Annotated in this window: 50 protein-coding genes, 1 other RNA gene and 1 pseudogene (1 of these 52 running past the window's edge); 20 read left to right on the forward strand and 32 right to left on the reverse strand. The window is 55.9% G+C overall.

What is annotated here, in order from left to right; all coding sequences use genetic code 11:
• The 5 genes from sucB to O146_RS0110195 form a co-directional block, all read left to right on the forward strand.
• Nucleotides 1-1,256, forward strand: a 1,256-nt coding sequence (gene sucB / locus O146_RS0110175; RefSeq protein ID WP_027018399.1) for a 2-oxoglutarate dehydrogenase, E2 component, dihydrolipoamide succinyltransferase, incomplete at its 5' end; no start/stop codon positions are given.
• Between the two features lie 284 nt (nucleotides 1,257-1,540).
• Complete coding sequence (locus O146_RS11955; RefSeq protein ID WP_244266847.1) at nucleotides 1,541-2,755, forward strand: MFS transporter; 1,215 nt, start codon at nucleotides 1,541-1,543, stop codon at nucleotides 2,753-2,755.
• A gap of 45 nt (nucleotides 2,756-2,800) precedes the next feature.
• Nucleotides 2,801-3,562, forward strand: a complete 762-nt coding sequence (gene lipB / locus O146_RS0110185) for a lipoyl(octanoyl) transferase LipB (RefSeq protein ID WP_027018400.1) — start codon at nucleotides 2,801-2,803, stop codon at nucleotides 3,560-3,562.
• 54 nt (nucleotides 3,563-3,616) lie between these two features.
• The gene (gene lipA / locus O146_RS0110190) at nucleotides 3,617-4,660 is read left to right on the forward strand and encodes a lipoyl synthase (protein ID WP_021353799.1); all 1,044 of its coding nucleotides are present in this window, start codon (nucleotides 3,617-3,619) and stop codon (nucleotides 4,658-4,660) included.
• 195 nt (nucleotides 4,661-4,855) lie between these two features.
• Nucleotides 4,856-5,635, forward strand: a complete 780-nt coding sequence (locus O146_RS0110195) for a DUF4191 domain-containing protein (protein WP_023019198.1) — start codon at nucleotides 4,856-4,858, stop codon at nucleotides 5,633-5,635.
• Nucleotides 5,636-5,641: 6 nt separating this feature from the next.
• Here O146_RS0110195 and O146_RS0110200 read toward each other — a convergent pair whose 3' ends face one another.
• The 5 genes from O146_RS0110200 to thrC all read right to left on the reverse strand — a co-directional run bounded on the left by O146_RS0110200 (nucleotide 5,642) and on the right by thrC (nucleotide 10,312).
• A complete protein-coding gene (locus tag O146_RS0110200) occupies nucleotides 5,642-6,130 on the reverse strand; it encodes an RDD family protein (protein ID WP_027018401.1) in 489 nt (162 codons plus the stop codon).
• Between the two features lie 134 nt (nucleotides 6,131-6,264).
• Nucleotides 6,265-7,197, reverse strand: coding sequence for an SGNH/GDSL hydrolase family protein (locus tag O146_RS0110205; protein ID WP_051619406.1), 933 nt, complete (start codon nucleotides 7,195-7,197; stop codon nucleotides 6,265-6,267).
• On the reverse strand, nucleotides 7,190-7,729 hold the full coding sequence (locus tag O146_RS0110210) for an NUDIX hydrolase (protein ID WP_023019195.1): 540 nt from the start codon (nucleotides 7,727-7,729) through the stop codon (nucleotides 7,190-7,192). Before O146_RS0110210 ends, O146_RS0110205 begins: the two co-directional genes overlap by 8 nt.
• A gap of 18 nt (nucleotides 7,730-7,747) precedes the next feature.
• Nucleotides 7,748-8,824, reverse strand: a complete 1,077-nt coding sequence (locus O146_RS0110215) for a chymotrypsin family serine protease (RefSeq protein WP_051619407.1) — start codon at nucleotides 8,822-8,824, stop codon at nucleotides 7,748-7,750.
• 30 nt (nucleotides 8,825-8,854) lie between these two features.
• A complete protein-coding gene (thrC, locus tag O146_RS0110220) occupies nucleotides 8,855-10,312 on the reverse strand; it encodes a threonine synthase (RefSeq protein ID WP_027018404.1) in 1,458 nt (485 codons plus the stop codon).
• A gap of 35 nt (nucleotides 10,313-10,347) precedes the next feature.
• Here thrC and O146_RS0110225 point away from each other — a divergent pair, with 35 nt between their 5' ends.
• Complete coding sequence (locus O146_RS0110225; protein ID WP_081820644.1) at nucleotides 10,348-11,829, forward strand: MFS transporter; 1,482 nt, start codon at nucleotides 10,348-10,350, stop codon at nucleotides 11,827-11,829.
• Here O146_RS0110225 and O146_RS0110230 read toward each other — a convergent pair.
• The 4 genes from O146_RS0110230 to O146_RS0110245 all read right to left on the reverse strand — a co-directional run bounded on the left by O146_RS0110230 (nucleotide 11,735) and on the right by O146_RS0110245 (nucleotide 17,366).
• Nucleotides 11,735-12,304, reverse strand: a complete 570-nt coding sequence (locus O146_RS0110230) for a hypothetical protein (protein WP_023019191.1) — start codon at nucleotides 12,302-12,304, stop codon at nucleotides 11,735-11,737. The genes O146_RS0110225 and O146_RS0110230 overlap by 95 nt on opposite strands.
• 209 nt (nucleotides 12,305-12,513) lie before the next feature.
• A complete protein-coding gene (locus O146_RS0110235) occupies nucleotides 12,514-15,735 on the reverse strand; it encodes a bifunctional [glutamine synthetase] adenylyltransferase/[glutamine synthetase]-adenylyl-L-tyrosine phosphorylase (protein WP_027018406.1) in 3,222 nt (1,073 codons plus the stop codon).
• A 22-nt stretch (nucleotides 15,736-15,757) separates the two neighbouring features.
• Nucleotides 15,758-17,095 carry a glutamine synthetase family protein gene (locus O146_RS0110240; protein WP_027018407.1) on the reverse strand — a complete coding sequence of 446 codons (1,338 nt, stop codon included), beginning with the start codon at nucleotides 17,093-17,095 and terminating at the stop codon, nucleotides 15,758-15,760.
• A gap of 58 nt (nucleotides 17,096-17,153) precedes the next feature.
• Nucleotides 17,154-17,366 carry a hypothetical protein gene (locus tag O146_RS0110245; protein WP_027018408.1) on the reverse strand — a complete coding sequence of 71 codons (213 nt, stop codon included), beginning with the start codon at nucleotides 17,364-17,366 and terminating at the stop codon, nucleotides 17,154-17,156.
• A gap of 225 nt (nucleotides 17,367-17,591) precedes the next feature.
• Here O146_RS0110245 and O146_RS0110255 point away from each other — a divergent pair, with 225 nt between their 5' ends.
• Nucleotides 17,592-18,887, forward strand: a complete 1,296-nt coding sequence (locus O146_RS0110255; RefSeq protein WP_027018409.1) for a galactokinase family protein — start codon at nucleotides 17,592-17,594, stop codon at nucleotides 18,885-18,887.
• Here the strand turns inward: O146_RS0110255 and rnpB are convergent.
• Both rnpB and adhP read right to left on the reverse strand, forming a co-directional pair.
• An RNA gene (rnpB, locus tag O146_RS12270) (RNase P RNA component class A) lies at nucleotides 18,881-19,316 on the reverse strand. The genes O146_RS0110255 and rnpB overlap by 7 nt on opposite strands.
• A 104-nt stretch (nucleotides 19,317-19,420) precedes the next feature.
• Nucleotides 19,421-20,485: an alcohol dehydrogenase AdhP gene (adhP, locus tag O146_RS0110260; protein WP_027018410.1), complete on the reverse strand. Its 1,065-nt coding sequence runs from the start codon at nucleotides 20,483-20,485 to the stop codon at nucleotides 19,421-19,423.
• 193 nt (nucleotides 20,486-20,678) lie between these two features.
• On the opposite strand from adhP, the gene O146_RS11960 reads away from it, so the two are divergent.
• Complete coding sequence (locus O146_RS11960; protein WP_021353785.1) at nucleotides 20,679-21,572, forward strand: hypothetical protein; 894 nt, start codon at nucleotides 20,679-20,681, stop codon at nucleotides 21,570-21,572.
• On the opposite strand, the gene O146_RS0110270 is transcribed toward O146_RS11960, so the two are convergent.
• From O146_RS0110270 to O146_RS0110280, 3 genes are all read right to left on the reverse strand, one after another.
• Nucleotides 21,569-22,771, reverse strand: coding sequence for a bifunctional RNase H/acid phosphatase (locus O146_RS0110270; RefSeq protein WP_027018411.1), 1,203 nt, complete (start codon nucleotides 22,769-22,771; stop codon nucleotides 21,569-21,571). The two genes, O146_RS11960 and O146_RS0110270, sit on opposite strands and share 4 nt — an antisense overlap.
• Nucleotides 22,772-22,800: 29 nt before the next feature.
• A complete protein-coding gene (locus tag O146_RS0110275) occupies nucleotides 22,801-23,562 on the reverse strand; it encodes a zinc ribbon domain-containing protein (RefSeq protein ID WP_024272897.1) in 762 nt (253 codons plus the stop codon).
• A gap of 159 nt (nucleotides 23,563-23,721) precedes the next feature.
• Nucleotides 23,722-24,861: a Nif3-like dinuclear metal center hexameric protein gene (locus O146_RS0110280; RefSeq protein ID WP_027018412.1), complete on the reverse strand. Its 1,140-nt coding sequence runs from the start codon at nucleotides 24,859-24,861 to the stop codon at nucleotides 23,722-23,724.
• Nucleotides 24,862-24,955: 94 nt separating this feature from the next.
• Between O146_RS0110280 and O146_RS0110285 the strand changes: the two genes are divergently transcribed.
• The 5 genes from O146_RS0110285 (at nucleotide 24,956) to O146_RS0110305 (ending at nucleotide 32,136) form a co-directional block, all read left to right on the forward strand.
• Nucleotides 24,956-25,432, forward strand: a complete 477-nt coding sequence (locus tag O146_RS0110285) for a low molecular weight protein-tyrosine-phosphatase (protein WP_027018413.1) — start codon at nucleotides 24,956-24,958, stop codon at nucleotides 25,430-25,432.
• A gap of 62 nt (nucleotides 25,433-25,494) precedes the next feature.
• Nucleotides 25,495-26,574 carry an SURF1 family cytochrome oxidase biogenesis protein gene (locus tag O146_RS11965; RefSeq protein ID WP_244266848.1) on the forward strand — a complete coding sequence of 360 codons (1,080 nt, stop codon included), beginning with the start codon at nucleotides 25,495-25,497 and terminating at the stop codon, nucleotides 26,572-26,574.
• A 200-nt stretch (nucleotides 26,575-26,774) separates the two neighbouring features.
• Nucleotides 26,775-29,318, forward strand: a complete 2,544-nt coding sequence (locus tag O146_RS11970) for a YhgE/Pip domain-containing protein (RefSeq protein ID WP_035000822.1) — start codon at nucleotides 26,775-26,777, stop codon at nucleotides 29,316-29,318.
• A complete protein-coding gene (locus O146_RS0110300) occupies nucleotides 29,315-31,537 on the forward strand; it encodes a YhgE/Pip domain-containing protein (RefSeq protein WP_027018414.1) in 2,223 nt (740 codons plus the stop codon). The genes O146_RS11970 and O146_RS0110300 overlap by 4 nt, the downstream gene beginning before the upstream one ends.
• Nucleotides 31,538-31,626: 89 nt before the next feature.
• A complete protein-coding gene (locus O146_RS0110305) occupies nucleotides 31,627-32,136 on the forward strand; it encodes a 2'-5' RNA ligase family protein (protein ID WP_027018415.1) in 510 nt (169 codons plus the stop codon).
• Between the two features lie 42 nt (nucleotides 32,137-32,178).
• Here O146_RS0110305 and O146_RS13070 read toward each other — a convergent pair whose 3' ends face one another.
• Nucleotides 32,179-32,562 carry a hypothetical protein gene (locus O146_RS13070; protein ID WP_242721663.1) on the reverse strand — a complete coding sequence of 128 codons (384 nt, stop codon included), beginning with the start codon at nucleotides 32,560-32,562 and terminating at the stop codon, nucleotides 32,179-32,181.
• Between the two features lie 139 nt (nucleotides 32,563-32,701).
• Here O146_RS13070 and O146_RS0110315 point away from each other — a divergent pair, with 139 nt between their 5' ends.
• From O146_RS0110315 to O146_RS0110320, 3 genes are all read left to right on the forward strand, one after another.
• A complete protein-coding gene (locus O146_RS0110315; RefSeq protein ID WP_027018416.1) occupies nucleotides 32,702-33,793 on the forward strand; it encodes a 2,3-butanediol dehydrogenase in 1,092 nt (363 codons plus the stop codon).
• 87 nt (nucleotides 33,794-33,880) lie between these two features.
• Nucleotides 33,881-34,234 carry a hypothetical protein gene (locus O146_RS12700; RefSeq protein WP_126856434.1) on the forward strand — a complete coding sequence of 118 codons (354 nt, stop codon included), beginning with the start codon at nucleotides 33,881-33,883 and terminating at the stop codon, nucleotides 34,232-34,234.
• On the forward strand, nucleotides 34,191-34,433 hold the full coding sequence (locus O146_RS0110320; protein WP_021353773.1) for a hypothetical protein: 243 nt from the start codon (nucleotides 34,191-34,193) through the stop codon (nucleotides 34,431-34,433). Before O146_RS12700 ends, O146_RS0110320 begins: the two co-directional genes overlap by 44 nt.
• Nucleotide 34,434: 1 nt before the next feature.
• Here O146_RS0110320 and O146_RS0110325 read toward each other — a convergent pair whose 3' ends face one another.
• From O146_RS0110325 to O146_RS0110335, 3 genes are all read right to left on the reverse strand, one after another.
• Nucleotides 34,435-35,817 (reverse strand): acid phosphatase, encoded by a 1,383-nt coding sequence (locus O146_RS0110325; protein ID WP_244266850.1) that lies wholly within the window; start codon nucleotides 35,815-35,817, stop codon nucleotides 34,435-34,437.
• Between the two features lie 61 nt (nucleotides 35,818-35,878).
• Complete coding sequence (locus O146_RS12515; protein WP_023019175.1) at nucleotides 35,879-36,079, reverse strand: hypothetical protein; 201 nt, start codon at nucleotides 36,077-36,079, stop codon at nucleotides 35,879-35,881.
• Nucleotides 36,080-36,102: 23 nt separating this feature from the next.
• Nucleotides 36,103-36,909: a GTP pyrophosphokinase gene (locus O146_RS0110335; RefSeq protein WP_244266849.1), complete on the reverse strand. Its 807-nt coding sequence runs from the start codon at nucleotides 36,907-36,909 to the stop codon at nucleotides 36,103-36,105.
• Between the two features lie 120 nt (nucleotides 36,910-37,029).
• Between O146_RS0110335 and O146_RS0110340 the strand changes: the two genes are divergently transcribed.
• The gene (locus O146_RS0110340; RefSeq protein ID WP_027018419.1) at nucleotides 37,030-37,968 is read left to right on the forward strand and encodes a S1 family peptidase; all 939 of its coding nucleotides are present in this window, start codon (nucleotides 37,030-37,032) and stop codon (nucleotides 37,966-37,968) included.
• 49 nt (nucleotides 37,969-38,017) lie between these two features.
• Here the strand turns inward: O146_RS0110340 and O146_RS11980 are convergent.
• Nucleotides 38,018-38,718: pseudogene (locus tag O146_RS11980) on the reverse strand (alpha-ketoglutarate-dependent dioxygenase AlkB family protein).
• A 120-nt stretch (nucleotides 38,719-38,838) separates the two neighbouring features.
• On the opposite strand from O146_RS11980, the gene O146_RS0110350 reads away from it, so the two are divergent.
• Complete coding sequence (locus O146_RS0110350) at nucleotides 38,839-39,996, forward strand: Fic family protein (RefSeq protein ID WP_027018420.1); 1,158 nt, start codon at nucleotides 38,839-38,841, stop codon at nucleotides 39,994-39,996.
• Between the two features lie 61 nt (nucleotides 39,997-40,057).
• On the opposite strand, the gene O146_RS0110355 is transcribed toward O146_RS0110350, so the two are convergent.
• Together O146_RS0110355 and O146_RS0110360 are read right to left on the reverse strand one after the other, a co-directional pair.
• The gene (locus O146_RS0110355) at nucleotides 40,058-41,281 is read right to left on the reverse strand and encodes an amidohydrolase (protein ID WP_027018421.1); all 1,224 of its coding nucleotides are present in this window, start codon (nucleotides 41,279-41,281) and stop codon (nucleotides 40,058-40,060) included.
• Between the two features lie 12 nt (nucleotides 41,282-41,293).
• Nucleotides 41,294-42,601, reverse strand: a complete 1,308-nt coding sequence (locus tag O146_RS0110360) for a DUF3100 domain-containing protein (RefSeq protein WP_023019169.1) — start codon at nucleotides 42,599-42,601, stop codon at nucleotides 41,294-41,296.
• 342 nt (nucleotides 42,602-42,943) lie between these two features.
• Here O146_RS0110360 and O146_RS0110365 point away from each other — a divergent pair, with 342 nt between their 5' ends.
• The gene (locus O146_RS0110365) at nucleotides 42,944-43,579 is read left to right on the forward strand and encodes an Abi family protein (protein WP_027018422.1); all 636 of its coding nucleotides are present in this window, start codon (nucleotides 42,944-42,946) and stop codon (nucleotides 43,577-43,579) included.
• A gap of 595 nt (nucleotides 43,580-44,174) precedes the next feature.
• Here the strand turns inward: O146_RS0110365 and O146_RS0110370 are convergent.
• The 8 genes from O146_RS0110370 to O146_RS0110405 form a co-directional block, all read right to left on the reverse strand.
• Nucleotides 44,175-45,509 (reverse strand): YjiH family protein, encoded by a 1,335-nt coding sequence (locus tag O146_RS0110370; protein ID WP_051137454.1) that lies wholly within the window; start codon nucleotides 45,507-45,509, stop codon nucleotides 44,175-44,177.
• 10 nt (nucleotides 45,510-45,519) lie between these two features.
• Nucleotides 45,520-46,704, reverse strand: a complete 1,185-nt coding sequence (locus O146_RS0110375; RefSeq protein ID WP_023019166.1) for a CaiB/BaiF CoA transferase family protein — start codon at nucleotides 46,702-46,704, stop codon at nucleotides 45,520-45,522.
• Between the two features lie 38 nt (nucleotides 46,705-46,742).
• On the reverse strand, nucleotides 46,743-47,909 hold the full coding sequence (locus O146_RS0110380; protein WP_023019165.1) for an acyl-CoA dehydrogenase family protein: 1,167 nt from the start codon (nucleotides 47,907-47,909) through the stop codon (nucleotides 46,743-46,745).
• A gap of 691 nt (nucleotides 47,910-48,600) precedes the next feature.
• Nucleotides 48,601-49,863 carry an alkylhydroperoxidase domain protein gene (locus O146_RS0110385; protein ID WP_023019164.1) on the reverse strand — a complete coding sequence of 421 codons (1,263 nt, stop codon included), beginning with the start codon at nucleotides 49,861-49,863 and terminating at the stop codon, nucleotides 48,601-48,603.
• A 55-nt stretch (nucleotides 49,864-49,918) separates the two neighbouring features.
• Nucleotides 49,919-51,535, reverse strand: coding sequence for a dipeptide ABC transporter ATP-binding protein (locus O146_RS0110390; RefSeq protein WP_023019163.1), 1,617 nt, complete (start codon nucleotides 51,533-51,535; stop codon nucleotides 49,919-49,921).
• Nucleotides 51,535-52,347: an ABC transporter permease gene (locus O146_RS0110395; protein WP_027018424.1), complete on the reverse strand. Its 813-nt coding sequence runs from the start codon at nucleotides 52,345-52,347 to the stop codon at nucleotides 51,535-51,537. Before O146_RS0110395 ends, O146_RS0110390 begins: the two co-directional genes overlap by 1 nt.
• Entirely contained in the window at nucleotides 52,338-53,384 is a 1,047-nt protein-coding gene (locus O146_RS0110400; RefSeq protein ID WP_023019161.1) for an ABC transporter permease, read from the reverse strand. The genes O146_RS0110395 and O146_RS0110400 overlap by 10 nt, the downstream gene beginning before the upstream one ends.
• Nucleotides 53,384-55,039, reverse strand: a complete 1,656-nt coding sequence (locus O146_RS0110405; RefSeq protein ID WP_027018425.1) for a TIGR04028 family ABC transporter substrate-binding protein — start codon at nucleotides 55,037-55,039, stop codon at nucleotides 53,384-53,386. The genes O146_RS0110400 and O146_RS0110405 overlap by 1 nt, the downstream gene beginning before the upstream one ends.
• Nucleotides 55,040-55,263: 224 nt before the next feature.
• On the opposite strand from O146_RS0110405, the gene O146_RS11985 reads away from it, so the two are divergent.
• On the forward strand, nucleotides 55,264-55,497 hold the full coding sequence (locus O146_RS11985; RefSeq protein ID WP_023019159.1) for a hypothetical protein: 234 nt from the start codon (nucleotides 55,264-55,266) through the stop codon (nucleotides 55,495-55,497).
• A 63-nt stretch (nucleotides 55,498-55,560) separates the two neighbouring features.
• On the opposite strand, the gene O146_RS0110415 is transcribed toward O146_RS11985, so the two are convergent.
• The 3 genes in view from O146_RS0110415 to O146_RS0110425 are tightly spaced (at most 10 nt apart) and all read right to left on the reverse strand, a layout consistent with a single transcriptional unit that may run on beyond the window.
• On the reverse strand, nucleotides 55,561-56,433 hold the full coding sequence (locus O146_RS0110415; RefSeq protein ID WP_027018426.1) for a class C sortase: 873 nt from the start codon (nucleotides 56,431-56,433) through the stop codon (nucleotides 55,561-55,563).
• A gap of 10 nt (nucleotides 56,434-56,443) precedes the next feature.
• Complete coding sequence (locus tag O146_RS11990; protein ID WP_051619410.1) at nucleotides 56,444-57,373, reverse strand: class C sortase; 930 nt, start codon at nucleotides 57,371-57,373, stop codon at nucleotides 56,444-56,446.
• On the reverse strand, nucleotides 57,374-57,671 hold the 3' end of the coding sequence (locus O146_RS0110425) for an LPXTG cell wall anchor domain-containing protein (protein ID WP_162163375.1). Its footprint extends 2,744 nt past the window's final position; the window shows 298 of its 3,042 coding nt (coding positions 2,745-3,042); its start codon lies off the right edge, out of view; the stop codon is at nucleotides 57,374-57,376. It lies immediately after the preceding gene.

A 57,671-nucleotide genomic window follows, 5' to 3' on the forward strand; every position in this document is an offset into this window, starting at 1 on the left:
CCATCATCGAAATCCTCGCCGAAGAAGACGACACCGTCGAGGTCGGAGAAGTCATCGTCCGCGTTGGCGACGAAAACGCCGCAGCAGACGACTCCAACGAATCCGACGATTCAAAGGATGCAGACAAGAAATCCGCAGACAAGAAGTCCGAGGATAAAGAAGCCGGGTCTGCGAAGAACGATTCTGCGAAGAACGATTCTGCGAAGAAGGATTCTGCGGACAAGAAGCAAGACTCCGACCAAGAAACCAAGAAGGCTAACGAGGGAGCCGCGAAGGATTCAGCGAAGAAGAATTCCGGAAAGGTTCCTTACGTCACCCCGCTGGTACGCAAACTGGCAGATAAGCACGGCGTTGACCTGAGCTCACTGGAAGGTACTGGCGTCGGTGGTCGCATCCGTAAGCAGGATGTTATGGCTGCTGTCGAAGGTAGCTCGGCTGATTCTTCTGCCCAGGACTCTGCGCAGTCTTCCGAAAAGGATGCGAAGAAGGCGGGCTCGAACTGGTCCACCAAGTCAGTGGATCCAGAAAAGGCTGAGCTGCGCGGCACCACGCAAAAGGTTAACCGCATCCGCCAGATCACCGCAGAAAAGATGGTGGAAGCGCTGCAGATTTCCGCTCAGCTGACCCACGTGCAGGAAATCGACATGACTGCTGTGTCGAACCTGCGCAAGGCCAACAAGCAGGCTTTCGCGGACAAGCACGGTTCGAAGTTGACCTTCCTGCCATTCTTCGTCAAGGCCACCGTCGAAGCCCTGGTATCCCATCCGAACGTCAACGCCTCCTACAACGCTGAAAAGAAGGAGATGACCTACCACGCCGACGTCAACGTCGCCATCGCGGTGGATACTCCTAAGGGCTTGTTGACTCCAGTGATCAAGAAGGCACAGGACAAGTCCTTGCCTGAGATCGCCGCTGAGATCATCGACTTGGCTGACCGCGCACGCAACAACAAGTTGAAGCCAAATGACCTCACTGGCGCTACCTTCACGGTCACCAATATTGGTTCCGAAGGTGCGTTGCTGGATACCCCGATTCTGGTTCCGCCACAGGCCGGCATCCTGGGAACGGCAGTCATCGAAAAGCGCCCAGTCGTCGTTACCGAAGACGGCCAGGACGCTATCGCGATCCGCCAGATGTGCTACTTGCCTTTCACCTACGACCACCAGGTCGTCGACGGTGCCGACGCAGGTCGTTTCATCACCACCATCAAGGATCGTCTTGAAACTGCAGACTTCGAGGCTGATTTGGACCTATAAATCGGTCCCCATTCTCTGGATAAACTCCGGAGGACCAATCGCCTAGCGCTGCTAAGCAGCTAGCTGGTGCGCACACCGGGCCTTCCCTCTGTTAGCTCCTGTTCTCGTTACAGGACGCAGAGCAGGAAGGCCCGGTTTTCGTGTTATGAGCTGAATCACGTAACATAACGGTCATCATGTTAAGCACAGTCACATGACCGCACAAGGTAATGAAAGATCACAAACACCGCCGGTCTTGTCGGCGGTCATCGACACACGATCTCCAGTAGCCAAAAGAGGAACACATGCGTATCAGCGATTGGTTAAGAGTTGGCTTAGGTATGTTCGTCGTCGCATTCGGCGCCAACGCCTTTGCTCCACTGATGGTTTCCTACCGCCTGGAAGCCGGGCTTAGCGACGGCCAGGTGACAGCTTTCCTCGCCATCTACATCGTGGGCCTTATCCCCGCTCTGATCATTGGTGGCCCGCTATCAGATAGCTACGGTCGCCGTGCGCTGATTCGCCCCGCACTGGTGCTCTCCTTTTTCGGTTCCGCAGTTTTGGCACTCGGTGCTTTCGGCCCGGCATTTTTTATCGGCGCTGGCCGCTTCATCACAGGTTTAGCTACCGGCCTGGTTATGGCCTCCGGCGCAGCCTGGCTGAAGCAGCTATCAGCTGGACCATCAATCCAGGGTGCGCGCCGCGCGACCATCGCTCTTACTTCCGGTTTTGCTGGCGGACCTCTGGTGGCGGGTCTAGTTGCTGAGTTTTTACCAAAGCCTGATTTGTTCCCCTACCTGCTGCACCTAGTACTAGTAACTCTCATTACTCCGCTGGTATGGAACACCCCGACGGTTACTACTGGTAGTTCCGGCAAGGGCAAACTGTTTGCCAGCCAGGTAGCCACCAAGCGTTTTTGGCTTACCCTAGGCTTGTCCGGTCCGTGGGTATTCGGTGCGGCTTCAACAGCCTTCGCAGTCAACACCCGTTTACTAGAAGCACAGATGGACCATCCGGTCGTCTACACCGGCTCGATCGCTTGTTTGGCTATGGTCTTCGGCAATCTGATTCAGCGGTTCGTTGGCACCTCGCGCACCTACCCGCCAGCGGTCTATGGTCTGTCACTGATCATCGTTGGTATGCTGTGTTCAATCTGCGTTGCCCTCTGGCAAGATTCCATCGTTGGTGTCATCTTCGGGTTGCTAGCGACTATCCCGCTGGGTTTCGCCTACGGCATCCTCATGTCGTCGGGACTACAGGAAGCACAGCGTCAAGCCCCAGACGAAGAACTGGGTGCCGCCAGCGCGTCGTTCTATTCGTTGACCTATATCGGCTTCGTCTTCCCGTTTGTCATCTCTATTTTGGGGCCAGCAATTGGTTACATCATGTGCTTCGCATTTGGTATCGCAATGGCATTGTTTACCATCTTCATGGTGTTACGCTTCGACGGTCGGTTTTTCAAAAAATCCCGGCGGCAGACACAGAAAGACTCGGAAACCACGAATGTAGCCCGCAGCTAGGTGCACGCGCGGCTTGCTCTGACAGGGCGCGTTAAAATGAGCACTATGACTGCCCCGCGTGCTCCGTTTTTCCCCGCTGACCGTTCCATTCGTGCCGAAGAAGCCCTAGAGATTCAAAAGCTAGGAACCGTGGATTACCAAGAAGCTTGGGAGCTGCAAGCGAAATTAGCCAGGCAACGTGCCGACGGAGAGATTCCGGATCAGCTGTTATTTCTCGAGCACCCGGATGTCTACACCGCTGGCAAAAGAACCCAACCTTCCGATATGCCCACTAATGGCTTGCCGACGATCAAGGTCGACCGCGGTGGCCGCATAACGTGGCACGGTCGCGGGCAATTAGTCGTCTACCCCATCATCAAGCTCGCAGAACCGGTCGATGTAGTCGATTACGTGCGTCGCTTAGAAGAAGCCGTCATCGACGCACTGACTACGTTCGGCACCCAAAAAGTGGGCCGAATTGCAGGCCGCTCCGGCGTTTGGGTTCCGCACAGCGTGTCCGCCGTCGACAAGAATGCTTCCAGCAGGGACCGCAAGATCGCGGCACTGGGCATCCGCGTCACTCGTGGCGTCACCATGCATGGGCTGTCGCTGAACTGCAATAACTCGCTGGAATTTTATGAGCACATCGTCGCTTGTGGCATTGACGACGCGGATGTCACCACCTTGTCCTTGGAACATGGACGGGAGGTTACTACTGAAGAAATGATCCCACTACTACACAAGTCATTGGTGCGTGCACTGGCCGGTGACTTAGCCGTTAGCGATCACAGTTTGGATAGTTCGCGAGTCGGCCCATCCCCGCAATAAGGCACAGCGAACCCTGTTCGTCAGAAGCTACAACAAGGCGTAGGCTGGGGCATTATGAGTGTCACCCCCGAAGGGCGCAAACTGCTGCGCATTGAGAAGCGGAACGCAGAAAATCCTATCGAGAAGAAGCCACGCTGGATCCGTAACCAGGTCCGCAACGGCCCGGAATATAAAGACATGAAGGCCAAGGTCGCCGGCGCAGGCTTGCATACCGTGTGCCAAGAGGCTGGCTGCCCGAATATTCACGAGTGCTGGGAGTCGCGTGAGGCCACCTTCTTGATCGGCGGCGATTTGTGTACTCGCAGGTGCGACTTCTGCGATATTAAAACCGGTAAACCTGGTTTGTTAGATACCGACGAACCACGCCGCGTAGCGGAAAATATCCGCGAAATGGATCTGAACTACACCACTGTCACTGGTGTTACTCGTGATGATCTGAAGGATGAAGGCGCCTGGTTGTACGCAGAGATTGTGCGGAAGATCCGGGAGTTAAACCCGAATACCGGTATTGAAAACCTAACTCCTGATTTTTCTGGCAAACCGGATCTGCTGCAAGAGGTTTTCGAAGCCGAACCAGAGGTTTTCGCGCATAACCTGGAAACAGTGCCACGCATCTTCAAGCGCATTCGTCCGGCGTTTCGTTATGATCGCTCGCTCGATGTTATTCGTCAGGCACACGATTATGGCTTAATTACCAAGTCCAACCTGATCTTGGGCATGGGCGAGACCGAGCAGGAAGTTCTCGATACCTTGCAGGATCTGCGTGATGCGGGAACCGACATCATCACCATCACGCAGTACCTACGCCCAGGGCCTCTGTTCCACCCAATTGACCGCTGGGTTCGACCAGAAGAATTTGTGGAACATTCCAAGGCCGCCCGCGAAATGGGCTACGGCGCTGTCATGGCTGGTCCGCTGGTGCGTTCCTCCTACCGCGCTGGCAAATTGTATGTGCAGGCGATGCAGGCTCGCGGCCGTGAACTGCCAGAGCGATTGTCTCACTTGCAGGAGACTTCGCAAGGCCCAACCGCGCAGGAAGCTTCTTCCCTGTTAAGCAAATATGGCGCTTCCCAGGAGACCCCGGTAACCACCCGCTAAGGGCCGTGGATACTAGCTCTTCTACGGAGGAGCGCACCCCGGATAGCAGCGCAGGGGTGCGCTGCTATCCGGCAACGCGCTTCGGGTCCTGCCCGGGGCGCGTTTTCTCGTGGACACTTACTAGTGCGAGTGCTGATTAGTATGAGTGCTGACAGCGTTTTCTAAATTGATTGACTACCCCCTAAAGTGAGAGACATGGCAAAAGACGACAAGGCGAAGCTGAAAGCCCAAAAGCGCGAGGCAAAACAGGCTAAAAAGGCGCAACGCAAACAAACACGCTCGCAAATGTGGCAAGCGTTTAATATGCAGCGTAAGGAAGATAAAGCGCTGATCCCGCTGATGTTGCTGGCGGTAGTTGGCATCGCCGTGGCGTTTTTCTTCATCGGCATGTTGTGGGGCGGCCAGTGGTTTACTTTGCCTTTCGGCATCGTATTAGGTGCTGTCGTGGCCATGTGGATCTTCACTCGTCGTCTGCAGTCCTCAATGTACAAGCGCGTAGAGGATCAACCGGGTGCTGCTGGCTGGACCTTGGATAACCTTCGGAACACCTTTGGCATCGTCTGGTTTAGCAAGCAAGGTGTAGGCATGACGCGTCAGCAGGATTTGCTGCACCGCGTTGTCGGCAACCCGGGCGTGGTTTTTGTCGGTGAGGGCAACCCGAAGCGCTTAGAGAAGATCGTCGACAAGGAACGTCGCCGTATTGATCGCATCGCTGGTGGAGTTCCGGTACATGTGATTTACACCGGCACCGGTGAAGACCAGGTTCCACTCAGCAAACTGCAGCGTAAACTGCTGAAGTTGCCACGTAACTACAGCAAAACTGAGGTCTACGACATCAACGCCCGCATCGAAGCCATGGATGCTGCAGCTGGCCCCGGTGCCGGTATGCCCAAAGGCCCGCTGCCCAGCCAGGCACAGAACCCTTCGGGCATGAACCGCCGCATGCGTCGTATGAACGCGAAAAAGGGAAAATAACTCCAGCTAGTTCGTGCGAATAACGGTGGTTCCTGTCGCACGGTCGTGCATGCCACGGCCGTCGGAATCCACCATCACAGCCGGGAAAAAACATGCGGTAAGCAAGGTGCGCACCACTGCCCGCCATAGGCCGACACGTTCTTCTGCATCAACCCGCGCAACCCCCATGCCGAGCAACATCATGCCCGGGGTGCGGGCAAACAACCAGCCGCACACAATTCCCATAACAATCCAGAGCACATAATTCCATGTGGTGGTTGCTCCTTGGCTCACGTCGCCAAGTCCCAGGCCATAGCGCAAACCAAAAGCCAGCGCCAAGGCAACAAACCAGTCAATAAGCACCGCTAGCGCGCGTTTACCCACCGGTGCCATAGATCCGCGACCATGCCGCGGCATGCCAAGTTTTTCGCCTGGCCACCGACTTGGCGCATTGGGATCTTCATTTTCACCGGGAATGGCCGGCCCATCGAGCCAGCTTCGCTTTCTTTCCGCCATGGTCTCTAATCTACAAGCCAGGTTTAGGGCAGTGAAACCAGACAGAACATTCCTCGGCTGTCGCTGCCGCTTTCCTCGCCTGTCACTGCCGCTAACGATGCTTGCACCCGCTGCAGTGCTATCGGGCAATCCCGCTACCGCAGCGTTGCAACCCGCTGGTGAATTTCCCGGCCCATGGCCGCTTGGCCCGCCGCAGTGGGGTGAAATGGGAACGACCCGGTTTCAATACCAGTCAGATCCACCCAGCGTTGTTGTGGTTGTGCACACACGGTGTGCTTGTCGACGTCATCAGGCAACACAAATTCCGCACCATTGCGGTGGGCGGCTTCTGCAAGTGCGTGGTTGAGCTGGTGAGTCACGCTTTGCAACCACGTGCGGTCGGTTCCCGAAATCGCGGCGATTTCTGCACAGTCATCCCAAGCTGCGAGCAAAGGCAAATAGCCTGTCATTATCACCCGCGCCTGTGGGGCCTCGTTTTCGATGGCCTGAAAAACCTGGTCCAAACGATCAGAAACCACGCCGATTTCGTGCGCTACCTTGCGGTCCAAAAAAGTACTGCAATTGGACGGCTCACCGGTGTGCATCGCTGTCTGGGCACACCACACGAGTTCCCCGAAGCCAATATCATTGCCCCCAATCGTCAGGGTAACGAGCTCTACCGGCTGTTCGGTTTCACGCAAAGCATTTAATTGTGCGGGTACTTCTACCCCGCCGGCTTCGCGGGTTTCTGAAAGATTATCAATAATCGCGCCCTGGCAGCTGCGGTCAATAGCAGTATCCGTTCCCAGCAACTCCGCGACTATTGCTGGGTAATTATCTGGCGAGCGCCGGCAAAAATCAGCAACCGGATCATCTGGGCGTTGCGCACCAGCACGCGAGGCCATGGAAGCAAAAGAATCGCCGAGGGCCACATACGTTCCAATTCCATTGGCACCTAAGTGTTCCACTGGATTTGTCTGCTCGTGGGCAGGCGGTTGGCTTTCGGAAGAGGTGATGCTGCATGCAGTCAGCGCTAATGCACTAACCATAAGCCCGGCCCAGGTGCCACCAAGCCGGGTATTAGCCATTCCGCTTTGTGAATCCTAAGCGTGGGCGAAAACGAGCCGGGTTTTTCATATGCGCTACTGCATCAGCGATAACCAGCCTGTGGCGGGCCGATACAGACTGTGGCAACTGGGCTACGGAACACCATTGCACAGCAACGGATTCATCGTCAGCTACCACCGGCTGCTGATCGTAGTCTCCGAGCAACCTAGCAGATATCGCGGTGTCCATGAACTGGCACACGTCGCCATTGGGGTAGGTTACTGGCCCCACCGCGCCGGTGCCGAGCAAGGCAACTGGTTCGATGTCCAACCCAGTTTCTTCTTTTACCTCCCGCACAGCAGTAGCGTGCGGTTGTTCACCGGGTTCGCATATGCCACCAATCGGCGTCCAATCGCCAGTATCGGCACGCTTAACCAACAGCACCGTCGGAACCTCCCAAATGGGAGCATCGGCAGGCACTTCGCGTATCACCACCGTGGTAGTGGCTGGAACCCACAAGGGTGCATTGCCGATATGTTCACGCAGTTGGGTAATAAATTCCGGGGTTGCCATATCCGTATTCTAGCTGGCTTACCAGGTTTCTGTATTCGCCGCAGCCTCGGGCACCACAGCGTTAATGATGCGCTGAAATTCAGTGGCCGGTGTATACGAGACGCTAATGTCTTCCCCGGCACTATCCCCGGCATTGTGCCCGGATTCTTCCAGGTGACACTGGTGTGTGGCCTGCTGCGTAGTGGTGCCGGAAACCAGCCCGACGATGACTTTTTCGCCATTTATTTCGGTATATACCGGCCCACCAGAATCACCAGTGGTCGCACACAAAGCCGCCCGCGCCGAACGCGCATTCAACACCGCGCCATCATGCGTGTTCAGCTTGCCTAGTGCCTGAGACGCCGTGGTGTGCCCGCACGTGGTACCCGTGATCCTGCCATTCTTGCACACCTGTTCTGGCAGAAAATCAAGCCGTTCCGCGATTGCAGTCGGCATTGGGTGCACCGCAGCATCGGCCCCGCCGGCCAAACTGGCATCGTATGCATTAGCGTTGAGTTCGATAATCGCAACGTCTAAATCTGAAGAATTCAGGGTATACAAATCGGAATAGACAAAAGTACCGATCGGCTCTGCAGGCCAGCGGAATTTATTGTTGCCTTGGCCTGCCCACACCAAGTCGCCTTCGCGCCCACAGTGTGAGGCAGTAACGGCATAACCGGTGCCATTAGCATCAGTAAACGAATACGCAACGGTACAAATATTGTAATTAAATTGCTCACCCGGTGCGGGCACATGGGTAGAAATATCAATGGGCGCTCCTGGCGCCAGCGGCGCATTCACTGGATGAATAATCCGAGTTTGCGATTCTGGTTCTCGGGGTAGGCGTTGGTTGTCCGCACCATTGAGTGCGTCGACTCGCGGCGGAGGCGCCAACCGGGGCTGTGCCACCGCTTGGTCATAATCACCTTGGGCTTCCTGGACTCCGGATCCCCCCGTAGCACCGCCGTTGCTGCCTGCTTGGTTTAGTTCGCCCGCACCAAAATAGGCAGTGCTGCAAGCCGTGGCGAACAGCACTGGAATGGCTAAAGCTGCCACAACACTGCCCCGCCGTGCGGCAGGGCGCGCTGCGTAACTGTGCTGTTCATGCCCGGTCATAGCTACAGAGTATAACCCGGCGAATACTAATTAACGGACTTCTGTTTGCTCAATCGAAGTACGGATGTAGTCCTTAGCCTTCTCGGCATCGTTCGCTAAATCAACAACCTTCCGGCCACCATCCATAATGCCAGCGAAACGCTGTGGCATCGGCGGCGTAGTACCGAGAGCTTCTTCAATAGTTTCGGCGAATTTCACCGGAAGCGCAGTTTCTAAACACACCACGGGGCTGGTGATCTCGTGTTCGGCCACGGCGTCCCACGCGACCTTGATGCCGTCGGCAGTGTGCGGATCGACGACAATGTTGTGGTTCTGCTGTACCTGTGCAATCGTCGCCAAGCGATCCGAGTGCAGCGACCGTCCGGACACAAAACCAAATTCTTCACGCGCGCGAGCGAGCAGATCGTCGGACAGTGCAAAACCTCCATCCTTAATGCGCTGGCCAAACAACTCTGCCACCTGGGCGGCATCACGATCCAACAGGTCCGCAATGAAGCGCTCGAAGTTTGAGGCCCGGGAAATATCCATCGACGGCGAGGAAGTCTCGTGCGTATCCGCGGCAGAGCGAGGCCGATACTGACCTGTACGGAAGAACTCATCAAGCACGTCGTTTTCATTCGTGGCGACGATCAGCCGGTCGATCGGCAGCCCCATCTGCCGGGCGATGTGCCCTGCGCAAATATCACCAAAGTTGCCCGTCGGCACGCTAAACGACACTTTCTGTGCGTAATCACCGGTTGCTTCAGTGACTTTAATCCAGCAAGAGACGTAATAAACGATCTGCGCTAATAACCGCGCCCAGTTGATGGAATTAACCGCGCCGATGCGGTATTCGCGTTTGAAAGCCTCATCCGCGCTAACGGCTTTGACCACGTCCTGGCAATCGTCAAAAACTCCATCCAGCGCAATATTGAAAATATTCTCATCATCCAGCCCGAACATCTGGGCCTGCTGGAACGGGCTCATCCGGCCTTTCGGGGTCAACATGAATACACGGATGCCTTGACGTCCACGCATAGCGTATTCCGCCGAGGATCCAGTATCGCCCGAGGTCGCCCCCAGAATATTCAGCGTGGTTTCGCGCCTCGCTAGCTCATACTCAAACAACTCTCCAAGCAGCTGCATAGCCATGTCTTTAAACGCCGCGGTTGGGCCTTCAGACAAATGGCCGATATAAAACTGCTCATCTAGTTTGGTCACCGGCACAATTTCTTCGTGCGCAAACTTTTCTGTGTTGTAGGCCCGGCGCGCCATGGCTTCGAGTTCGGCGGCAGGAATGTCGTCGACGAATAACTGCAAAATTTCTGCTGCAAGCCCTGCGTATCCACTACTGCGGGAAACTTCCCGCAGATTCGCTAAGGTTTCTGCATCCAGCTGAGGGTACTGCGTAGGTAAGTAAAGCCCGCCGTCGGCTGCGAGGCCACCGAGCAAAATATCGGTAAATTGAGCGGGTTGTGCCTGGGGGTCACGAGTTGAAATATAATCCACGAGTTTCATCTTAGCGTCTACCTACAATGACTTGTATGGAAAATCACGCTTCACCGGCTTCTCATTCAGGAGCTTCACGCTCGGGGTCTTCTCGCCCGGAAGCTAGCCGCCCTCAAGCCTCCGCCACAGAAGCTGTCCCACCTGGTTCTGCCTTAAGCGGTACCTCCCGCGCCGAGATATCCCGGACTGGTGGCTCGGCACCGCACCCCCGCGAGGTAGTCACTGGCCGGGCATTGGTGGTCTGGGTAGCTGGCGTGGCGTGTTACATAGTCGCGATCACAGGTCGCACCTCCTTTGGCGTAGCCGGTGTAGAAGCCATTGCGCGTTTCGATGTGGATGCCTCACGCATCGCGGTTTTCGCGGCAGTGCAATTAGGTGTGTACGCCTTAGCGCAAATTCCCACTGGGCTGGGTATCGATAGGTTTGGCCCGCGTGCGATGGTTATGTTTGGTGCGGTAGTCATGGGGTTGGGGCAGTTTCTGTTGGCCTTGACGACGTCCTACCCGCTGGCGATTGTTGCTCGCGTATTGATCGGCGCCGGTGATGCCTCGGCGTTTTTGGCTGTCATGCGGTTGCTTCCCTATTGGTTCCCTTTGCGCAAGACGCCGTTGTTTACGCAGTTGACCGGCGCGATTGGGCAGACAGGCCAGTTTATTTCCGCTGTGCCATTTTTGGCTTTGCTCGGTAGCGCTGGTTGGACGGGCGCTTTTGTGACCTTGGGTGCGACCAGCATTTTGCTCGCTGGCTTGGCGGGCTTGGCCATTAAAGATCTTCCCGACGTTGATCGGCGCGCAGCGGATGTGCCGGAATCCGGTACGGCTGCTAGCGGACGCGATTCGTTGCGCACCCGCATGCGTACGCTGCTTCGCACACCAGTTGCCTGGCAGGGTTTTTTCATGCACTATTCCTGCCTAATGTTTCAGCTGGTGTTTTTGATGATGTGGGGTTTCCCATTGATGACACTCGGAATGGGGCTCAGCGCACAACAGGCCGGTGCGGTCTTGGCAATTAACACCGTCGTCACCGTGTTTTCTGGGCCGTTGCATGGCATCTTCTCTGCCCGTATCGGCGCTGCCAGGCACTGGGCAGTTGTGGGTTTTTCTGTCACGATCGTGCTCACCTGGGTGGTGTTTTTCGCCAGCGCTACGCCGCGGGGGCTAGCCGCCATCGTGGTGGTTAACGTGATTGTGGCTTTGTGCGCGTCTTCAGCTAATTATGGTTTCGATAACGTGCGCGAGGGAGTATCCCGCGAAGTTGTGGCTACTGCTACTGGTTTAGCGAATATGGGTGGTTTCCTGGCCGGAATGGCGGCATCGCAGGGGATCGGCGTTGTTTTGGATATTTCTTCTGCTGGTGGTGAATACACCTGGGGTGATTTTCAGGTTGCGGCCTTAGCCGCTGGTGTGGTGTGGGCCGTCGGCGTTATTGGGTTGTTGGTTGCTTCGGCATGGCGGAAGTATCCGGGGCCTGCGCATCGGATTCTGCCCCACCGATTACGTGCTCTGCGATCGCACTAGTGGGCGCATCGATCAAACCCAGGTCAAAGGTATAAAGCACTCGGTCTCGGTCCACATAGGAAATTTCGCTGCGCTCTACCGCTTGGTTCAGAATATTTTCGAGAACGATTCGCATGGCAGCACGGTTTTCGTTGTGCACGGTGATGGTGATGTCCGGCCGGTCAGAAGACGTGGCAAGTTCCATGGGCAGCCCCAATGCAGAGGCAAGCTCAGAAAGCCGGTTGGTATAGATTTCTGCCGATATTTCCCCGTTCGGGGTGGCCGCGAAACTGCTGCCAGCAGTTGCATCATCGTCGAACGGGTGTGGCTGATCAGTTAGCATCGCACCGACGGTACGCCCGCTGCGTTGCTCGTCGTTGTGTAAAGCGAATTGCCATGCAAAGACGCCAGCGACGACGGTCACTAGACCGATTACACCCCAGACCCAACGTGTGCTTGTTTTGGGCTTCTGTGTAGGTGCTTGTTGTTGTGGCATTTGGGTAATCTTCCTTGATGCATTTTCACCAATAACGATTCGACATCGTTTAGTCTAACCAGGTTATGTGACCGCAACAGTAGATATTCCTGTCAGTTTGCTAGGTATATCACATTATTTAGCCACCGGAAACAGCTATCTCCAGCTGCACTGGTGGCAGCACCTAGTTAGAGGTTTGCTGGGATGCAGTTTTTTGATAGACGCAGGGCCTATTCGTATTCATAAGAGTCTGGTTCACCCCAGAAAACTTGGTCAACGACCCGGCGCGCGTGTCTGGTTGCCTTCAGATAAGCCTCGAGGAATTCTTGGTTTTCTTCCGGCGCCCACCCGGCAACACCAGCAACTTGGGCCAGGTGGTTGCCGGGTTGTGGCAATTGGTCGACGCGTTTGCCACGCACCAACACCAGCGCGTTGCGGGCATTCGTAGCCATCAACCATGCTTCCCGTAGTTGTGTGACTTCCTTAGCGCTTAAGATTGCGCAATCGCGCAAAGCATCGAGTGCGTCTAACGTTGAGGGGGTGCGTAGTTCGTGGTGTTCTGAGCCGTGCATCATGATCAGTAATTGCACAGTCCATTCCACGTCCGTTAATCCACCTCGGCCGAGCTTGGTGTGAGTATTACGGTCGGCTCCGCGCGGCAGGCGTTCATTATCCACGCGAGCTTTGATTCGGCGAATCTCGCGAATTGTGGCATCAGAAATTCCGCTTGCCGGGTAGCGGAAATCGTTAATCATCTCGATAAAATCCGCCCCGACTTCGGGGTCTCCAGCCACCACATTTGCTCGTAGCAGGGCTTGGATTTCCCAGGCTTCACCCCACTGCGAATAATAGCGTCGGTACGAAGAAATGCTGCGCACCACCGCCCCGCTGCGACCTTCTGGGCGCAGCCCAAGGTCTACCTCCAACGGTGGATCCCCGGAGGGTTTCGCCAGCCGAGCACGCAGCTTGTCGACGATTTTTTTCGCCCAGGCCATCGCCTCGGTCTCATCCTCGCCTTCGGCTGGCTCGGCCACCATGAGGACATCTGCGTCTGAGCCAAAACCAAGTTCTTGGCCTCCCAACCGGCCCATGCCGATCACTGCAATGCGCGCAGGTGGTTCTTCTCGGTCCATCTCACGCAGGCTGGCGCGGACTTCCGCGCGGATTGCTGCTTCTAGTACCGCGTCCCAAATCAAGGAAAGTTCCCGGCACACGCGTTCTACCGGCATGAATCCAAGCTGATCTGCTGCAGCAATACGCGCTAGCTCAACACGCCTTAAGGATCGCGCCACCGCGACCGCCTTGTCTGGGTCCGCGTGGCGTTTCGACGAGTTTACTAGCGATTTCGACACCTGCTGTGGGTTAGTGTCTAAGAACTTCGGTCCGTTCGCACCGTCGGAAAGCAGCTTCACGGTATCCGGCGAATTGATAATGAGTTCTGCCGTGTATGGCGAATTTCCGAGGATCGACATCAAGCGCTTGCCGACGATTCCTTCATCGCGCAACATGCGCAAAAACCAAGCCCTATCGAATGCCGCATCCGATAGTTTGCGGTAGTTCAACAACCCGGCATCAGGATCGGCGGTTTCTCCGAGCCACTCCATCAGCCCAGGCAGTAAAATCGACTGGATGCGGGCTTTTCGGGAGCTACCTGATGCCAGCTTGGTGAGGTGGTCAAATGCGCGCCCTGGGTGTCGGTAACCGAGGGCAGAAAGTTGCAGCTTCGCCGCTGCCGGGGACAGCCGCAGTTCTTCGGCGGACATGGAGGCGACGGCATCCAGCAGCGGCCGGTAAAACAGGCGCGAATGCAGTTCGGAAATGCGCAGGCGGACTTTGCGCAGATGGTTCACCATTAAGTCATAGGATGATTTCGCACCGTGGGCATCGAAGCCGGCCGCGCGTGCCAGCCAACGCAAAGCCTCTGTGTCGTCATCGGCAGGCATCGTGTGCGTGCGACGAAAGCGCTGTAATTGCAGGCGATGTTCCAGCAGCCGCAAAAATTCGTAGGCCTCGATGAGTTGCCAGGAATCTTCGCGCCCAATATAGCCGGCGTTTTTCAGAGCATCTAAAGCTTCCACTGTGGATAAAACCCGCAAACGCTCGTCAGAGCGTCCGTGCACCAGCTGCAGAAGTTGCACCGCAAATTCCACGTCGCGCATGCCGCCGGTACCAAGTTTCAGCTCACGGTTGCGCATGTCTTTCGGCACGTTGGCTAGGACCCGACGACGCATTGCTTGCACGTCTTCGACGAAAGAATCACGCTCCGAGGCAGTCCAGACCATCGGCCGGATGGCGTCCTCGTAGCGACGCCCCAGTGGTAGGTACCCCGTTTGTGCACGGGCTTTCAGCAATGCTTGAAATTCCCAGGTTTCTGCCCAGCGGCGATAATAAGAAATATGTGAATCTAAAGTGCGTACGAGCGCGCCTGATTTGCCCTCCGGGCGCAAGTTGGGGTCGACTTCGAAAAACGCGGCTGAGCCAATGCGGTTAAATTCTGCCGCCAGCCGGGTGGCTTTATTGCTCGCAGGCTCGGCGACGAAGATGACGTCGACATCTGAGATGTAATTCAGCTCCTGCGCACCGCACTTCCCCATCGCGATCACAGCCAAGCGGGCGTCCACGGGTGTAGCCTTTTTTGCGGTGGTTTTCCTTGCCCCTGGCCCTGCCCCGGCCGCTGTCCGGGCCGCCGTCTGCGTCGTCTCCGTCGTCGAATGGCTTCCGGATGTTTTGTCATCTGCATTTTCCGTTGGGTCCGTGGGGTACGGCCCGTAGACTTCCGCGACTGCAACCGCAAGTGCAGCAGTCAAAGCCGCATCCGCCAAACGCGACAGCGCACCGGTAACCGTGCTAAATAACAGTTTTGGTTGCGGCTCAGATTGCCCTTTGCGGGCGAAATAACTGCCAGCGAGATCATGCGCGGCGATCCGAAGCATCAGCGTTCGATAAGCATCGCGTAGCGCAGAAACCGCCTCACTGCCAGTCACCGACGCCCGGTAAGTTCCTGGCGTCGTGAGATCTTTACTGGCCGGGTCGTCTTCCACTGATTCAAGCTCAGCAAAATCTGCGACGTGCGCGCCCACCGATCCCAACATCTGCTGGAACATTTCGTGTTCTTCCGGCAATGGTTTCGTCAACTCTTGCCAAGTCTCCGGGTGTGCGGCAAGGTGATCGCCTAACAAAGTGGATCCACCTAGCAAGGCGAAAAACCGCACGCGCAATGCTTCATCTTCGCACAGGCGTGCGGTCAGTTCGGCGCCATCGTCGGCAAGGTTGCCTGCCATGCGCATGAGTGTATTCAGCGCAAGGTCTTGGTCGGACGCTGCAGCCAAACACCATAAAAGCGTGGTGTGGTCGGGATCGTTCCACCCCAGCCATGCAATATCTTCGCTAGCTTTCGGGCTGGAAAGACCCAGTGTGGCAATCGAGGGAATAGATGGGCGGTTCGAAGTCACAGTATCGCTCAGATCTTCGGGGTTAAATGTTGAGGTTGTTGTGGAGCTCGAAAGGAGTGATGTGTTCCTGATACGCGCGGAATTCTTGCCATTTGGACCGCAAGAAGAATTCGAAGACGTTCTCGCCTAACACTTCTGCCATGAAATCAGACTTTTCGAGTTTGCGCAGAGCATGGTCCAAAGAATTCGGCAAATCAATATAGCCCATCGCCCGGCGTTCGCGGCGCGTGAGCTCTTGCACGTTATCTTCGGCTGGGTCTCCCAGCTCATAGCCTTCCCTGATGCCGCGCAACCCAGCAGCCAGCAACACTGAATAGGCCAAATAAGGGTTTGCCGAAGAATCCAGGCTGCGGATCTCTACCCGACGTGACTCCGGCTTGTTCAACCGGTACGTGGGCACGCGCACCATTGCAGAACGGTTAGACACACCCCAGGTTGCTGCGCCAGGGGCTTCTTTGCCGAGCATCAGCCGCTTATAGGAATTCACCCATTGGTTAGTCACCGCGGTGAGCTCTGGTGCGTGGTGCAAAATACCCGCGATGAACTGCTTGGCCGTCGTCGACAAGCAGAATTCATCATCGGGATCATGGAAAGCGTTGCTATCGCCTTCAAACAAGGACATGTGGGTATGCATGCCCGAGCCGGTCCAGTCTTTGTGCGGTTTGGGCATAAACGTCGCTCGTGCGCCCTGCTGTTGGGCTACCTTTTTGATCAGATAACGGAAGGTCATGATGTTATCCGACATGGTCAGCGCGTCGGTGTGGCGTAGGTCGATTTCTTGCTGCCCCGGGCTGGTTTCGTGGTGCGAAAATTCGGTAACGATGCCAAGGTTTTCCAGCATCTGAATAGCAGTGCGCCGGAATTCTGGTGCCAGGTTCATCGTCGACTGGTCGAAATAACCACCGTTGTCGGTCGGCTGCAGATCAGCTGGATCGTCGGTCTGTTGCAGCAGATAAAACTCAATCTCCGGGCCTACCATGCAGGTAAAACCGTCATCCGCGGCCTCCTGCACTTGGCGACGCAAAATATAGCGCGGATCCACCAGCGACGGGCTGCCATCGGGCTGGACGATATCGCAGAACATGCGCGCTGTCAGCAACGATTCATTTTCGCTTTCCGAAGACATGATCTTGAACGTCGAAGGATCAGGCATCGCAATAGTGTCGGATTCGGCCACACGCGAAAACCCTTCCACGGAGGAACCATCGAAGCCGACGCCCTCCTCAAACGCATTTTCCAGCTCGGCCGGTGACATATCCACGGATTTCAGTGCGCCGGTGATATCGGTAAACCACAGGCGGATAAAACGAACATCGCGTTCTTCAACCGTGCGCAAGACGTAATCGTGTTGGCTGTTCATGAGTCCTAGTCTAGGCAACCGCGGTCACATTGGGCGGGGCGAAAGTCTCTTCTGAGAATTATTTCTCCCAAGCTGCAGGCTGGCCCCAGTCGTCATCGTCTTCTTCTGCCTCATCAGCAGCGTCGTTTCGCCTCCGCGCAATCTCGAACGCATTTTCGGCCAATTCTTTACTGTCATACGGGCCCATGCGATCATTCCACCCAGCGACTTTACCTTCGGTCACCTCCCCAGTAGAGGGGTTGAAAAACCATTGTTCATCTGCGTGTGCCATGTTTTAGTGCTGCTCCTTCATTCGAGTTCCCGGCCATTAGCTTTGCTGCGTAGACAAAAGCCAGAACCATGCCTATTCAGTATAAATCTGACTACCCACCGACACAGCTAAACAGGTAAAATCGCCCGAGATTGCCGAAAACGGATGTGCCCATATCCATATTCTCGATCGGTATTTTCGATTTTCGGTTCGCTATTCCCGATTTCCAAGGAGTTTTCTTCCCCCATGCCACATGCGCCCCAGACGAACGGTTCACCTGACGTTTCACTGGCCGTTTCTGCAGCCGCATGGCACACAGAACTCCATGGTTGTGCCCCAACCTGGCAAGCCGACGCCCCCGCCACCTGGTCACTGATCGGAGAACACGTCGATCACGCAGGCGGCGTCGTACTCATGAGTCTGGCCGCGCAGCGCGCCGCAGTTGCGGTATCTGCCCGCGAGGACCAGCAATTCGTGGTGAACTTTCGCCGCTGCTGGCTTACCGACGGCTCCACCACGCAGGCGTCCACAACCATGGATAAGGTCGCCGAACTGTATTCCCAACAACAACCGGGCATTGATGAATCCGGTAAGCCAACTACCCCACCACTGCCGCGCGGCGGATTGGCCGAGCGCTTAGGCGGGATCGTCTGGATGATGGTGCAGCGCCAACTACTTTCTCGCGAAACCAACGGCATGAATATCACGGTGTTGTCTGAAATCACCCCAGATTCGGGCTTAGGTGAATACGCTGCTATTGATTCCGCTTTAGCGCTGGCATTGCAAGCAGAAACAGCTGATATTGACGAAGCCCCGCTGCGAGCGCGGTTGGCGGAAATCTGCGGGCAGGCCGGCGAGGTGTTTTCCAGCACCGCCACCTTACGTGCACGGTATTCCACGGCCCTGCGTGGAGCTGCTGCACAAATCTCTGTGCTGGATTATGCCGATGGTTCACTCACCAAAGCAGTGCACCCGGTGACGCGAGAATTAGCAGCCTTTGCGGTGACAGTCCCACAGGATGCCGAGTCGCCCGACCAGTCCGACGAAATCCGTTCCCGCCACCGGTTTGTGGAGTCCGCCCAGCATGCATTTGGTGCACAGTCGCTGCGGCTGCTTCCCGACGCCCCGGCGCGCGTTACGCAATGGTTGTCCGCGGTGCACAAGGTACATGGCACCGACGGTGTCCCGGAGCTACATGAGTCGCGCACCTGGTTGGATTTCCACGAAGCGGAAACTGAGCGTGCTCAACAGTTTGCACACGCGCTTCGGTCGCAGCGTTCCCGGGATATTTGGCCATTGCTGCACAGCTCACAGCAGGCTTTACAAGATGATTACACGCTCGATGCTGCCATGGAACTGGCGCAGTTGTGTCAGGTTCGTGGCGCAATCGCCGCGCGGGCGGCTGCTGCGGGAACCTCCAAAGCCGTGATCGCCTACGTCGACAAGAAAAAAGCCGACAACTTCGCGCATGATCTCAGCGCTGATGGCTTGGTGGTCACGCGCTTGTTGCCGGGCGAAGTCGCAAAAATAGTGAGTGAATGAGCCAGCCTATAAGCCGGATTCTGTCCCGCACCGTGGTGGTGCGTGGGCGATCATCCATCTGGGCCGACCATTGCTGGTGACCTCAAGCAGCTACCTTCGAATATCGGGCGAGCAGCCCTCAAGCATTCGAGCAGGCACGCACCGTGGCGCGCCGTGATGCCTTGCTCCCAATGGGGTTTACCTAGCCACGCCAGTCACCTGGCATGCTGGTGCGCTCTTACCGCACCCTTTCACCCTCACCGCCGGACACACCGCGACGAATCGCGAGACACCCGGTGGCGGTCTACTTTCTGTTGCACTTGCCCGCAGGTTGCCCTGGGTTGCTGTTAGCAACCATCGCGCTCTGTGGAGTCCGGACTTTCCTCGACTTTCACTTACGCCGCACGGTTGTCGGCGTAGTTTGTCAGCCGCGATCGCCCGGCCAGCTCATTCACTCGCTCCATCTTCGTCGATAGTCGCGCACCTGTGCAAATGTGCAGTGTTTGGCTGCAACTTGGGCTTGCCCGACGCTTGGCACACGTTGTTTCAACGTTTTAGTCGTAGCGGATGACTTTTCGCCCGTCGATGCTGCCGTCGTGCAGCTGCTTGAACACATCATTGACATCATGGATGCTGCATTCACTGACATCTGGTTTCACCTTGCCACGAGCATAGAAGTCGATCGCTTCGGCAAGGTCCTGGCGAGTGCCGACGAGTGAGCCGCGGATCGTCAATCCTTTTAGCACAATATCGAAAATGGATGCTGGAAATTCCCCTGGCGGTAGACCATTGAAGACGATGGTTCCGCCACGTTTGGCCATCTCGATCGCTTGCCCGAATGCATCAGGGTGCACAGCGGTAACCAGTACCCCATGGCTGCCACCTGCGGTGTAATCCTGCACCGCCTGCACAGGGTCCACTTCGCGGGCGTTGACGGTGAATTCTGCCCCGTGACGTGTCGCGAGTTCCAGTTTAGAATCAGAAATATCCACGGCAATTACACGCATGCCCATCGCGTCGGCGTATTGCACGGCTAGGTGCCCCAGACCGCCGACTCCGGAGATCACGACGAACTGGCCAGGCTTGGTTTCAGTCATTTTCAGACCTTTGTATACGGTCACACCCGCGCAGAGAATCGGCGCGACTTCTACCGGGTCACTACCATCCGGGATGCGCGCGCAGTATCGCGTGTCGACGAGCATGTATTCGCCGAAGCTGCCATCGACGGTATAGCCGCCATATTCTGCATTCACACAGAGGGTTTCCCATCCGGTTAAACAGGATTCACATTCGCCGCATGCGGACCAGAGCCAAGCGTTGCCAACGAGGTCGCCTTCTTTGACGAATTGTTCGCCCGACCCCAGCTTGACGACACGCCCTACGCCTTCGTGTCCTGGAATAAACGGTGGTGTTGGTTTCACTGGCCAATCGCCTTCTGCGGCGTGCAGGTCGGTGTGGCAGATGCCGGAGGCTTCGAGTTTCACGAGTGCTTGGTGCTCGCCGGGCTCTGGTAGGGCGGATTCGCGAACTGTGACGTTAGGGCCGAATTTCTCTACGACTGCTGCTGTGAACTCTTTCGGTGTATGGGTGGGCTGTGTTGCTCTAGTTGGTGCAGTCATTGCTTCTCCTCTGGTTAGTGAGCATCATGCTTGCCATTCTCAGTATAGAAACAAAATCTTTAAATGTGAAGTGAATCACTTATCGGATATTGTTTTCAATTCTTCCCCCATGCGTCGCCGTCAACCAAGCAGGATTTCGTTTGCTCCAAGCACTAAGCTGAAAATAATTCAACCGCAACGAAATCTAACGACTATGAATCTTTCCGGCTCACAGAATCTTTTCGGCTCACACTCAGTCCCCTACCTCGCCGGCATCGTCGCCATCCCGATGATTCTCGCTGGCTGCAGCCCCCAGGATTCCGCCCCTGCGCCCAGCCACACCACCGAAAGCACGATCCAATCAAGCGCGCCGGAAACAGATCACGGGATCCACGATGTATTGACTATCGCTGTTGCTGAGATCACCGCTCAATTTGGTGGGAGCCTCGACATCGCGGCTTATACTGCCGACGGACCTGTTTCCGCTGGCGACAACACTGCACGTCCTGCCTGGTCCAGCAGCAAAGTGCCGTTAGCCATCGCTGCGCTTAATCGCGATCCAAGCTTAGAGCCTGACGCCGCCGCTGCCATCACAGTCTCCGATAACGCAGCGGCAACGCGTTTGTGGCAGTCACTCGGCACCCCTGAGCAAGCAGCCCAGGCAGTCTCTGCGGTCATTGCACAATCTGGCGTGCATGTGGACGTCCCTGTGGTGCCTCCCCGACCAGAATTTTCCGCCTTCGGACAAACCGCATGGACACCTGTGCAGCAAGCGCAATTTGCCGCGTACCTACCGTGTATCGCAGGATCGGAAACTGTCCGCTCCATGATGGGCGCTGTCGTTCCCGCGCAGGCCTATGGCCTAGGACGCTTAGCTATCGAGTTCAAGGGAGGCTGGGGACCAACCCCCTCAGGGGCCTATGAAGTCCGGCAGCTAGGTTTGTTGGCTGGGAAGAATGCTGCTGACAATGGCGTCATCGGTCTCGCACTCACGGCAGAAGCCGCCGACGGTTCCTACGAGACCGCTCAGCGCATGCTCGATGCAGCAGCCGAAAAATTACCGCCGCTGCTTGACAGCCTTCCAGGGACCACCTGCACAAAAAATTAGCGCCGCAAATGCGCAGTTTCGTTCACGCTGAGTACCGCAGATGCCACGGGCGAGTTCTCATCATAAAACTTGACGACGCCAATGCTGGCAAGATCCAAAAACAGGTGACTAAACGTCGCAGGCCCAGCATTCAACGCCTGGCGGGTCAACGATTTAATCGGATTCACGTGGCTGACCACCGCAATGGTTTTACCAGGGTGCTTGGCGACGAGTTGTTTCCGGAATTCTCGTACGCGGCGATGCACCTGCGCGAGTGACTCCCCTGCTGGTGGTGCTAACGACGCATCTGTCACCCAGGCATCGTGCAGCTCCGCATCGTCATCCTGGGCCTGTTGGAAGGTCAGCCCTTCCCATTCGCCAAAGTTTGCTTCGATCAACGCATCGTGCGTTTCTAACTCGGCACCGGTTTTTTCCGCGATCTTTTTCGCTGTCACCTGACACCGCTGCAGTGGAGATGAAACCACCAGGTCAATCACTCCACGCTCAGCAACCGCAGCAGCAGAGTCTTCGGCTTGCTGCTCGCCGACCTCGGTCAGTGCAATATCACTGTGCCCGCAATACCGGTGCTCAGCGGAGTAGGTTGTTTGGCCATGCCGAACCAGAATCAACGTGGTCGGCTGGCAGGTCGCGCCAGTCCACGAGCCGTGTGAGCCCGTACTTGTTGTGTCATCGTCAGAGGAAACAGGGCTTTCACCCGGAACTTCTGTCGGATCTCCACTTTGAGAGTCCGCAGCAGGTTTGGGAGCAGCACCAGCAGCATCACCCCGCTCCACCACGCCCGGCGCGTGTCCTTTAGCTGCAGCATCCATGGCCTCGTTAGACAAGGCATCGGCAACCTTATTGTCGCTACGCCGCACCCAACTAAGATGCACCGCGCCTAACTGTTGCATGAGTTTTTGCGCTTGCAACCCGAGCTGTTTCATATCCGGGTGCTTGATCTTCCACCGGCCATTCATCTGCTCGACGACCAGCCGGGAGTCCATATAAAAATCGACGTCATCCGCCCCCAGCTCCACAGCTGCTTCCAGCCCGCGCAACAAGCCGTGATATTCGGCAACGTTGTTGCTGGCTTTCTTGCCGACGACATAGACGATCTCACGCAGCACGGTGGTGCCATCAGCGGCGTAGACCACGGTGCCAGAACCGGCGATGCCGGGATTGCCGCGCGAGCCACCGTCTGCATAAATGATCAGCTTCATCGCTGCCTACTCCTTATTTTGCCTGCAACTTATTCTGCCTGGCCGCGTACCAGGAAGGTGCCACAATCTGGGCATTCCGGAACGACATCTGGCTTGGCTCCACGTACCGCGGACTGGTCTGCTGGTGGCAGCTGGATGTAGCAGCCGCCGCAACCACGTCCGGTAAAGCGGGCTACGCCCACACCATTTTCGCCCCGGACTTCGTCATAGGCCGCCAACGCTTCAGGGGCTTGTTCTTGCAGTTCTGCGCGTAGTTTCGTGATGTTTTCTAGCGGGTCCGGTTCTTCAGTCTTGACAGCATCCGCAGCATCGGCGGCGCGCTCAGCAGCTTCCAGCTCGTTTTTGGCTTGGTCTACCTTTGCTCCGTGCACGTCACGGTTTTGCCGTAACGCGTGGATCTCGTTGTGGGCTTCTTGCAGTTCACTCATCAAATCCGCGATGCGGGATTTTGTGGTGTACTTGTCGTGTTCTAGGTCTTTCCGGATTTCCGGGTCTTGCTCGGTGGCTAGCTGCTTTTTGTTGTCGATATTGCGACGCTTCAGCTTGCGTTCGTCTTGTTGGATGCGCAAGATCTCAGCTTCCATATCGTCCACTGCCATTTGCGCGGCCGCGGCGGCATCCCGCGCGCGTTTGAGCTTGCTTGCTGCTTTATCGGCTTCGGCGCGTTCTGGCGTGACAGACTTGCGCGTAGCTGCGTCACCAGACCCAGCCTGCGCACCAGCGCTGGCTTGCGCGCGTTCCAGGTTTGCCAGTTCCAGTAACTGTTGTTGCTGTTTCGGGGCTAGCTTCATCATCGTGAGTCTCCGTTAATTTCCGTATTTTCTTTAATCGCGTTTCTTAGCATTTATCGACTGTTGCATTCGCTGCGCTCGCCGCACCCGCTGTGCTGGTACCGTCCACTGCGTCCACGGCGCCCGCTGAGCTCGTTATGCTCTCATGCTCTTATGCTTTTAGCCCTTATGCACAGACACCGTCCAAGGATCAGTACGCACCTGCAAAATTGTGGTCTTAACACCAGCTTCCCGGCGCACAATTTCTTCAGCTTGCGCAGTCCACGGAAATTCCGAGGCCCAATGCGCGGTATCAATAATTGCCATATCGCTGGTGCGCAGGTGCTCATCGACGGGGTGATGCCGCAAATCTGAGGTAACAAACACATCAGCGCCCAGTTTCGCAGCCGTCGCGATAAAACCATCGCCGGCTCCTGAGGCCACCGCCACCGTCTGTACTTGTTTGTTCGGGTCTCCTGCCGCACGCACTCCCCAAGATGTGGCAGGTAAAACATCAGCGACTTGCTGGCTAAATTCCCGCAAGCTCATTGGTTCTGGCAACTTACCTATCCGTCCCAAGCCATAGGCACTTTCCAGCGGGGTGGCGTCAGCAAGCTCGGTGATATCAAAGGCGGGTTCTTCATACGGATGGTGGGCGTACAAGGCGTTGAGAAGCACCTGCTTATCGCCTGGCTTGGCGACGAACTGAATGCGCAGCTCATCGTCACGGTAAGTATGCCCGACCTCACCGTCTGTGGGATCCGCACCTGGTTCTGGTTTGAACTGCCCGGTGCCTGCGATCTCGTAGACGCACTCGGAATAATTACCAATCCGCCCCGCTCCCGCGGCAAACAAGGCCTGCTTCAGCGGCTCGGCGTGTGCCGCTGGCACGTGTACGCCCCACAAGTGCCGCCCCGGCCCTGGCTTCGGTGCCAACGGGCGCCCTGGGGTGATGCCAACGAGCTCCGCCAGCTTATCGTTAACACCGGGACGCGCGGAATCCGCATTAGTGTGCGCAGCAAACAACGCGATGCCCGCCTCAATCAGCGAGTGCAAAATCCGCCCCTTCGGGGTATCCGCAGCCACGCTATCCACCCCGCGCAGCAGCAACGGGTGATGCACGATCAACATGTCCACACCGGCCGCTACCGCCGCATCTGCCACCTCGTCGGTGCAGTCCAGAGCAAAAGCCACCTGGCGCACCGGGGCTTCACGACGCCCACAAATAAGCCCGACGCTATCCCAGCTTTCCGCCAAATGCGGTGGATAGGCGCGGTCCATAATCTGGCAAATTTCGCCTACCGTGGTCTCGGTGCTCATGTGCTGCTCCTTTAACTCCGTCATACGCTCCTACAATTATGGCACGCAGCAGGCACCTGAGACGATAAAATCCGAGACGATAAAATACAGCAGCATGACTGCTACCTATTCCATTAATTTTGTATGCACCGGAAATATCTGTCGCTCGCCAATGGCAGAAGTCATGGCACGCCAGGCCATTCAGGAGGCGGGTTTGGGCGAGCTCGTCAAAGTCGCTTCCTGTGGTGTAGACAGCTGGCACGTCGGGGAAGGTGCGGATGAGCGCACCGTGGCAGAGTTACACGAGATCGGCCTGGACGGTACCGAACACATAGCGCAACAGTTTGGCCCACAGGCTGGTGATACGGACTTATTCATTGCCATGGATACCGGCCACCGCTCCCAGCTCATCGCCCGCGGTGTCGACGAAAACCGCGTGGCCCTGATGCGCAGTTTCGATCCAACAGCAGAAGAAGAACCCTCCGTCGCTGACCCTTATTACGGGGGCAGCGACGGCTTCACGCGCGTGCGCAAAGAGATCGAAGCCAGCTTGCCTGGGCTGCTCGAGTACATCCAAGACCAGCTGCGCTAGCAACCGGGCTGTGCTGCTACCAGCTGCGCTAGTAACCGGCGTGCAGGTCTATCATGGTCGGTGTGAGTGCCCGACCCCAGCAGCCTGAACAATCTGGACTACCAGAAGCTCCAGATCAACCGAATCAGCCGCGCAATACCGACGTGCCACAAACCAACCGCACCGCCAACAACGGCGCACCAACCTCCTGGTGGAAAGTCTTTGCCAAGCCCAGTTGGATTATCCTGGCACTGTCGCTCATCGCTTTTTCCATCCTGGCTTTCACGGTGCTCGCACCCTGGCAGCTGAACAAGGATGATGAGATCGTCGACCGCAACGAGCGCATTCAGCAAGCCTATGAGCAGGATCCGGTGCCGTTTGCAGAGCTTGTCGACGCCTCCGGCGGAATTACCATCGACGAGGAATGGCACCGTGTCATCCTGCGCGGCCACTACCTGCCAGAACACGAGATGTTGCTGCGCTTGCGCCCGTTGGAGGGCTCGCAGGTGTTTCAATCGTTGGTGCCTTTCCAATTGGATTCGGGCCAGACAGTATTGGTTAACCGCGGTTTTGCGGTGGCTAATCGTGACGGTTCTGTTCCAGAAATCACCCCGCCTTCTGGAACGCACATCACTACCGAGGCCATGCTGCGTTTCGGGGAAGCACCCCACGAGGCCCCGCCGATTGACGACGCTGGCTATACCCAGGTGCGCTCGGTCAGCCCGGAACAGGTCGAAGAGCTGACCGGCCTGGAGCTTGCCGACGCCATCGTGAACGTAACCGCGGCTGAGCAACCAGAAGCACTGGAACCAATTCCGGTGCCGAAGCTGGATCGTGGTTCGCACTTATCGTATGGCTTCCAGTGGATCGCTTTCGGCATTATGGCCCCTGCTGGCCTGGCATATTTTGTGTATGCCGAGCTGCGCGAGCGACGTCGGGAGCGCGCGGAACACGCGACAGACGGGCAGTCTCAGATCGCAGACGCCAACGAACAACCAGATGCCGACGAGACTGCCGCGCAGGCGAATTCCCCGGCAGGCGCCAGTGCCCCAGCGGGTTCTGCGCGGCCCGCGGCAGCCACGCGTTCGCGTGGTTTACAGGATCGCTACGGCGGGGATAGCGCGAATCAACTCGCGAAATTCCGTGGCAGGCGGCGTCGATAAGCCACGGTTTGCGTCGTCAAGTAAGCATCCGCCACATGGCGTCGTTAAGCAACCATCCGAGGCGCGGCGTCGTTAAGCATCTCGAGAAAAACCATCGGTTCTAAAACAGATTCGCCAAAGTGCTATCACTTATCCGAAAAAGGCCGAAAATTAGGCTCTGAGCTGTGCAAGTGCCTAAAAGCGGTGCTAGCGTTCTACGGGTGAGTATTAGTTGGAAGGTCTTTCGCGAGGACTTAGCCCGGTTGTGGCGCACCCGGAAAGTGTGGGTGATTCTGGTCGGATTGATGATCACCCCAGCTTTATATTCCTGGGTTAATATCGCGGCGTTTTGGGATCCGTATGAAAACACCGGCAATATCAAAGTTGCTGTGGTTAACGAGGACGAGGGCGCTAGTTCGGATCTCACGGGCGATCTTGACGTCGGCGCGGAGTTAGTAAAGCAGCTCAAAGACAACGACCGCCTGGGCTGGCAGTTTATTAACCGCGACGAGGCCAACCACGCGGTGCACACGGGTGATGTTTTCGCTTCTATCACGGTGCCAAAAACCTTCTCGCAGGACTTCGTCAGCTTGTTCCAGGGCACATATTCCCAGCCGACGCTGGAATATGCGGTGAACGAGAAGCTCAACGCGATTGCCCCGAAAATCACGGATCAGGGCGCTTCCACCATTGATTCAACGATCAGCGCTGCGTTTAACGAGCAGGTAGCACAATCGGTGGCCGCGGAATTGCGGAAGTCGGGCCACGACCTGGATTTCCGCATCGGCGACACTGCCAGTCGGGCTTCGGATTCTTTTATCCGCACTGCAGAGACGGTGGCGCAATCTCGCAACAGGCTCGCTGCGGTGCAATCCAGCCTGGATAATTCCCGCCCAGCCATCGCCGAGGCCCGCGAAGCACTGGTTGCGGTAGAGCGCACCATCGACGACGCCCAAATTGCCCTGGGCCAGGTGGAGTCCATCACCAATGAGGTTCAGCGCCAGCTGACCACATTTGCCGATGAGGCCACCGCTGCTTATGTGCAGGGCACCACCGCGCTTGCCGACGGCGCTGCTTCCGCACACGCGAGCGTGAACTCCGTATCTGGCCAGTTGACCGGCGCACTCAACCGCGTGGGGGCGGCCACCGATGGTGCCAGCGGCATCGTCGACCAAGCAGAACAAGCCATCGACCGTTTAGGCGGGTTAGCGCGACTGCCGGCCCTACCGCCGCAAATTTCCGGACAGATCCAGCAAACCGTGGATGATCTGCACGCCCGCAATTCGCAAAACCGCGCCGTGCTCGGTGAGCTTTCCGTATTGCACGATAGCGCACAAAATACGTTGAATTCTTTGAACGACACTGCCGCTGCACTCGACCGCGCCACGGACGCAGTGCGTGCAGATTCCGTGGGACTGCGTGATTCCATCAACAACACCGTGCCACAGCTGAATTCGGCCATCTCGCGGGTATCTGCTACCGCCGCGAATCTGTCCGCCACCCTGGGTGCACAGAAGAGTTTGCTCGGCGAGACCGATGGTTTGCTCGACGGCGTCGACACGCAGCTGGGGCGCGCGAAAGACGTCATCGGTAATTTCCGGGAAGATCTCGACGGCATCGAAAATGGGCTCAACACTGCACGCACGGACATCCTGGCACTGGCCAATCTTGCCCAAGATAATCCTGCTTTGCGCTCGGTCAATGCACTGAATGCCGACGAGATTTCGTCATTTTTGGCCTCCCCGGCAGAGATGGAATCGCACGCGGTCTTCCCGGTTTCGCACTACGGTTCTGGCATGTCCTCGCTGTTTATCAACCTGACGCTGTGGATCGGCGCATTCATGTTGATGATCATTTTCCGCACAGAGGTCGATTCCCGCGGGCGGGAAGGCCTCACCGTGCAGCGTGCGTATCAGGCGCGCTACCTGCTCATGGGTGTATTTGGCATTATGCAAGCGCTGATCGTGTCCATCGGCAACCTGGTCATTGGCGTCGAGCACGTCTCCGCAATCGGTTATGTCCTCACCGCCACTATCTTGAGCCTGTGTTACTTAGCGATTATTTACGGCTTGGTCTCTGCCTTCGGCCACATCGGACGCATCATCGCGGTGGTCTACGCTTTTGTGCAAATCCCCGGAGCTTCTGGGCTCTATCCCATTGAGATGACCCCCGATTTCTTCCGCGCGATACACCCTTTCCTGCCGTTTACTTACGGCATTGGTGCGATGCGAGAAACCGTCGGCGGGTTCTATGGCAACCATTACTGGAGCAACCTGGCCACAATCATCGCGATGGCAGCGGTGGCCTTCCTGGTGGGCATGTTGGCACGCCGCGGCCTTTCACATGTCAATATTTTGGTCAACGACCAGCTGGAAAAAGGTGGCCTGGTAATCAACGAGAAGGTGCATTTGACCGGCAGCCCGTACCGCATCACCGACGTCGTCGCTGCTTTGCGGGACCGTGAAGGCTACCAAGAGAGTTTGGATTCCAAGTGGCGTTCCGCGCGCCGCAATTATTCGCAATGGATGGGTATCACCATTGGTGTGGGTGCGTTGCTCGTGCTGATCTTAGGCATCGTTTCCCGCTTCAACCCGGATGAGAAAGCTGTCTTTTTCGGTTTGGCGTGCCTAGTGGTGATGATCGCGGTAGTCATTATTTGCGCGTTGGAATACATTAAACAGTCCGTCGCACGCGATAACAGCTTGGCGGATCTCAGCGATGACGAGCTGCAAGAACAACTGGCCAAGCAAGGTGAGAAGTCATGAACAACATCCTGAGTATTCTCCGCAATGATCTGCGTGCAATCCGCGGCAATGTCATGACGGGTGTGATTGTTTTCGGTTTGGTCATCATCCCGTTGCTGTTTACTGGCTTCAATATTTTGGCTAGCTGGGATCCCTTCAGCAATACCGACCGCTTGAAAATCGCCGTGGCTAGCAAGGATGAGGGCCACGAGTCCGATCTGGCTTCGTTGCGGTTGAATCTTGGCGACGAAGTGCTGTCCCAGCTTTCCCGAAATGAGCAGGTCGATTGGGTTCTGACCAATGCCGACGATGCTTTAGAGGGCACCAAGTCCGGCGAATACTACGCCGGCATCGTGTTGCCAGAAAACTTCAGCCGGGAATTGCTGACCTTCTATATCGAAGGCACCGAGCCGGCAAAGTTGGATCTGTATACCAACGAGAAGAAAAACGCCTTGTCAACGACCATCACCGAGCGCAGTGCCAGCGGTGTGATTGAGCGTATCGACGAATCTTTCACCCGCGTGGTCACCACCATTGGGCTGGGTGTTGTCGAATCGTTGGATAATTATCTAGAGGAGGAAGAAACCCAGGCGGCTTTGGATAATGTCGCCAACCGTGTTGAAAACATCGGTACACGGTTGAATTCTTCTGCCGCCACGGTGCGTAGTTTGGCAAACCTTGTCGATTCCGCAATCCCGCTGGCGCAGGCCGCTGATAATATTTTGCGTGCTGCCGGGAGCCACACTGCCTCGCGTACTGATGCTGGCGCTAGCTCTGGCGCCGGAGCTGGGGCTGGGGCCGATGGCTCTTCCCCCATTGATGCGCTTTCGGCAACCCTAAATGATTCCACCGGCGCGCTAGAAAATTCCTTGGGCGCGACCTCGCAAGCTTATGCGGCATTATCGGATCAATTCGACGAGTTATTGAATAATGCGCAGGCTGCCACGGCGCAAACGGCGCAAACTTACCGCACGGCGGCAGAACGGGTAGCGCAGCAAACAGCAGCGTTCCAAGGCGTACGCGATGCACTCGAACGGGAAATCGACAACTTGCCGCTACCAGGCCCGGTTTCTGCTGGCTACCAGCAAGTTCGCGCGCAATTGGATGCGTCTATCGCCCAGTCGAATGCCCTGCATGATTCTTTGACGACGACCGCCGATCGCGTCGAATCGGGCACCGGTAATGCACGGCAATCCCGGCAACAAACCCAGGAAGCGATTGCGGCAGCCCGCCAGGCTGTCGATAATGCACGCACTGCCTACCGCGAGAATTTGCAGCCCCAGTTGAATACGCTGCGCGGGAGCGTAAACACCGTCGTTAATGATATCGCCGCGGTGCGCGCGGAAATCGCCGATGTGCGCAATACGCTATCGAGCACCTCGGGTGGTCCGGAGTCCAGTTTGTTGCGCGCCCGGGATGGCGCCGACCGGTTGGCCGATACTCTCTATGAGCAAGCACGTCGTTTTGCTGATCTGGAACGCCAATTTGCAGAGGTGCGCGAAGGTGGCGACCTGAGCAAATTAGCTGACATCATCGGCTCGGATCCAGAATTGCTTGCCTCCCGGATTTCCGCGCCAGTGGCTGTGGAACGCAAACCAGTGTTCGCAGTGGCGTCGTTTGGTGTAGGTATGACGCCGTTCTACCTGGCACTCGCACTGTGGGTGGGTGCGTTGTTGACGTGCGTTTTGATGCGCAGCAACGCTGAACACAAATACCTCAGCGACGACGGCGAGTTCACGCGCAACCAGATTTATCTGGGCCGGGTGGCTACGTTCTTGGCGATCGGTATTGCCCAGGCAACCTTCGCCGTGGGCGGTTTGATCTTCTTCGTGCAGATTCAACCAGAGCACCCATTCTTACTCTGGTTGAGTGCTGTGCTTGCCTCATCGGTATTCATGTTGATCGTGCATGCACTGGTGATCGCCTTCGATAGTGCCGGTAAGGCACTCGCTGTGCTGCTATTGATCGTGCAGGTTTCCGGCTCCGGCGGTGCTTATCCGCTACCGCTGCTGCCTCATTGGTTCCAGTCTGTGAGTCCGTGGCTGCCTGCCACCTATGCCATTGATGCGTTCCGCAGCGCAATCGCTGGTGTGTACCAAGGGGATATTTTCCGCGACCTGGGCATGCTGCTGTTATTCGCCATCCCGGCTTTGGTGCTGGGATTGTGGCTGCGTCGCGCGATGGATAGCTACCACCAGCGGCTGCAGAAAGGCATCCGGGAAACCCGAGTCATGCAATAGCGCTAGTACTACTAGTAGGAGGACGCCCGCGCTTGGCTGACTTTGCTCGCCAACACTGCTATTACTGGGTGTTATGAGTGGTGGTTGGTGTGAGTAAAAATTCCCCGGACAATATCCTGCTCTATTTGCCGGAAAAGCAAGAGCAGCGCATCCGCGAGATTTTCGCTGGCTTGGCTGCCCGGGGCTTTCCGGTGCAAAACCAGCGCCCACATATTACGGTGACGTTTTCCGCGGCGATGGATCCCAGCGTCGTCGAGTTGGCAGCCGAGTTATTGCCCGCGGTGATCCCAGCGCAGTTTCGCCGGGTAGGAAACGTCATCTTCGGTACTAAGAGCAAACAGACCGTGGCGTGGTTGTTGCAGACCACCCGGGAATTAGAAATTGCCGCCAGCACAATCAGCGCAGCCAACCCCGATGGCCACGGCCCATTGTGGACGCCCCACCTGACCATGGGTTTGCGCCTGCCCCGCAAAGACATCCCCGGCTATTTGCAAGCCATGGATGAGCTGACCTCGTCGCATTTCAAAGAACTCACCGCAGTGGAAGCCGCGTACTGGCGCCCGAAGACGCAAGAAAAACGGCTGCTCGCGGGTGGTTAGCATTATTTTCCAGCACGGATTAGCGTTTCAAAACCGCGCCGACTATGTGAATCCACGATATCCAAAGTCGTCGTAGCAATATGCTGAATTCATGAAGTCCATGGTGTCCCCAGCATCAACCCCGTATCGGACATAAAACGCCGTGGCTACGTCGAGAAGATTCGGCCTGTCTTCTTTGGTGCGAGAAAAATCAACTGAATAAGCAAGATCCGCATCCCCCGCACTGTGCGCATCAGTACATGCGCTTCCGAATAAAACCAGCAGGTCAATCCCCAGTTCTAAGCAAAACGATTCCAGCGAGCCATCTTCGACTTCGCTGCGCAACCTGGCGACGATTTCTGTGGGGTACTCATAATGCAACGCTGGCAAGCAATGTCTCTGGTCTTTGCGGCGCAGTCTTCGTGATAAAAAACATACGCCAGTCACACGCCACTGCTTATATGATGGGGACCATAAGGTTCCGGAATTTTATAGCACATCATTCTTCGACATTCATCCGATTTGCAGCCTGGCCACGCTACCGCCGCAGGCTGTCTATACACACGCCGTGACCTGAGGAGGCACCATGAAAGCTGCACGTTTTTATGATCGCAACGACATCCGTATCGAAGACATCGAGCAACAAGAATTACAACCAGGTACCGCCCGCGTTGATGTTGCCTGGTGTGGGATCTGTGGCACTGACCTGCATGAATACCTCGACGGCCCGATCTTCTGCCCTTCACACGGCAACCCACACCCCATCAGTGGCGAAGAACCACCAGTGACGATGGGCCACGAATTCTGTGGCGTGGTCTCCGAAGTAGCCGATGATATCGATGACCTGGCCGTGGGCGATCATGTCGTTGTCGAGCCCTACATCATCAGTGAAGACGTTAATACCGGCCCAGAATCCAAGACCTACCACCTGTCGGAAAACATGAACTTCATCGGGCTGGGTGGCCGCGGCGGCGGGCTGGCGGAAAATGTCGTCGTCAAGCGTCGGTGGATCCACAAGATCAGCGATAAAGTTTCCCTCGATCACGCCGCGCTCATTGAACCACTGACCGTGGGTTACCACGCCGTGGAACGCGCTGGCGTGGGCGAGGATTCCGCGGGCCAAGTTGCACTCATCGGTGGTGCGGGCCCAATCGGTTTGCTCACCGCGGCTGTGTTGAAGGCGTTTGGCGTGACCGTCGTCGTCTCCGAGCTGTCCAAAGCGCGCCGCGAGAAGGCCCTGGAAACCGGGGTTGCTGATCATGCGCTGAACCCAGAAGAAGTCGACGTCGTCGCCAAGATCAAGGAGCTTACCAACGGTGTCGGCGCCGATGTGGCTTTCGAATGCACCTCTGTTCCGGTGGTTTTCGACACGCTCATGGATGCGCTGCGCCCACGCGGGGTTTTGCAGATCGTATCGATTTGGGGCAAGCCTGCTGAGCTGGACCTAAACAAGATTGTGCTGAAAGAGCTGGACGTGCGCGGCACCATTGGTTATGTCAACAACCACCCGGCTGCGATCAAATTGGTCGAAGATGGACGCGTGGACCTCACGCCGTTTGTCACCGCGCGCATTGGTTTGGACGAACTGATCGACGAAGGTTTCGACACACTCATTCACCGCAACGAAACCGCCGTGAAGATCCTCGTCTCGCCATCTGGCAAGGGCTTGGAGAAATAGCTCTTCCTGGTTAACTCTTTCCCCCGTTTTTCTCTGCGCTATGCTTTATTGTGAGCTATAGCTTGTGAGGACAATCGGGGGATTTTTATGGATACGGCAGAAATAGTTCTGCAAGCAGCACAGTTAGTTGTTGCATTAGCAGGCCTTATAGGGCTAGTTGTCACCATCCAACAGCGAACGAACAGCGATAATCGTTCGGAATGGTGGAAACGTTATACTTGGTCAATCGAAAATATCGCTAATGACAATGAACGAGTTCGTAGCGCCGCCTGGCAAAATACAAAAGCCTTATACCAAAGCTCGCTCATTACAAAAACCGAAAAAGCACTAATTGCTGGTCTTGCCTTAGAAACATTGAACGACGATAATCGGAAGCAGGACGATACAGGAGGTAGCGATGCCCCAAGAAACCAATCCTCGGGTACGCCAAACGATTGCTGAAGTCGCAGTAGAAGGCACGAAGTTCACTGGCGAAATTCTCCCTCGCTATGTTTACGAGCTCGCCGGTGCGCCGGTGCCTCCAGAAGCTACCGATGAACTCCAACGGGGCACAAGCACTCCAGCCGACACCAGTATTGGTACAAAGCTTAAACAATGGTGGCGCCGAAATTGGAACACCCACCTCATCTTCGACGACTAACTTATTTCACCACTACTTCCCCGCCCGCGCCGATGCTTACCTGTGCATTCCAGGCGCGGGCTAGATTAATTCGCTGCCAGTCTCCTTTGGCTGGGTCACGATCATCCAGTGGGTAGCCGGACGGCAAGGCGGTGTGGCGCAGTACTTCAGCACGCTGCTCGTAGCTGAGTTCCGGGAAGCGGGTTTCCAGTAACGCTGGTGCCGCTGTGGGGACGTTCACCGGTTCATCGGTCGCGAAAATTGATGTGAAACCGTAGGTCATGCGTCGTGTGTAATCAGCTTCTGCTTGCTGGTCGCTGAGCGCATGCGAGTCTTCGGCAATCATCTCGGCAAAAGGCTTGCCCGCACGCCATTCCATCTCTGCGACGATCTCTGCACGCGCCTGCAGCAGCGCATCGCGCATTTTCGGATCATTCCACCGATCCGCCGCAGCCGCCTGCCCGGTCATGCGCCCGCCGATGACATCCAGAGGGAAGTGCACGCCCATCACCAGTCGCGATTCCCCAGCCTCAGAACCACGCGCCAGCAATTGCGTACCCACCTCCGGCAGCATCATGGCCAGCAGCGTAGTAATCCACGTCGCCTGGTTAGTGTGCCCAGACGGGAAAGATTTGCTCGAGCCGTCGTACAGCTCACGTTCCGGCGACTCATGGCGCTGAATGCGCTCCGGGGCTTGCACGAATGGGCGGTCGTTATTGAACAGCAGCTTTTCCGCGCGACCCCAGCTAGCGATTCCACCCGCGCGAGCCGCATAGCCGTTGCCCAGTAGGAACTCGGTTTTCGGCAGCCGCTTTTCGTGTAACGCAGCCAGAAAATGCCGGCCGAATTCGTCGCCAAGAGCCTCAGCTGCGGTAAAAAGCACGCCATCTTTATCCGCCAGGGCATCGCGAATGGCCTTGTCGACGCGCGGTGGCTGCGCATTATTGTTGTAATCGGCGACGATGTCCAGGTTTTTCTGCATCACCTCCGGGTGGTTACTGCGCAGGTCTTTAAATTCCCGCACTACCTCGTAATAGATGCCGTACCGGTAAGAAGACACATCGGAGACGTAACCGGTGAGGTAGCTGACATCGAAAGGCTGCGGCACCGGGGCGCCCGCGTGGTGTTGTGGGTTCGCGCCGATCGAGCTCAGCGGGCTGTACTCTGGCCTCGCGCCGTGCTCGCTGGAAAGTTTCGGGGCAGGCAGCTGCAACTGTGGGATCTCGAATGGGAGTGCCAGGTGCGTGGTGTTCGCGTTAAGTGGGGCTTGCAATGAGGCTTCTGCTGCCATGGAGTGCGCAGTGCCGCCGTGCTGTTCCACAAGGCTAGGAGTCCCAGCCACAACTGCCAGGGCTCCGGCGGCAGTTAACAGCGAAGTAGCACAGCGTCGGGATGTAAGAAACATTTTCACAATGAATTATCCCAGAGCATCTAATGAGATTGAAGGGTTCACTGCTGCGGTTGGATTACGTCTTCGAAAAATACCGAGAGTGGGATTGCCGCAGATGTTCTTCGCTCTCACTGGCAACGGCAACAACTTCGAGATCAGGGTCATCATTGGTCTCATCCAATTCGAGGCGCCTCAATGTTGCCTCTGGCAGCGAGTCAAATTCATGGATGTCTAGTTCCCCTGAACGACGGTGGTACTGAATTAGATATGACGCCATAACATTAGCCTTCCATTTCAGTCTTAGATTCGCTGCTGCCGCAATTCAGCTTGGATACGTGAAAGTTTATCATCGATTTGTCTGCGGAAATTACGAACATGGTCACGACTGTAGTGCGAATCGCTGTCTGTGCGTTGTTCAAACTCAGCAATTTCCGTCGACGCTTCAAGTAGCTGCATCACAACGCCTTGTGCCTTCGGAGGCATCGTTGCTCCTTCGTGCAGGTAACGAATTTCTCTTCCGAAAATATCAGCAGCTTCTTCGTAATAGTTCGCCCATTTAGATTGCCAAGCCGTCCGGATCTGCATCTCGCTTCTACCAGCATTACCTCGGATATGGAGGTGAATGGCGCGATATCCCGAGTGGGGTTCGTCCCGACAGTCCCTGATATCTACACGTTTCGCACCACTATTTTCGAATCCGCGCTTAAAAACTTCTGCAACCTCTGTTTGCTCAGTCAGCGACAGATCGCAATCAAACCTAATGCCAGCTACATCTTGAATGTTCATTAACGGCGTGGTCTGCAACCTCTGCAGTTTTTCAAGCAAGGTGTCTTTAGTCTTTACTCGTGCAGATAATAAGTACGAACCCGAGTCTGGAGTCACGGCATCACCTGCAGGACTGATGTTCATCATGAATCCAGACGTAATTTGCTCTGTAATCGAGAGTAATTCTTCAACATACACTGCATTAAATGCGATGTATTCATTAATCACTTTGACTTCAAAGTCTTGACCATCACGCCAAAGACTTCCTTGTTTATTTACTCGGCTTTTAGAAAACGGCGGATTTTCGCCCAGAAAATTCGCGCTTTTTCGGCTTGGATTCATCCCACCCCCACAGAGACGTAATTCGTCAAAAAATTGAGCAGCTTGCGATAGCTGAATTCTAACAACTATGTATATTATTCGCTTATAGAACATATTGATTGCTAGTACTAAGATAAAGGTATGCGGAAAATAGCCGTCCTTGCTGCAGCAAGTTTTCTCAGTGTCTTCGGAACAGCAACAGCCACCGGGCTGACGAACGGAACCGATGTTGCCACCACCGACACCGCTGCCGAAGGCGTGGTTCAAGTGGCCAGCTGCACTGGCACCGTGGTTGCTCCTCAGTGGGTGCTGACCGCCCAGCATTGCGTCGAGGTTCCCAATTTGCAGCGATCGGTCTACGTTGGCACCACCCGCGAGCAGCAACACCGGGAAGAAAATCGGTTCACCTCGGATTACGCAGTGTGGGCGCCGCACGGCGATGTGGCGTTGGTGCATGTCACCGATGCGTTGCCACAGCATCTGATCCGCGAGGTTCGCCACACACCGGTGAGCTTTGGTGAGCAGGGACGCGTGTACGGCTGGGGTGCTGGCACCGGCAAGACCTTGCAGTATGCCCGCGCTGCTGTTGGTAAAACTTCTTCCGGGGTTCGGCCGCAGGAAAGCCAGCATGATGCATTCCTCGTGCAGTATTTGGACGAGGCCACAGCCGGGCGCGGCGATTCCGGCGGGCCGCTTTTTGTCAACGGTGAGGTCGCCGGGGTGACCTCGTTTAAAGCTCCCCAAGGTGGTGGGCGTTTCTCGCTGTTTGCTTCGCTGCATGGGCTAGGCGATTGGATTGCGCAGACCACCGCTACCCCAGCACAGCCGAGCACTAACGAGACGCCCTCCGACGCCGAAGCCAAACGCCCGGATACAACTGCCCCAGACAGTCACCAGGGAGCCGCGCACCAGAATGGCCCCGTCGCCAAGCCCGAGCAGCCAAACACTAAGCCCGCGCCTCCCGTCGCCAAGCCCGAAAATCCGAATTCCAAGAATCCCCAGCCCTTGCCACCACGCGGGCCGCTAGCCACCCCAGGTGGTGGTGCTGGCGGCTCCAGCTTGGGGTTGTCGTCTTCTTAGCACGCCTGCATCTACGATCGCCTAGGAAATCCTTAAGCAAATCCCCCGCTCAGCGCCCCTGCAGCTTCGGCGCCGCAGAAACCTGCCGGATGGTGATGTTGATCCGGCCTTCTGCCAGCCCGCAGCCGTCGGGAAGCGTGGCATCATTCACGCGCACCACCCCGTGATAAGCAAAACGCTTCGGCCCGCCGAAAACCACCAGGTCACCGGAGCACAGTGTGACATCGTCCCAGGGCTGGGTGCGTGATTCGGTATGCCCCATGCGGAACAACGCTTCGTCGCCAATGGAGAGCGAAATGACCGGCGCCCGGGATTCCTCAAATTCGTCGACATGCATGCCCATCCCGGAACCCGGCGGATAATAGTTGACCAGCACCATCTCTGGCACGAAGGTCTCTACCCAGGGGGGGCCAGTTCTTCGGCAACCTCTGCTGCCGCGCGCAACGCCACCGGTGCCAACGCAGCTAGGCTGTCTGGCACTGGCGGGACGGTGACGCCCGAGATCTTGTCGACATACCGGCAACTCGGATAATGCCAGTACCTGCCTAAATGCAGCTGGTACACGCTCATCTGTCCGCCGGATTTTAGCGCCGGACGCAGCATCGCCATCGGAGTATCCGCGTACGTGCGGGCGATCTCACGGACCTCGTGCACTAGCTTTGCTTGCTTGTCGACGCCCAACCACCCCGGCAGGTGCGCCACGCCCGGCGCGATGCACTCACTCGGGCGCGGCAGAGAATCAAACAACATGCTCTCACCGTATCGGCTGCTGTGGGCTGTGTCGACGGGTGGCACAGCCACGGTGGTCGTCAGGCCCACGAGGAGCCCCGCACCCTGATATGTTTACGCAATCGACATTAGACATGTTTAATGTCGATTTTTCGCCTGAAAATCGACATTACTCACCAATATGTTTATTCTTTCGACATGAGCAGCACCACGTTCGACCCCAACCGGCCTTTCAACGAGCTTCCACCTCTGCCCCCTGCCCAAGTCGTCGAAACCGTTCCGGTACTCAAAGCGATTATTGCTGCAAAAGAAAAACTTGCTGAGCTACGCACCGCTTGCCAGCTTATTCCCAATCCGGAGATTCTTACTTCCACGATTCCGTTGCGCGAAGCACGTGCGTCTACAGAGATCGAAAACATCGTAACCACAAACGATGAGCTTTTCCGCGCTGCCTGGAACGTTGACGCAGAGCCAACCCCGGCAACTAAAGAAGCTCTGCGCTATAACACTGCCTTACATGCGGGCTTGGAATCGATCGGCCAGCGGCCACTATCTGCCAAGACCACGCAAATAGTCTGCGGAACTTTGCAAAGCGATGAACCGCACATCGCGCCGTTTCGCTCTTACCCTGGAACGTTTATCGGTAACCCGCATACGCAACAGCGCATCTACACTCCACCTGAAGGGCGCGAAGTGATTGAACAGCACTTATCGCGTTGGGAGCGCTATATTTATAGCGAGCATGACGTTGATTCTTTGGTAAAGATGGCTCTGCTGCATTATCAGTTCGAAGCCATCCACCCGTTTGCCGATGGTAACGGACGCACAGGGCGTATCCTCAATGTGCTGTATCTGCTGCAAGAAGCCCTACTTCCGTTCCCTGTGCTTTATTTATCCGGCTATATCGTGGAAAACAAGGCGCAATATTATCGTTGCTTGAACCGAGTGACAACGGAATCTGCCTGGGAAGATTGGCTTTTGTTTATGATCCACGGCGTGGAGGCTGCAGCCACCGACGCCGCCACTATGATCGCTGACTTACGTCAGGTACAAGATGAGATCACGGCTGCTATCCGCGATGCGGGCGTTATTAGTCCGGCTAAAGAAATGTCTGAAATCACGATGGTGCGCCCGTACCTACGAATTCAGGATGTGGAAGACAGCGGACTAGTGAAAAGACAAACGGCTGCAACGTGGCTTAATCATCTGGTTAGTATTGGGGTGTTGAGCGAAATTAAGCGGGGCCGTCAGCGCATTTTCATTAACGACGCCGCATTGCGCGTACTCACGCGGGAGTAGGGTCCACGACGATTTTAAGTCTGTCTACGCTTGCCGACGCCACCACCGAGCAACCCGCTGATCAGCGCAAATACTCACACGCTGCCGAGACCAATGCCCGGGTTCCGGTTTCTAGAGTCGGTTGCAGAACCGGCGCGAATTTCGGGCTGTGGTTCGGAATACTCACGCCTTCTGGCGCCCCACCAAGTAGCCAGAAACAGTACGGTGTGCCGAAGGCGTCGGCAAGCACGGAGAAATCTTCCGATGCCGTCAGTGGTTCGATGCGGTGCACATTCGCCTCGCCGAGGTCACGTCTGAAGCTCGCGGTTAACCGGCTGGCCACCACGTTGTCGTTGTCTGTGACCGGGAAGGACTCGTAATAGCGGAACTCCGGCTCCCGCGGCGCACCGGCAGCTACGGCCTCCCCGCGAGTGATCCGCTCGATCGCCGCGAGGATCCGTGCGCGCACTGCTTCGTCGTAGGCGCGCACGTTCAGCTTCAGCCGCGCGGTTTCCGGGATGACATTCGGGCGCGTGCCAGCTTCCACGACGCCGACGGTGACCACCCCGAATTCGTGCGGGCTCAGCTCACGCGCCACGATCGTCTGCAAGCGCTGCACCACGTGCGCTGCCAGAACAATCGGGTCGACGCCCAGGTGTGGCATCGAACCGTGCGAGCCGCGCCCGTGCAGCGTGATGTCCACGTTCACCGCCGTCGACATGAACGGCCCTGGCACCACGCCCACCTGACCGGCTGGCACTGGGCCGCAGAAAACATGCTGGCCCAGCACCACATCTGGCTTGTCGACGCGTTCCACGAGCCCGTCGGCAACCATCGACTTCGAGCCCTCGCCGGTCTCTTCCCCCGGCTGGAATAGCAGTTGCAACCGGCCGGACCACTGCTCACGGTGGCGCATCATCAGCGCCCCCATCGCCAGCAACGATGCCACGTGGCAATCGTGCCCGCAGGCGTGCATGACGGGGACGGTCTTTCCTTCTGGGTTCACCGCCGTTGCCGTCGAGGCATAGTCCAGCCCGGTTTCCTCGCGCACCGGCAGTGCATCAAAATCTGCACGCAACATGACCGTCGCCCCTGGCCCATTGTCCAGCGTGCCGACGAGCCCGCCACCAATCTTGTCGACGCGATACCCCAGCGTCTCCAGTTCGCGGGCGATCACCCCGCGCGTGCGTACCTCCTGCATGCTCAGCTCCGGGTTGCGGTGCAGATCCAGGTAAATCTCGGTTTGCCACTGCTCCACCGAGGCGTAGTCGCCCATGATCGTAGTAACCGCGCTACTAGCATCCATGAAGTTTGCTCCTTACAACAACACATTCGCAATCGCAGCGGATCCCACGAAGGTTCCGGTGAACACCAGCAGGGCGATCACGGCAATCTGCACACCGGATTTTTTGAAGATCGAGACTTCCGTGCGCGAGATCGCCAATCCGGAATACGTTAACGCCGGGGTCAGCAGTGCCAGCATATTCAGCTGATCCGTCGCGGCAATGAATGCTTCCGACCATGGCAAAAACGGCAGCGCTGCCAGGATCGCCACCACGGAAATCCACGCCACGTTGGGCACGCCGATGCGCACGTATTTCGTAATCAGCAGCCCGCCAATGCAGCAGACGTAGAGGATCACCATGCCCGGTGCGGCAGCCAGCGGGTTCACCCCGGAATTTACCCAGTTCACTACCAGCGCGAGCACGCAAACCCACACGAGCGCAGCCAGTACTGTGCGGATCGGCAGCTCGGTGTCGCCTTCTTGGCCGGATTCCCATTCTTCATCGGTGTATGCGCTGAAGTTGCTTGCCGACGCCTTCTGCCGTCGCATTTTCGCCAGCACCGTGAACAGGCGTTCTGCTAGCGGTAGCGCGATGAACGCGGAGACGAATAACCCGGTGCCGTAGGTGAGCAGGTTGCTGGTGGCCGCGAAGGCGCTGATCTCGTTGGCGGCATCCGGCACGGTTTCTGCCAAGGCCGTGGAGCACGCGCCCATCATGCTGCCGGAGCCCACGCCACAGGCCATGGCCAGCGAGCGAATATCGAATACCTCCCAGGAAGCGAATAGCCCGGCCACCAGCGAGAAGTACACGCCGCCGAAGACGGTGCCCATGACGTAGACGCCCATCACGCCGATGCCTTCGGAGGATTTCAGACCGTATCTATCCGCAACCAGCGCGATGTTTGGTTCCCGTGCGATGGAGTGTGTTGCACCGATGGTTTCGCGCCCCATGTTGAACAGCAGCACAGCCACGGGCATGGCGATCAGCAGCGTGGCAACGTTGCCGAGTTCTTGCAGGATCAACGCGGGCCCGGCTGCGATGATGTCACCGATTTGCGGGCCAATGCCGATGGCGAATTTCGCCATGAACGGCATCATGCAGATGAGAATCCACCGCGGCGCAATTCCTGCGCCCTGCTTACCGACGACGTTGCCCAGACCAGAAACAATATTCGGGTTGAACAACAGTGAGAAGAAAAACGCGTACAGCAGCGGCAGCAGAACCACCGTGCCGATGCCGATGTCGATCTGGATGATGCCGATGACCTCTGCCAGGCATGCGAGCACCAACACGACTAGGTGCAGGCGCCAATGCATCAGGCGTGCGATAGTTTCAGCCATATAAGAAATTAAACTAGATGGATAACACCGCACAAAATACTGTATTCACGCTGTGTAGTCACAGCGTGAACTGCAAAGAAAGGTAAGTGCGGCAAATATCCACTGCCCGTTTTGTCGTTTACGCCACATAGCACAGCCCCCCTCTCATTTTAGCTGTTCTTAATGAGAAGCTTGGAGGGGGTTTCTGTTGATTCTTAGTGTACTGCAGGCATTGAAAAATTCACGAATGCACATACATAGCCACTAATAACCCGAAATATCAATAACCCCGGCGATTTACTCCTACTTACGTAGTGCAGGGATCGTTCCGGGGCTTTCGAGTTAAAGACTAACATGTCCATTATGAATAATTCAAAGTCACCCCTAGTAACGCTATCTCAGTGGTTTTCCTCTGCACGAATGACACGATACGCCGACCATCCATCACCAGAAGCGCTATACCTTTGGAATACTCACCTCACGAAGACCTATCTTGCCGACATCGAGCATCTCGAGGTGCTTCTCCGAAATTGTATCCACGATGCCCTAACCAGAAGATACAACGAACGATGGTTTGACGACGACAGAATAGCTTTCAGCAAGGAAGCAGAGAAAAGTATCCGCAAGGCGAAAAGACGAGCCGGAGGTGAGAAGGCGCCACCAGGGAAAATCATCGCTGAGCTCAGCTTTGACTTCTGGCGCTTCCTGTTAAGTAGTCGCTATCAGGCCAGCATCTGGCCTCAGGTAGAGAAAGCTTTGCAGGAAAAACCCAACAGCAGACAGCAATTCGAAGATTTTGTATCCATTGTCTACAAAATGAGAAACAGATGCTCTCACCACGAATCAATCGTCCAACAACACGATGCACCCCGTGAAGCAGCACATCTCGACTCCGTTGATAACGCCATACACGTGGTGGCAAACTTCATTGATCCCTATGCCGCGGCATGGATCAAACGCCATTCCCGCGTCGTCGTTATCCGAGCACAACGCCCTTAGGCATGTCCCTCAGAATTATGGCAAGAAATTAAAATTGTCATCAAAATTGGTGGCCCCGGGAAGTGGACACGCAGGAGATGAACCCCATTCTGACCATGCGATCGGTTGGGCGAAGGATCGAAAGGACTACAACCGAAGTCGCTTACACTCGTCACTCGGCATGTACCCCATGGACTTCGAGAAAACAGTCACCAATACCCCGACCGAACCCAAGTCCGTTACCAACAAAGCCATTTAGTCAACGGTCGACATCTTGCGGGAAATCCCAAGATCGCATCGACCTGACCAAAATAGGCACAATCCTTAGTACCAGTGAGTCGCGAGCGCACGATGATTCCGTAGTTTCCGGCCCGAAATGTGCATGACCGCCATAAGAATCTCGCAATTGACCAGATCGTAGAAGTTCTCATCCCTGCTGAGAACTTCTAGGTTGAAGCACTCAACGCAGCAAATCAGCACGAGATTCAGGGACGCATTGGCCTTATGTAGCCAAACGGCATCGCCCCAAAATACCAAACGGAATGACCTAATCTCTTCTATTCGGTCATTCCGTTACGCTCAGATACCCACTTATCCTGAGCCTACATATTATCCGTTAAAAAATTAGGTATGCGATAGGCACTGTCAGCAGAACCGTGAATACAACTCGATAGAACCAGATGACTACCATCTTCCAAATTGCCAGTGGAATATCTGTCGCCAGGACTGCAGGGACCATCGAAGAGAAGAAAAATACCTGGCTAATCGATGTCACAGCGACTGTAAACCGCAAGACCTCAGAACCATCACCAGCGACAAGTGTTGCTGGCAAGAATAACTCTGCAAGCCCAATGGCAACTGCTTCCGAAGCAAACCAGGGGTCTGGTAAACGCAACACCCACATCAATGGATAAAAGATAGCTCCCAGCACAGTAAACGTTGGTGTGTAAAAGGCCAGGGTTAGCCCGATGACACCGACTGCCATAATTCCTGGGAGCACCTGAATCGTCATAACAACGCCATCTGCGAAATTCTTCCACAGCGTCTTAGGCAATGAGTCAGCATATTTCAGGAAGTATTTTCCTTGACGCCACGCTTCAGGAAGTAGCTTTCCTTGAACTTGAGCTTCTGGCTCAGGTTCAGATCCCGGGTAATAATCGTCAGGGATCGTGGAAAGAGGAGGCAATCTTACGACAATTGCAGTAACTGCAAAGCAAACCACCAAAGTTACCGCGAAGTAGATGCCCCAAATGTGCATAAGATCTAGCGTACGGGCAACAACAACCATGAACGTCGCAGACGCAGTAGAAAAACCTGCAGCAACAATCGATGCCTCTTTTGCCGTATAAGCACCTGCCCTGTACATCCGGTTAGTAATAAGCAGGCCAAGTGAATACGAACCCAAAAATGATGCGACCGCGTCAACCGCACTCTTACCTGGTGTATGGAACACAGGTCGCATGAATTTCTGCAACAAGACTCCGATAAATTCCATAAGGCCGAAACCAACCAGTAGGCCAAGGAAAATTGCACCGACTGGGATTAACAGCCCTACTGGCACGACGAGCTTGTCCAGGATGAATGGCCCAAGTTTATCCTCGAATAAAAATTCAGGACCAAAGCCGAAAGTCAGCATCGCGCACAAGATGACAGCCAGCACGCTTAGGGCAGCAAAAATCGCTCGTGCGATGCCCAATTTCCACTTACCTGTGGCAATTTGGAAGACAGCACCGGCGGTAATGAGCACTAGCACTACGTACCGTGTTCCCGATCCAAGACCATCTTGGATCCAACCAACGATGTGATCAAGAAGGATGGTGTTTTTCTCACCGATTTGGAAAGGCACGAAGAAAGCGAAAATGCCTATCCCGCTATATACAAAGAATCGCCAAACAGCTTTCGGTTGCGGATCAGTTTCCTTTTGAACCTCCGAGGCCGCGTTGCTGACCACGTCGTGGGAGTTAGTCATTGGCTTGCCCTTCATCCTTTACCGGTTCTGAAAGCCAACTCTCGATATCATCATTAAACTCGCCCAATCCCGAGGCTGGCACCGGGCCGGTCATTCCTGAGAGTTTTAGCGGAGATGCGAGAGTCGCGAAACCGTCTGATTCTGTAGCTACTACGCCTCGCTCTTGCGCAAGTGGGCTCTTCAAAGCATCATCAAGTTCATAGACGCGGGCTGTCGGGACGCCATGCTCCTCGAAAAGTGCGATTGCTTCGCCCATGGTTAAATCCGACAGCCGTGCTTCAAGCTCCTCACGAAGGTCGTCCCTATAGTCAGAACGGTTTTCAGCAGTCGCAAAGCGCTGATCTTCGGCAAGGTGCTGCAGGTCTAATGCCTCGCAGAGACGATCAAACAAACGGTTCGTTGTGATGGCGATGACGATATCGCCGTCTTTTGTCGCATACGTGCTGAATGGTGCTGAAAGACCGTGGTCATTGCCAATTCGTGATGGCGGGGTATCGCCGTGTAGGGCGCGCATGCCCACTGATTCCATCACCGAAATCAGGGAATCATACATCGCAAGGTCAATGTGCTGACCTTTCCCAGTATTTACACGCTGGTACAGCGCAGACACCGTACCAATTGCCGCATAGAGACCAGGGACAATATCGCCTAAGCTGATTCCTACTCGCGTCGGTTTGCCCTCGGGCCAACCAGTAATTGACATCAATCCACTCATCGCCTGGGCAACCAGGTCATAGGCAGGTTCCTTTGCCAAGGAGCCAGTCTGGCCAAAGCCACTGATGCTCGTGACAATGAGTCCAGGGTTCACAGCCATTAATTGTTCGGCTGAAAGTCCCAACTTAGAAAGCACTCCAGGCCGAAAGTTTTCGACGACTACATCAGAACGCTTCGCTAATTCCTTCAGCGTCTGTTTGCCGTCTTCACTCTTGAAATCCAGGGTGATGGATTTCTTTGACCGGTTAAATAACCGGTAGTACGTCGATTCACCTTCGTAGTACGGACCGAACTGGCGCGTATCGTCTCCCCAGGGCGATTCAACTTTGATGACCTCCGCACCCAAGTCAGCCAGAATCATCGCACAAAAAGGGCCAGCGAGCACGCGCGAACAGTCCAAGACTCTCACACCAGCCAATGGCGCTGGATCGTGTTGCTTATTTAATGATGCATCAGTAGCCATAGTGGCCTCCTACAAAATTGGATTACGAAATTCCGTGGTTAGACGAATGCGGATTCACCAGTGATAGCGCGGCCTGTGACCAGCTGGTTGATGTCGTAGCTTCCTTCGTATGAGTAAATAGCTTCTGCATCGTTAAAGATCTTCGCCATTCGGTATTCCGTCATCAGACCGTTCCCACCAAGCAGCTCACGCCCTAACGCAACACTTTCCCGCATCAGTTTCGAGGTGAAAGCTTTAGCCAGCGCAGACTGTTCGTTTCGTGCAGAACCACGATCTTCCATGCGTGCTAACTGCGCCATCATGGATTCACTAGCAACGAGATTGCCTTGGATCGTGGCCAATTTGTTCTGGTTGAGTTGGAAAGATGAGATCTTCTTGCCAAACTGCTTACGCTTGTCGACGTAATCCAGCGCCACATCCAACGCACCCATCTGCGTACCGACTGCCTGCCAGCCCACAGTTGAACGGGCGCTTTTGAATACTTTGTTCAGGTCTTTGAAAGAATTCGCGTGCTCCAGCTTGCAGTCGTCAGGAACGTATACGTTGTCGAGAACAATATCTGCATTTTGCACCGCACGGATCGCAATGCGGTTTTTCATCAGAGTCGCGCTGTACCCCTCGGTTGAAGTATCAACGATAAATCCTTTGACTTGCTCATCTTCTGGGTCACGCGCGTATACCGCTACATAGTCCGAGAAGGTGGCGTTTCCGATCCACCGCTTCGCACCGTTCAGCACCCATCCGCCATCCACTTTCTTGGCAGTCGTCCGCATACCTTGTGCTACGTCGGATCCAGCCTCTGGCTCTGTAATGGCAAGCACTCCAGTTTTCCGGACCGCATAGAGGTCATCGAGCCAGCGTTCTTTCTGCTCCTCGGATCCGAGCAGTTCAATGCTTCCTGTAAACAAACCGTCTTGGCCGCTGAAGAAGGTTCCCACAGAACCATCAGCACGGTGGATCTCGGCCGCGACCAGACCGGCAAGCAGACGTGAGCGCCCTTGGCCACGAACGAGGCTGATGATATTCAGATCCTGGATTTCTGGAATCAGTTCGTGCGGGAATTCTTCGCGGTTCCAGTAATCAACTGCGATTGGAAGGACCGATTCGCGAGCCCATTCCCGAACTTTGTAAAGAATTTGCTTTTCTTCTTGTGGAAGTTCGCTCTCGAAATCAAAGAAATCACCTTGTGGGTAACGGCCAGCCATGTTGAGACTCCAATCCAAATATCAAGTGAATATGAACTGAGTTACAGGCTATTGTGACGCGACCGGTTTGGATAGCAACATTTACCGCACCCTGTCTGAAATTCGAGACCAGGAGAGAAAAACTTCCAGTATAGCATCATTGTTGAACAATAAGCATTATCCGCATACGCCACGGCACTGTTAACACAACATGGGCCCACTCACGTTTACAAGCGTGCGACAATGAGGTCATTGGCGATCGTGTTGGTTTTTACACAAAATTTTCACGAGAAATTGCGACTCCATCAAGACTTATAGCCCTGATAAAAAAACTTGCTCGAGCTTCCATCCGTTGGGCATTTTCCGCCCGATACATAGTCCGCCGGGTGGCATTGCAGATTTTCCAATACCGCACGACGCGACGCTCCCTGATTCCCAGGGCCCACCACACTTGCTTATAAGTAATATTCATAAGGCGCCAAGTTCCCCAATAACAATCAGGCGCTACCCAAAATTCATCAATTCAGCACAATTATGAGGATATATTCCTGGGTAATCGTTCATCTCACTCTCGACAGCCGCTTAATCAACTGTCCGCAACTGACGTGCAAAACCCCTCTCTCATTTGAGCTGTGCAGGTGAGAAGCTTGGAGAGGGGTTTACTGCGACGTAACCAACCGCGTCTGCAACCGCTGGGCGATCCGCACGCCAGCTACCGGTACCGCTTCGGGACTTCTGCTTGACCTAACGTCAGCATCAATCGGTTGGCCCAGTTGAAGAACGCCGAGGAATAGATCAGGTCCAGAATCGACTGTTCATCAAAGCCAAACTCGCGAAGCTCCGCACACTGTGCAGTGTCGAAGGCAAACGGTGTGCTCGTCAGGGCAACCGCCGTTCGGCGAATCAGATCCCATTTCTTTGAGCCAAGGTCCGCCGCAATGCCCTCATCAAGTAGCCGTTGCACCGCTGCTGATTCACCGCCCTCGTCGATGCAGCGTGCTTGGTGCACAGTGGCGCAATATTCGCAGCCGTTGTAACGCGAAACCACGGTTGCTGCGAGCTCCCGGTCGGCACGCGACAGCCCACCTTCGGTGTTGTAGAAAATATCCAGGTCAGTGAGTGTGCGGGCTTTCAACGCGTCTGGGTCACGGGCAAGCAACCGAAAATACGCGATACCGGCACGCTCGGGCTTAATGAGCGCATCAATATGCTCATCGTTAAGTTCTTCTTTTTCCAGCGGGGCGATCCACGGCAGCCAGCCCAAGGGGTGATTCACAAAATGGCTAGGCGCAACAGAGTCATGCTCGAGGATATTCGAGGTGGTTTCCCAGCCCGTGTTCTTCGTCCCTGGAGCACGATCGACTGTAGGCGTGTGCGGGTTCTGCCCCGCCATCACCCGCAGCCCATGCACTACGCGCACCTGGAACGCGAGGAACGCCACCAACTGCGAAAGGCTAACTATTTCAGTTGCGCTCCAACCGGCAGCATCCAGGTTTCCCAACGCCTGTGGGGACGCATCCTTCGGATGGAATGCCACCAGGTGTACCCAGGAAAAGGCTGCTGCCAAGCGGGTACCAAGCGCTGCTTCCACACCGTCGGCGTCACCATCGCCCGCCGTAACGTCACCGGTGCCGCTGGTGTCACTAGTGCCACCGAACACGACGAATCCACCATCGTGGTACGGTCCGGTCGACGCCCCACGGGCACTGGCGGCGCGCACTACCGCAATCAACTCTTCGTCGGCTTCGTCAGCAAGCAAATCGAAATAAAAGTCCGTGGCTTTTTCTTCCCCGAATAACGTGGCCGTAAACGCAGCAACGGCATAGCGCTCTGCGTAGGAAAAATTGCCTGGATCTTCCGGCTCCAGGAGTGCCGAAAAGCTCGCTTGCGCATTGTGCAACGCATCAGGACGAGCATTGCGTAGCTCCTCGATTTCCGGTGCTGCCGCAGCCAGGTTGTTAATGATGTCCGCCATAGTGTTTCTCCTTTTCCAATCCCTGATTTCCGCTAATTTTTCAGCACTTTCGGCTCTACAAGCCCAAGTTCAAATCTCCCGCACGGTAGCGCGAGCCTGGGATGGCGTCGATAAGCGTCCGGGTGTAATCCGTGCTCGGCTGGGTAAATACTTTTTCAGTTGCACCGCATTCCACCTGTGTACCGCGTGAAAGCACGGATACAGAATCTGAAATTTGGTTCACAACCGCAAGATCATGCGAGATGAAGATATAAGTCAACCCGAGTTCTTTCTGGAGCTCATCGAGCAACCGAAGGATTTGCGCCTGCACAGTAACGTCCAGCGCCGATACGGCCTCGTCCAAGACGATGAGCTCTGGCTCAATGATAATCGCCCGCGCGATCGCCACCCGCTGGCGCTGACCACCGGAAAGCTCGGTGGGTTTACGGGCAGCCATCGACGAATCTAACGAGACCTGGTCAAGCACCTTTGCCGCTTTCGCCCGAGCACTCCGCCGGGAATCACCGAGAAAATTCCGCACCGGCTCAGCGATACTGTCTCCGATGCTCAGTCGCGGATCCAGCGAACCAAACGGGTTTTGGTAGACCATCTGAATGCTGCGACGCAGCTCGCGTTGGCGCTTTCCGCGGGCACGTGTAATTTCCTCCCCATGCAACTCAATGCTTCCAGCAGTTGGGCGGCTAAACAGTGATATTGCCCGGCCTGTGGTGGTTTTACCAGAGCCAGACTCACCCACGAGCGCATGCGTGGTACCTGGTGCGACGCTAAAGCTCACGTCATTGACTGCGGTAAAGTCCCCAAATTGTTGGGTTAGCCCGGAAACCGTGAGCAATGGCTCCTGTACCTGCGGCGCTTCTTGCCCACGCCGGGAGGTGCCCAGGTGTGGCGAGCTCAAAGACGGCGCATCGGCAAGCAGCCGCTTTGAGTACTCATGCTGCGGCTTCGTCAACACTCGAGCTGCAACACCTGATTCACGCACCATACCCTTTTCCATGACGACAATTTTGTTTGCTCTATCGCCAGCCACGGCCAGATCATGGGTGATAAACAGGATGCCCATATTGAGTTCGCGACACATGCTGTCTAGGAGGTCCAAGATGATCTTCTGCACGGTTACGTCCAATGCAGACGTCGGCTCATCGGCAATAATCAGTTCGGGTTCCAGCGCCACTGCCGCGGCAATCAAGACGCGTTGTTTCATGCCACCGGAGAGTTCGTGGGGGTATTGCTCGTAACGACGCTGTGGATCGTCAATTCCGACTCGCTCTAACAGCTCTATCGCGCGCTGCTTGCGGGTGGCTTTATCGCCGAAGGAATGGATGTTGAGGCCTTCTTCGACAGAAGCGCCAATGGTCTTGAGTGGGTTCAGCGAATTGTTTGGGTCTTGCGGGATTAACCCGATGCGTCGGCCGCGCAGCTTACGCCATTGCTTTTCTGGCAGCTGCGTGGCTTCCTTGCCATCAAATTCGATAGATCCGGATACGATTGACGCGTTTTCTGAGAGCAAACCGATTGCCGCCATGGCTGAGGTGGATTTTCCGGATCCGGATTCCCCCACGATGGCGGTGATTTCTCCCGGAATCACGTCGAAGTTGATTCCGCTGACGGCTTCTACCTCACCGTGTTCGGTGCGGTAGGTAATGGAAAGATCGGAAACAGAAAGCAGGGACATCATGCCGCCTTTCGCAAAATCTGGCTGAGGTGGTTCGCTGCTAGGACGACAGCGACGATGACAAGTCCGGGTGCCATAGTGAGCCATCCGGCGGTAGCGATGTAGTCACGTGATTCCGAGATCAATAGCCCCCATTCCGGCGTCGGCGGTGGAGCCCCGTAGCCAAGGAATCCAAGTGTGGCCAGCTGCAGAATCGCCAAGCCGAATTGCAGTGCGGCAACGGCGAATACTGCGGTCAAGGAATTTGGCAGGGTGTGGCGCACGAGTACTTGGAATGGTGTTCCACCGGAGCCGTAGGCGGCCTCAACGAAATCCGCACCGGCGACGCTCAGTACCTGGGAGCGGGCCAGGCGCGCAAAGGTGGCAACCGAAGTAATGCCTACTGCAATAGCAGCATTAAAGATGCCATGGCCCAAAACGATGATGACGGATAGAGACAGCAGTAGCGCGGGGATGGATAACAGCACGTCGACGACGCGCATGATCGCTGCATCAAGCCATCCCTTATTCACGCCCGCGACCACGCCAAGAATGGTTCCGACGACGAGACCAAAAAGTACGGCGAGCAGCGCTCCCAATAGGGATTGCCGGGCCCCGTAGACCACCCTGGTGTACAGGTCGCGTCCAACGGCGTCGGTGCCAAACCAATGCTGAAAACTTGGGGCTAGTAGTGCGGTGGTGTCGCCACCCTGGCTCGGATCTTGCGAAGTAAACAACTGCGGCACCAATGCGCACAGCACTGCCAAGCCAAGCACGATGAGTGAAATAGCTGTACCGGGACGAACTTTAAGTTGTGCGGGTTTTAGCTGCATTTTTGCTCTTCCTTTTCGTGCGATTCTGAGGCATTCCGGGAAGCACCTGCCGCGTGTGCAGATGAAGAAGTTGCGGAAGGCTGTGCTGCGGAATTTACGACCGTGCGACGCTCCCGAAGGCGCACGTCTAGCACTGGATAAAGAAGGTCAACCACGAGGTTGATGAGCACGAAGATGACCGCGGCAAGCACCACGATCGCCAACAACACCGAGGTGTCACGGTCTGCAACCGCATCTACCGTTAAGGCTCCAATGCCGTGCCGAGCAAAAACGGCTTCCGTTACCACGGACCCGCCGATTAATTCGCCAAAGGTAAGTCCGGCCATGGTCAATACCGGCAGGAAGGCGTTGCGCAATACATTTCGCCACAGCAGCCATGCCCCGCTTGCGCCTTTAGCACGCACCACTTGTACGAAGGGCATATCCATGACCTCATCGATAGAGCGCATGAGCACCTGGGCCAGCGGCGCAGATATCGCGATAGCCAAGGTAATGACTGGAAGCACCAGAGATTGCACAGAATTCGCACCGATAACCGGCACCCAGCCAAGCCCGAAGGAAAAGACTTGAATGAGGATAATTCCGATCCAGAAGGTGGGCACCGAGACCATCACCGAGGGCAAGCTACGCGAAAGGCTTCGCAACCATTTCATTGGCCCGAAGGTAGATAGCACCGCAATACCGAAGGCGAGGATTGCGCCCACCACAAACGCGGATAATGCCAGGGCCATTGTGGACGGGATGGCATTAGCAAGCAGCTCCGAAACCGCAGTGCCTGTTGCCACGGAATAGCCGAAGTCGCCAGTCAGGAATCCTGTGAGAGCAGAAAAATACCGTGAGATAAGTGGTTCATCAGCACCGTAGACTTCACGGATATCGGCTAGTTGCTCGGGTGTCAGGCCAAGATTCGGGTTATCGTAGCGCGCAGCCACCGCGTCGCTTGGGAGGGCACTGAGCAATATAAAAGCCAGCGTAAACGTCGCCCAGATAACTAAAACGGACTGGCCGATTCGTGCAAATATTGATTTCCGGTTCATTACTTCCCCCGTCCTTGTGCAGGGTTAATCTCTACTGCGTAAAACGATGGTCGGCCAATGGCTTCCGTCGTAAAGCCGTCAACATGCGGTTGCGCACCATAGACTTGTGGTTCTTCAAACAAAGGCAGAATATAGGCTTGTTCTGCCAGGTAGTCCTGCATTTCAGCAGCTTTCGCGAGGCGCTGCTTCTCGCTGGTCAGCTGGAAGTAGTCATCCACCAATGCTTGCAATTGCTCATCGCCGTAACTATCGGTTCCTGCATCGTAGTTCAGAAAACTATTTCGCCCGGCGCCATCAAGCCAGGTAGCTAAAGTGTCGACGTTCGCACGTCCGGTCATCGTATGACGTATTTGTACGAGTTCTTGGTCTTGCATCGCTTTCGTCTGCGCAGAGCGATCGCCTGGGTACAAATTCGCTTCTACCCCAATGCTTTTCAGCATCTCTTGCGCTTTGGTAAACATCTCCCGGGACCGCGGTTGCGGCACGGCTTCGTTAAAGGTCAGGGAAAGCCGTTGGTCTTCCTTGGTGCGGATGCCGTCTGCACCACGTTTCCAGCCTGCTTCATCCAATAATTGTTCTGCTAATTCTGGGTCATAAGCGTAGTGTTCTGACTCGTCTTTGTAGCCGATTGCCGTGCGCACCAAAATTGACGAGCCCTTCGGGTAGGAATCCGAGTACAAGGTTCGCAGGATGTTGTCGCGGTCGATGGCGTGAATCAGTGCCTGGCGCACGCGGATATCTGCTACCAGCGGATGCCGGAAATGGAAGTGATAGCTATTGTTGACGCCGCGTGTGGGCGCAGCGAGGATCTGTAAATTTTGCTCCTTGAGGTGCTTCTCGTCCGGGGCTTCGATTTGGCGCGCCACATCGGATTGCCCGGCGACGAGGGAGCCCACGCGGACGGAATCTTCTTCGGCGAGCACGATATTCACACCTGCAATATTTGGTGGCCCTTGCTGGTCCGCGCGGGCAGACGGTGCCCAGTTGTAATCTTCACGCGCTTTTAACACCAGTTTTGTGCCGAGTTCTTCTTGCTCAATCACGAAGGGGCCAGACCCGGAAATTCCGGTGGCATTGCCCGGCGCGAAGCCGGAATCATCGAGATCCAAGGTTTCGTTGGACAGCAACCCTTGGTTCATAACTGACGTCGCTTGTGGGAAGCCCGGGGATGGCTTCGTGAAATAAAACTTCACCGTGTATTCGTCAATGACTTCAGCTTTCTCGTAATTCGGAAGCTGTTCGGAGGGCGTTAATAAGCGTGCCTCATCCCCTTTCGCGTAGAGGTCGTAGTTCTTTTTCACGTTCGCGGCATCAAGCACAGAACCATCGGAGTAAGTAACGCCCCGACGGATTGTAAAAGTGAATTCCGTATTATCCGCATTTGCTTGCGGTAATTCTTCTGCAATCCACGGGTGCAGCTCTAAGGTTTCCGGGTCTTGCCACAGCAGCCGGTCCGTAATGTTGTTTAACACGCCACCATTTGGGTAATAACCGCCAGAAGGTGGATAAAGGTTATTGAACATATTCGGCTCGGCATAGGTGACCATGCCGGTATCCGCCGCTTCGGAGATATTCGTGCATGCGGCCAGGGAGAGTGTCATCGCACCGCCCATAGCTGCGGCAAACGTTTTCAGGCGCCTTCGTAGGTTCGTCATAATCGTGGGTTTCCTTCAGTTCTAAAGTAAAGCCCGCTAATTAGACCACACACGAAAGATGATTACAAGACCATTCGGTCTATTGATTCACCTCGATAGATACAACAATTAAACAAACCATATAGACAATCCAGTCTACGATCGATGAACCGATTTTTTCGGCCCTGCACTATTCAATCGCCTACACCTAACCAGAGTGTTTTCGGCTAAAGGATAAACGCAAGGTGGCTACGCTTAGCATCCGGGAAATTGAGCAGCGCGTCACGCAGATCGCGGAGCAGGATGAGTTCGGCGATGATCTCTTCTTCGATCTCCTGCTCGCCTATGGTCGCGCGCAGTCTAATGTCACTCGCCTCCGCAATGGCAGCTACAACGCGGCGGAGGATCCTTCACGGGATTATGCCCAGAAGAACATCGTCTACTTCCGCCCGCTTGTCGACGCCGACCTACCTGCATAACCCGCTGGAGGCCATCATCGATGCCGTCGACAAGATCATCAACAGCGATATTGTGCACTACGTTTACGACGTCGCTGCGCAGCAGTTGGCACGTCGCGGTTTACGTGCTCGCCCCACCAACCACCAAACCAGGTAGAGCAGGGTCAGCAGAGAGATAACCACCGAGGCCACCATCCAGGGCTGCCACGGGCTGTAATAGGTTTGTGCCAGTGGTTGTTCCGGCATTTCTACGCGTTGGCCGCGCACCAGCAGCCGGTGGGTGTTCAGACCATAAGGTGTGCAGGTAACCAGCGTCATTTGGTCTTTGTCATCCTCTGCGCGCAGGTCCTCTACCTCATCGGGAAGCACGGTCTGAATCTGGTCCACCCGGTAGGCCAGCTTCTGCCCCATCGATTCCACGGTGAAAATCTCGCCTTCGGCCACGCTGGTGAGGTTGTCGAACATGGTCAACGTCGCCATTCCGGTGTGCCCAGTGAGCACGGAATGCGTTCCCAGGCCACCGACCGGTAAGTCCGTGCCGAACAAGTGCCCGACGCCCGCGGCTAAAACGTCAGTCGACGTGCCGTGGTAGATGGGCAAGTCGACGCCCACCGACGGGATCTCAATGCGGGCCATGAGCCCGTCGACGTTGAGGTGGTTTTCATAGTCGTGGTAGGCCGGCGAGTTGGTGTCCACGCCGTATTTCCACGGGTCGGAGACGGGAAAATCCACTAGCCCTTCGTTGTAGGCGTGGGCGTCGGCAAGCACGGGGTCGATGTATTCTGCGGGCAGCAGCGCTATGTCTTCGGAGTACTGCGCGGCGAGGTTGTGCTGTTCGACGTTTTTATAGTGCGTGATCGCCACTGGCGATAGGAAAACCGCCAGTGCCAACAGGAAGTACACGACGGAGCGGTAGCGTCGGCGTGGTTTTTGCCGCGTGGTGTGGTTGGTGCGCATGTGCCTGGGCCTAGGCGATGGTTTCTAGCTCTGCGGCTTCGCGCTCTGCTGCTTTGCGTGCGGCGCGCTTCTTCCATTCGCGATAAGCAACGATGGCTAGTACCACCAGGATGATGAACAGATCAAGATACATCCACCAGCTCAGGTGCGGCAGCCACGATGTACGGGTTTCTTGGGTTTCGTCCATTGGCACGCGTTCGGCATTGACTAGCAGCCGGTCTGTGTTAATCCCGTACGGGGTGCAGGTCACCAGCGTCAGTTTGTCTTTGTCGTGTTCGTAGGTCACTGCATCGTAGTCATTCGGTCCGACGACTTCGCGTGCGTTGACCTGGTAGCGCAGCTTTTCACCCATGATGTCGATGTAGACATCGGCGCCGTCTTTGATGCGCGGCAGGTTGTCGAACATGGTGGCGTTGACCATGCCCGTGTGCGCAGAGATCACCGAGTTGGTGCCCAGCCCGCCGACGGGCAACGAACTACCGAACATGTGTCCAGCGCCTTCGTAGAGCACGTGGTCTGCGGTTGTGTGATAAACCGGCAGGTCGACGTCGATCGACGGGATGGTGATGCGCGCGATCACGCCGTTAGTTTCGGGGGCGTTGAGTGTCGACATGTAATCGTCGAAACCCGGCACGCCTTCTTCGGGTGGCATGGCGTGGTGGCCGTGGCGCGCCAGGCGTTCGTTGTATTCGCGGGCTTCTTCGAGGTACTTGGCGACGCGCTCGCTTGGCTGGATCTTTTCGATGTTGTCGGAGTAGCTGCGTGCTTGCGCGTCTAGTTGATAGTCGTTGTAGATCGTCGCAAAGATCGGGTACAGCAGCACCGCGATGCCGAGGATGAGGTAGATGGCACTGTTGGATTTTTTGCGCTTCGCGTGCCGCGCACTCTGCTGCTGGCGCGGCTGCCCACCACCTGAGGGCTGCTGTGCAAGGAGCGTCATTTAGTTTTCCTCTTTATCGTCACGAAGGTACCGCCACAGTCCAAAAAGTAATGCTAGCAGGCCAAGGCCCAAAATCCAGACCATGGTTTGCACACCGGTGTTTGGCAGCATCTGGTCGATGAGTTTGCTCAGACGTGTTGCGCTGTACTTAGCTTCTTTTGCTACGGTTTCGTGGCCCTCGCGTTGGTAGCTTACGTAGAATTCACGAGTCGAACTGTCTTCCGGGTAGCTATAAGCTTCGTCTGCTTCGACTTCAATGGGTACCGCGAAGGTGCAGTCAAGGCTCTCCCCCGGTGCC

The organism is Corynebacterium pseudodiphtheriticum DSM 44287, from assembly GCF_000688415.1.
Classification (GTDB): Bacteria; Actinomycetota; Actinomycetes; order Mycobacteriales; family Mycobacteriaceae; genus Corynebacterium; species Corynebacterium pseudodiphtheriticum.

What these genes read in the sequence shown, in the direction of transcription:
- O146_RS11955 (WP_244266847.1), top strand. Translation starts at nt 1,541, where the DNA reads ATGCGTATCAGCGATTGGTTAAGAGTTGGCTTAGGTATGTTCGTCGTC.
- lipB (WP_027018400.1), top strand. Translation starts at nt 2,801, where the DNA reads ATGACTGCCCCGCGTGCTCCGTTTTTCCCCGCTGACCGTTCCATTCGT.
- lipA (WP_021353799.1), top strand. Translation starts at nt 3,617, where the DNA reads ATGAGTGTCACCCCCGAAGGGCGCAAACTGCTGCGCATTGAGAAGCGG.
- O146_RS0110195 (WP_023019198.1), top strand. Translation starts at nt 4,856, where the DNA reads ATGGCAAAAGACGACAAGGCGAAGCTGAAAGCCCAAAAGCGCGAGGCA.
- O146_RS0110200 (WP_027018401.1), bottom strand. Translation starts at nt 6,130, where the DNA reads ATGGCGGAAAGAAAGCGAAGCTGGCTCGATGGGCCGGCCATTCCCGGT.
- O146_RS0110205 (WP_051619406.1), bottom strand. Translation starts at nt 7,197, where the DNA reads ATGGCTAATACCCGGCTTGGTGGCACCTGGGCCGGGCTTATGGTTAGT.
- O146_RS0110210 (WP_023019195.1), bottom strand. Translation starts at nt 7,729, where the DNA reads ATGGCAACCCCGGAATTTATTACCCAACTGCGTGAACATATCGGCAAT.
- O146_RS0110215 (WP_051619407.1), bottom strand. Translation starts at nt 8,824, where the DNA reads ATGACCGGGCATGAACAGCACAGTTACGCAGCGCGCCCTGCCGCACGG.
- O146_RS0110225 (WP_081820644.1), top strand. Translation starts at nt 10,348, where the DNA reads ATGGAAAATCACGCTTCACCGGCTTCTCATTCAGGAGCTTCACGCTCG.
- O146_RS0110230 (WP_023019191.1), bottom strand. Translation starts at nt 12,304, where the DNA reads ATGCCACAACAACAAGCACCTACACAGAAGCCCAAAACAAGCACACGT.
- O146_RS0110240 (WP_027018407.1), bottom strand. Translation starts at nt 17,095, where the DNA reads ATGAACAGCCAACACGATTACGTCTTGCGCACGGTTGAAGAACGCGAT.
- O146_RS0110245 (WP_027018408.1), bottom strand. Translation starts at nt 17,366, where the DNA reads ATGGCACACGCAGATGAACAATGGTTTTTCAACCCCTCTACTGGGGAG.
- O146_RS0110255 (WP_027018409.1), top strand. Translation starts at nt 17,592, where the DNA reads ATGCCACATGCGCCCCAGACGAACGGTTCACCTGACGTTTCACTGGCC.
- adhP (WP_027018410.1), bottom strand. Translation starts at nt 20,485, where the DNA reads ATGACTGCACCAACTAGAGCAACACAGCCCACCCATACACCGAAAGAG.
- O146_RS11960 (WP_021353785.1), top strand. Translation starts at nt 20,679, where the DNA reads ATGAATCTTTCCGGCTCACAGAATCTTTTCGGCTCACACTCAGTCCCC.
- O146_RS0110270 (WP_027018411.1), bottom strand. Translation starts at nt 22,771, where the DNA reads ATGAAGCTGATCATTTATGCAGACGGTGGCTCGCGCGGCAATCCCGGC.
- O146_RS0110275 (WP_024272897.1), bottom strand. Translation starts at nt 23,562, where the DNA reads ATGAAGCTAGCCCCGAAACAGCAACAACAGTTACTGGAACTGGCAAAC.
- O146_RS0110280 (WP_027018412.1), bottom strand. Translation starts at nt 24,861, where the DNA reads ATGAGCACCGAGACCACGGTAGGCGAAATTTGCCAGATTATGGACCGC.
- O146_RS0110285 (WP_027018413.1), top strand. Translation starts at nt 24,956, where the DNA reads ATGACTGCTACCTATTCCATTAATTTTGTATGCACCGGAAATATCTGT.
- O146_RS0110300 (WP_027018414.1), top strand. Translation starts at nt 29,315, where the DNA reads ATGAACAACATCCTGAGTATTCTCCGCAATGATCTGCGTGCAATCCGC.
- O146_RS0110315 (WP_027018416.1), top strand. Translation starts at nt 32,702, where the DNA reads ATGAAAGCTGCACGTTTTTATGATCGCAACGACATCCGTATCGAAGAC.
- O146_RS12700 (WP_126856434.1), top strand. Translation starts at nt 33,881, where the DNA reads ATGGATACGGCAGAAATAGTTCTGCAAGCAGCACAGTTAGTTGTTGCA.
- O146_RS0110320 (WP_021353773.1), top strand. Translation starts at nt 34,191, where the DNA reads ATGCCCCAAGAAACCAATCCTCGGGTACGCCAAACGATTGCTGAAGTC.
- O146_RS0110325 (WP_244266850.1), bottom strand. Translation starts at nt 35,817, where the DNA reads ATGTTTCTTACATCCCGACGCTGTGCTACTTCGCTGTTAACTGCCGCC.
- O146_RS12515 (WP_023019175.1), bottom strand. Translation starts at nt 36,079, where the DNA reads ATGGCGTCATATCTAATTCAGTACCACCGTCGTTCAGGGGAACTAGAC.
- O146_RS0110335 (WP_244266849.1), bottom strand. Translation starts at nt 36,909, where the DNA reads ATGAATCCAAGCCGAAAAAGCGCGAATTTTCTGGGCGAAAATCCGCCG.
- O146_RS0110340 (WP_027018419.1), top strand. Translation starts at nt 37,030, where the DNA reads ATGCGGAAAATAGCCGTCCTTGCTGCAGCAAGTTTTCTCAGTGTCTTC.
- O146_RS0110350 (WP_027018420.1), top strand. Translation starts at nt 38,839, where the DNA reads ATGTCGATTTTTCGCCTGAAAATCGACATTACTCACCAATATGTTTAT.
- O146_RS0110355 (WP_027018421.1), bottom strand. Translation starts at nt 41,281, where the DNA reads ATGGATGCTAGTAGCGCGGTTACTACGATCATGGGCGACTACGCCTCG.
- O146_RS0110360 (WP_023019169.1), bottom strand. Translation starts at nt 42,601, where the DNA reads ATGGCTGAAACTATCGCACGCCTGATGCATTGGCGCCTGCACCTAGTC.
- O146_RS0110365 (WP_027018422.1), top strand. Translation starts at nt 42,944, where the DNA reads ATGAATAATTCAAAGTCACCCCTAGTAACGCTATCTCAGTGGTTTTCC.
- O146_RS0110375 (WP_023019166.1), bottom strand. Translation starts at nt 46,704, where the DNA reads ATGGCTACTGATGCATCATTAAATAAGCAACACGATCCAGCGCCATTG.
- O146_RS0110380 (WP_023019165.1), bottom strand. Translation starts at nt 47,909, where the DNA reads ATGGCTGGCCGTTACCCACAAGGTGATTTCTTTGATTTCGAGAGCGAA.
- O146_RS0110385 (WP_023019164.1), bottom strand. Translation starts at nt 49,863, where the DNA reads ATGGCGGACATCATTAACAACCTGGCTGCGGCAGCACCGGAAATCGAG.
- O146_RS0110390 (WP_023019163.1), bottom strand. Translation starts at nt 51,535, where the DNA reads ATGTCCCTGCTTTCTGTTTCCGATCTTTCCATTACCTACCGCACCGAA.
- O146_RS0110395 (WP_027018424.1), bottom strand. Translation starts at nt 52,347, where the DNA reads ATGCAGCTAAAACCCGCACAACTTAAAGTTCGTCCCGGTACAGCTATT.
- O146_RS0110400 (WP_023019161.1), bottom strand. Translation starts at nt 53,384, where the DNA reads ATGAACCGGAAATCAATATTTGCACGAATCGGCCAGTCCGTTTTAGTT.
- O146_RS0110405 (WP_027018425.1), bottom strand. Translation starts at nt 55,039, where the DNA reads ATGACGAACCTACGAAGGCGCCTGAAAACGTTTGCCGCAGCTATGGGC.
- O146_RS0110415 (WP_027018426.1), bottom strand. Translation starts at nt 56,433, where the DNA reads ATGCGCACCAACCACACCACGCGGCAAAAACCACGCCGACGCTACCGC.
- O146_RS11990 (WP_051619410.1), bottom strand. Translation starts at nt 57,373, where the DNA reads ATGACGCTCCTTGCACAGCAGCCCTCAGGTGGTGGGCAGCCGCGCCAG.